Genomic DNA, 42,216 nt, shown 5'->3' on the forward strand with positions numbered 1-42,216 from the left:
AAAATCCTCAGGCTTATCGTTCTGAAGAATAAGCCACATACACTCAACATAATCCTTGGCATAACCCCAGTCACGAAGACTTGAGAGATTTCCAAGATAAAGTTTATCCTGCTTGCCCTGTGCGATACGTGCTGCTGCAAGCGTGATCTTACGTGTAACGAAAGTCTCGCCGCGGCGCTCTGACTCGTGGTTGAAAAGAATTCCCGAGCAGCAGAACATGTTGTAAGCTTCTCTGTACTCTTTTACAATCCAGAAACCATAGAGCTTGGCAACCGCATAAGGGCTGTATGGATGGAAAGGAGTGTTCTCGTTCTGAGGAACCTCCTCAACTTTTCCGTATAATTCCGAAGTTGAAGCCTGATAGATACGGCAAGTCTCTGTAAGACCGCACTGACGAACGGCTTCAAGAACTCTTAGTACACCTGTAGCATCAACGTCAGCAGTAAACTCAGGTGAATCGAATGATACCTGAACATGTGACTGTGCTGCGAGATTGTATATCTCATCGGGGCGAACCTTGGACACGATACCGATGATGCTCATTGAATCGCCGAGATCTCCGTAATGAAGATGGAAATGAGGCTTCCCCTCAAGATGTGCTATCCTCTCGCGGAAATCTACCGATGATCTTCTTATAATACCGTGAACATCATAACCCTTTTCCAAAAGAAACTCTGCAAGGTATGATCCGTCCTGACCTGTAATACCTGTTATAAGTGCAACTTTACTCATATTTGCTCCTAATTCTGCTAATAGTATGTCTCTACTTAAATTTTAACACACTATACTATAACATATAATAATCACTCTTCAAACAGAGGGGTAGAAAAATATCTCTCCGCAGTATCGGGGAGCACTGTAACTACAGTTTTTCCGGGGCCGAGCTTCTTGGCAAGCTTAACCGCAGCGGCAACATTGGTTCCGCTTGAGATTCCGCACATGATGCCCTCTTCTCTTGCAAGTCTCTTAGCCATTGTAAGCGCCTCGTCATCAGAAACGATGTGAATGTTGTCATATATCGATCTGTTGAGGATATCAGGAATAATTCCGTCTCCGATACCCATCTGAATATGCGTTCCGATATTTCCGCCCGCAAGTATAGCTGCATTCTCGGGTTCTGCTGCCCAGATCTCGATGTCGGGGTACTGCGCCTTAAGAACCTCTCCGATACCGGTGATGGTTCCGCCCGTTCCGATTCCGGAGCAAAAACCGTGAATAGGTCCTTCAACCTGTTCCATTATCTCAAGCGCAGTGTGGTTCTTGTGCGCCATTGTGTTATTCGGATTCTCAAACTGCTGAGGAACAAAAACATTGGGATCTTCATCTCTCATTCGTAGCGCCGTGTTAAGGCACTCCTCGATGCAGGCTCCGATATCGCCGTCATCATGAACAAGTATCACTTCCGCGCCGTAGTGCTTAACTATCTTTCTGCGCTCCTCACTTACGGAATCGGGCATAATGATCACTGTCTTATAGCCCCTTACCGCTCCTACAAGAGCAAGACCTATTCCCTGATTGCCGCTTGTCGGCTCAACAATTACAGTCTTTTCATTTATAAGTCCCTGCTTCTCGGCAGCCTTTATCATGTTAAGAGCGGTTCTGGTCTTGATTGAACCGCCCACATTCAGTCCTTCGTATTTAACAAGAATCTCCGCTCCGTCCGGATCAGCGATCCTGTTAAGTCTAATCATTGGTGTATGCCCTACAGCAGCGAGCACGTTGTCGTGTATCATTGCCAAGTATCTCCTTAAAACTGTTTTTATTCCAAAAGTCCCGAGCATTATCGGAACACATTGCCACTAAGCTTACCAGCCAATCTTACGGATCTTCTCCACAAGATTTCTTCCGTAGATCTCGCATCCAAGCGGATTCGGATGAAGAAGATCAAGGAAGTATTCGGGAAGATGCGGTACCATCTCCATTCCGTCAATCACGGTCACATTCTTATAGCTACCCGCGATCTCTTTTACCTTCTCGCAGAATGCCATCAGAACCGGAATTCCCTCTTCGCTGTCACCGCGCCACAAAGGCGAGATGCACAGGATCGGAATCTCATTACCGTAAATACCTATAAGTCTCTCATAGTACTCCTCAACAGCCTGCACTGCATCAGTGTCGCCGTACTGGTTAGTTCCGAGCGCAACGATGATCTTATCGGGGTTATAACCCTCCATCTTCATCAGGCAGTTCTTATCATAGATATATCCGCCGATTCCCTGATTGATAATATCATAATTTAGAATTCTGTTCGCAACACTTACATAAGTACATCCCGAACGAAGCGGTCCGTAGCCCTGGGTTATCGAATCTCCGAGCCAAAGAACCTTCTCATTTTTCACAGCTCTTTTTACCTCTGCGTCAGTCTCAAAGTTCCTTACAAGCACTGTCTCGTCCGCAGGAAGATAAATAACAACTGATTTTTTACCACTCGGAAGCTTCCACGTCAGCCTACCTTCTTCCGCAATATCTTTTACATAGACAATATCCGTAATCTGTCCGTCTATCATTAGTTCAAAAGAGTCCTCGGAGCCCTTCCAGATTATCTTGTAATCAAAAGAAACTTCGCTCGCCTCAGTCGTAAACTCAAAAGTCTTGGCTGTTGTCGCCGTACATCTTTCGTACCAAAAATCCAGAGCCCCCTTGAAATACTCAATCTGATCCTTGTTGTACTGAAAAGCCTGAAGATATCCGTCTTCAACCTCCTCAAATTCATACGCCCCAAAATAAATCTCTTTTAATTCTTCATTTGATAAAACCATACCTATACCTCACATAAAAGCTGAAATAACAACATGAGATTTATTATACTTTATTCTAAATTATTTTACTATGCTTACACCGCAATATACGCTCCGGCCTGAACCTTCCACATCTGCGCATACTTACCGCCGAGTTCAAGAAGCTCTTCGTGGCTTCCTTGCTCCACGATCCGGCCGTTCTCGAGCATGATTATCCTGTCCGCAAGACGCGTAGTTGACAATCTGTGTGATATAAAGATAACCGTTTTATCCTTGGTAGCGCTCAGCATCGCATGGTTAAGTTGATACTCCGCGATAGGATCAAGCGCGCTTGAAGGCTCATCAAGGATCATAAGTCCCGCGTTCTTATAAAACACCCTCGCAATCGCAAGCTTCTGGCTTTCTCCGCCCGAGAGATTAACTCCGCTCTTTACAAACTCCGTTGTAAGATTCGTATCAAGCTTCTTATTGAATCGATCAATTCTTTCAAGAAGTCCGCTGTCCGCAAGCGCCGCTCTTACCGCAATATCATCCGCGTTGTCCGCAACATCAAGCACAACATTCTCCTTAACCGTTCCCGCAAAGATCTGAAAATCCTGGAATACCGTTCCTATCGTATCGCGATATTTTTTGACATCATATTTTCTGATATCAGTTCCATCCGCATCAATCTCTCCGCTCTTCACATCGTATAAACGCATAAGAAGCTTAACCAGCGTTGTTTTTCCGGCGCCGTTATAACCTACAAGCGCTATCTTTTCACCGGGGTTTATGTGAAGGTCAAGATTCTTAAGGAGCATCTCCTTATTCTCTCCATATGCAAAAGAAACATCTTTAAGCTCAATCTCTTTTGCCTCACCCGAAGGAACAAGATTCTCCGCGGACACGATCTTAGGCTCATAGCCAAGAAAAGCCCTGATCCTTCCGACATAGAGACTCGTCTCCGTCGCAAAAGGATAAACCTCGGTGAATATCCTAAGACCGTTCTTAAGCCTTCCGAACGAATGCGCAAGGATTGCCATGGTACTGAGCGACATCGTATGAAGAACCGCGGTCTGATATACAAGATATGACATAAACACCAGATCACTTATCATATCGTTGCATGGATACTTCTTCATAAATCCAAGTATCCATTTCCTTAAGGCGTATTTCTTCTCAACTCTGTACACTTCATCATTGGCTTCTTCAAACCTCTTGATCAAAATATCCGAAACCTCGGGATTAAGCCTTATTTCCTTCGCATAATCGCCCAGATAAAAGACTCTTTTAACATAATCTCTTTTTCTGGTAAAAGGTATACTCTCAACCTTAGCAAGGTAGCTAAGCTTGTTATAAAGCTGATTAAACACAAACGAAAGCACAAACGAAGCAACCGCAAACAGTATGGAAACCTTATCCTTCATAAGAAAAAAGATTGTCGTTGTGATAAATACGGTAACTCCGGCAAGCGAGTCACGGATAAACTGCATCTCTCTGTCAATCTGCTTATCAACTTCCGATATCGCCATGACCTGATCGTTGTAAAATTCAGGATTGTCATAGCATTCAAGGTCCATGACACCGGCCTTTTTATAGAGAAGCATCTTGATCTTCTCTTTAACTTTTGGCCGTTCCTTCTCCCCTATAAAGTCGCCTGCGAACACGGCAAACACCATACCAAGTGTTATTAAACCTGCAAGTATCAGTATAAACTTCGCAACCTTTGCAAAAGGATAGCCAAATTCCGCTGCTTCAAGGACGTATCCTATTCCTACCGTATGCTCAAAAAAAATCGAGACCTGATTCCTTATCGCGTCGAGTGCGGCAAAAATAATAAACGCCGGAGAGGCCTTAAACATGAGCTTTAATAGAAAAGCATTGTTCGAAAGAACCTGTTTTACGCTCTGATTAGTCTTTGTCTTCTCGGTAAAACCTGTATTTGCGCTCATACAACCACCTCCTCTTCGTTCTCGATAGCGAGGTAGTTCATCGCCTGCTTCCTGTACATATGCGCATAGCTTCCGTTTGCTGCCATAAGCTCTTTATGCGTTCCCTCTTCGATGAGCATTCCCATCTCAAGCATAAATACCTTATCGCAGTTCTTTACCGACGAAAGCCTGTGCGAGATAAAGAGCATGGTGCGATCTTCGCCCTCTTTCATAATATTGGAAAAGAGCTCGTATTCCGCGATCGGATCAAGCGCACTTGAAGGCTCATCAAAGATCTTCATCGGCGCGTCTTTTATAAACGTCCTTGCGACCGCCACCTTCTGGCTCTCTCCGCCGGAAAGCACCGCTCCCTCATCATCAAATTCTCTGGTCATCACATTGTCGATGCCACTCTTAAGGCTGCAGATCCTGTCATATACGCCCGCCTTTTTAAGCGCCTCAATGACCTTTTCGTCCTCGTTTTCATAGTGCCTTCCCATGAGCACATTCTCTTTTACACTCATTCCGAAAAGCTCATAATCCTGGAAAGTCGTCGCAAAAATATCCCTGTAAGCCTTCAGATTATATTCGCGAATATCTCTGCCATTGTAGAAGATCTCGCCTTTTGTCGGATCATAGAGCCTAAGCATCAGCTTGATTATCGTGGTCTTACCCGCGCCGTTATGTCCTACGAGCGCCGCAGTCTGTCCTTTCTCTATAACAAAAGAAAGATCGTGTATGATCTCTTTATCCTTATAAGCAAAAGAAACATTCCTAAATTCAAGGCTCTTAAATTCAGAATCCGGCATATCTCCGTCGTAGTCCTCGGGCAGAGTCTCCTCATACTCAAGAAAGCCTTTGATGTTATTTATAAACATGGCATTCTTAAGTATCTCCATGATATTGTCAAACAATCTTATGAGAACCCACGTCATAGCAACCATGAGACTCGTCATGATCGTAAGCTCTGCAAGCGATATCGTTCCCGTAACGCGATTCCTGTAAATCGCATAGATAAGCACGCCTTCAAAGATCACAGTAAATGTAAATGTGATCCTAAGGAAATTCATACTCGCACACTTAAATGCATATTTTATGGCAATAAGGACGTTTTTATTTGTCGCCTCGCGATATTGCTTTTTCATCAGAGAAAAGACTTCCGACAGCCTGATCTCTTTTGCACCGTCGGGAAGATACATCATCCTGCTGACATAATTGAGCACCTTTTCATTAGGCGCCTGATCCTGATATTTCCTGAAGTTCAGCTTATTCATAATATTACCGAACACAAAATTACCCACGAACGGCGAAAGGATAAATAAAATGGCATAATGATCAATGTCATACATCAGGTAAAAATCTACAAGAGCCGCAATAACGCCCAATCCCGCGCCAAGAATACCCTTTACGATAGCCATCACCTTTTCCTCGGCACCATCCATCGCCATGGTATACCTGTTGTAGAAATCAGAATCTTCATAACACTTAAGCTCTACGTTTCTTGCTTTTTCGTAGAGCATTTTATAAAGTCCGCCATAAAGCCTGTTGCCCCTTAGCGGAAACACTACATTTTCAATATAATTGGAATAAATAGAACATGTGCCGAAAATGGCACTGCTTATAAGAATGAACCGAAAGACCGGTTCAAATCCCCTTCCTTTATCGAGAGCTTCAACTATAACCCTCATAAACACACCGTCAAAAAACACCCACTCGCCAAAGTTCATAAGCCACAAAAAGAAAGCATGAAATATCAAACTCGGACATATCATATGTGTGAGCGTCATGGCATACCATGCATTCCCAACGGTAGCCTTAAAGGAAAGCTTATCCTTCTCCTTTTTAGCCATAACTCCTCATACTCCCAAAATGGCGCGCCCCCCGACGCGCCACATAAATACTAACAATGTTAAAAAAACCCTCAAAAGATCAGTGAGACGAAGAGCTGCTTGCTGCTGCGCTTGATGCCACGATGACCATAAGCATGATTTCTTCTGCGATGACTTTGGCGAGAGTGCCTCCGACAACCGCTGCGTTTACGGCTGCGTCAGCGCCGGCGTAGCTTTCATAAACCAAAGTAGATGCAACCATAAGTCTTGTCTGCTTTGTCATGTCCCAGAAACGGAAGCCCTTTTTCTTCTTAAGATACTCGGAAGCCTCCACAGCTTCGGATACGATATCCTCATTATTCATTGAGATATTAGTCAAAAGACCAAGCGAAGCAAGTTCGTATTCCATGCCGTATTTAGATCCTGCTGCCTTGAATGCATTGAAAATCTCCAATGTATTCTCGCTCTTTTTGACAGCGTCACCTTCAAAAGCAGTAAGCACCTGTGCAAGTGAATACACGGCATTCTCATGAAATAAGAATTTACCCTTGATAGAAGCATAGGTGTTTTCGAGCTCCTCGAGAATAGCCTCTGCGCTCTTATCAGCCATTGCCATGATTACCGCAAGACATGTGTCCTGATCGGTCGTTAAGAAAGGATGCTTACTCTTCATTCCCTTCATGAGCACATTGGTCTTTTCGATTATCGCATCGGCATCGGCAACTCTCTTTGCATCAGCGATCACCATTGCAGAAAGTGCTCTGTAGCTTGATCCGAAGAACTTACCTGACTGAAGCTTACCGTAAACAGCGATTATATCCTCAAGATACTGGTCCGGATTATCTGAAAGAGCCATACCCGTAGCGGCGATCAGCTCATTGTTTCCGCGAAAATATGACAAAATGCTCTGTCTCTTTTTAAGTTTCTTTCTGCACTCTTTTACAAGCTGAACATCAACGCTCTTTCCGCTCTCTGTATATGAAAGTGCCGCAATCGTCTTAAAAAGCGGATGCTCCCACCAAAATCCCTTGTGATAAGAGATTACATTCTCCCCTAACAGATCACATTTTTTCATTACATCATTTTTCATTGTGTCTCTCCCTTGTTGTTAATATTTTAATATCCGATCTCTTTTAAGATCATATCCATAAGCTTTGCGTTCTTAACGGAAAACTTGGATGATACATGAGGTTTCTCACCGTTTTCGATGCATCTGTTCATCTGCTCGATCTCAAGAGAATAATTCTGCGGGATATCGAGGCGTTTGATCGACACCCCTTCATCCGTGTAGATCTTGTAGGCCGCCTCGCCCTGCTTGTTGTACTCAACCTTGGAGCGAATATAGCCTTTTCTTCCGTGAACGTAGAGATTGTCAAATCTTGCATTCTTATCAATTCCAAGAACCATTCCGACATTGAACGCCGCTCTTGCTTTATTCTTGAAACGTATCATGCAAGACGCATGGATATCTACGTTATCCTCATTAAATTCCGCCTGAGCCTTGATATCTTCAGGTTCCGAATCAATAAGCGTAAGGATCATCGTCGTGCAGTAGCAACCAAGATCGTACATTGCTCCGCCGCCGTTTTCTCTTCGTATACGGATATCATCGGAATATCCCTGGGTCAAAAAAGCTGTCTCAATATAATCGATATCGCCGATCATTCCGCTCTTTACAACCTCTTTAAGGCTCTCAATATAAGGGCTGTGAAGGTACGCATAAGCTTCCATCAAAATTACGCCGTTTTTCTTGGCAATCTCAAAAAGCTCTTTCGCATCTTTTTCATTAAGCGTAAGAGGCTTTTCGCAAAGCACATGCTTACCCGCGTTCAGAGCTTCTTTTACCCATTTGTAATGAAGATCGTTCGGAAGAGGAATGTATACGGCTTGGACATCGCTGTCCGCCAAAAGCTCCTCATAGCTTCCGTACGCCTTCTTAAAATCGAACTCTTTTCTGAAACTCTCCGCCTTCTTAATGCTTCTTCCCGCTATCGCGTAGAGCTCGCAGTTTTCAGAAAGTCTCATTCCGGGAATCGTGCAACCCCTTGCAATGTTCGCCGTTCCAAGTACACCCCATTTAACCATATAGAACCACCTTTATTTTTTGAAAAGACCGCCCGCAAGATTCTTGATATCGCCAAGATCAAGCTTTCCGTCAGATACCGCTGCCTGAACCTTCTTGATGTCATCTTCGCTTATATCGATATTGGCTTTCTTCAAGATTTCTTTTGCCTGAGCAGGGTCAACCTTGGCAATCTGTGCCATGAGTTCCTTATTTCCGCTGATCTGTTTGATGATTTCTGTGATGTTTCCCATAGTGTAACCTCCTCCGGTTATAAGTGTTTTCTGCGTCATTTTTATTATACTACAAAAGAGCTGTCGTTATATCACAGCTTCTTTTTCTGCTGCCCACCCGTCATCGCTACCATGAGCGCATTCGGAACAAGCTTGCCAAAAAAGATCGCTGCTTTCATCCTATGCGTCGGGATAATAACGGTTTTCTTTTTATCCATGCCCTTAAGGCACTCATCAACGCAGCGACGGGCGCTTATTCCGTTTAGCGCAAAAGTCACATCTGCGTTTTCGTTAAACTCCGTATCCACAGGTCCCGGGCAAAGGCAGCAAACGTGCACCTTGCTTCCAAGCTCTTTTAACTCTCTCGCCACAGCTCTGGTTATCGAAACAACATACGCTTTTGAGGCATAGTAGGTCGCCATATAAGGGCCTCCCGGAAGAAGTCCCGCGCTTGATGCGACATTGAGGATCGTTCCGAAGCCCTGCTTATTCATCTTCTTAAGAATCCCCTTAAAAAGAATGTGCATCGCAACGTCATTGACCTTGATTATCGAGATCTCTTTTTCAAGATCGGTCTCAAGAAAATTCCCCGCCGTTCCAAAGCCCGCATTGTTGATAAATACGTCGATCTTCTCATCGGATACATCCGTAAGGAGCTTCTTACACTGCTCCTCGTCCGAAACATCCGCAGTTATTATCCTGCACTCTACTGAAAGCTCCTCCTTCAAGGCAACGAGGCGCTGCGTCCTTCTGCCCGTCAGAATGAGCTTATAGCCCTGCTGCGCATATCTTTTTGCAAACTCGGCGCCAAGCCCTGAGGTCGCACCCGTGATAAAAGCTGTCTTCATAAAATACTCCCAATCCCATTTATATAGATTAACGCATCAACCCCGAGCCATCTTCAGCCTGCGAGCTCGCTCAGCGTCTTGTAAAACTCCGGATACTCTTTCTGCACCCTGATGGGTTTTCCTTCTTTAGTTAAAAAAGCGTGTGAAGAAGTCGCAGTGCAAACAACGGCGCCGTCTTCGTTTTTCATCTCATACGAAAGAAAAAGCTTCACACCCTTAAATTCTTTTACCGAAACCTTTATGCTAACTTTATCTGCAAACGTCGTAGTCTTCTTGTAATCGCAGTTTACATTGATAACAGGCGATATTATTCCCATCTCTTCGAGCCTTGCATAATCCCAGCCGATCTGAGATAAGAAATCAACTCTCGCTTCCTCCATCCATCTGATGTAATTGGAGTGATGCGTGATCCCCATCCTGTCTGTTTCGTAATATTGCACGGTATGTATGTAGTCCATGTCAGTCCTCTTTCCTTATTATTTGAACGAATGTCCCGTTCCATCAAATTTCATCATCAATATTCATCCAAGAAATTGTGTCTCACACCATCCTTTTTATACTCGATAATGGTGTTGAGCTGCACATTCTCTACGCTTCTGAAGATATTGGACTCGACGAACGGGTTATCTTTTTTGAGCTTTTCTATAAGCTTCTTGGTCTCAAGCCTCTTGGACGATGTTGTTCCGTCCGTATGACAAGTCGTGCAAGTCTCCGTGAAGTGGCACGCGCACTGCAGGAAATGAAGCTCATTGTAGTCTCTCCAAGCGCAGATATCGCTCTCTCGTATGAAATACATGGGTCTTATAAGCTCCATACCCTCAAAGTTGGTGCTGTGAAGCTTTGGCATCATAGTCTGAATCTGACCGCCCTGGAGCATTCCCATGAGAATAGTCTCGATAACATCATCGTAATGGTGACCGAGCGCGATCTTGTTGCAACCGAGCTCTTTGGCCTTACTGTACAAAAATCCTCTGCGCATTCTGGCGCAGATATAGCACGGACTCTTTTCTATATTATCTACCGAATCAAAGATATCACTCTCAAAAATTGTGATTGGTATGCCGAGCGCCTTGGCATTACTCTCGATAAGCGCCCTGTTTTCTTTGTTGTATCCCGGGTCCATTACAAGGAAAGTTACTTCAAACGGAATCTGTCTGTGCTTTTGTATCTCCTGAAAAAGCTTAGCCATCAGCATGGAATCTTTTCCGCCCGAAATACAAACTGCAATTTTGTCTCCCGGATTTATGAGCTTATAAATCTTGCACGCCTTGGCAAATCTTGAAAAGAGCTGCTTATGATACTTCTTTCTAATGCTCTCCTCAGCCTTTTGCTGCTTCTCACCCTTTTCAAAATGCTCAAGCTCATCCTGAAGATAAGCCATATATCCGCCCTCAAGGCCATAGTATTCGCGTCCCTCAAGCGCAGGGAGTTCCTCTGCCTCCTTGGTTTTCTGTCCAATCTGACAGTATAGAATAAGCTTTTTGTCCTGCGGAATCTTCTTGATCGCCGCATTTTCTTTCTTCTCAAGCTTATCCATATCAATGCGGATCGCGCCCGGAAGCATGCCGTACGCAGCAAGTGCCTCGTCGCGCACATCTATTAACTTATACGAATCCTCCGGAAGTTTACGGAGCTTTTTTATCGATATTTCTTTCATTACCCAATAATCCCATCTATTTTATATGACTTATTGTCATACGCCATAATATACTATTTTCAGTGGCACTGCCAGCTGATTTTTATAGGTCGGACAGTCTCATCATAAATATAGAATATTCATCATTCTGGAAATCGAGATCAGGTGAATTCTCACCGCCACCGTTGGTGCTGCGCTTGATCTCCGCATAGAACTCCTCGCCCTGGTTGACGATATCCATAACAGAGAGCTCAACGCCGGCACTGCCCGCAACCTTGCAGAAAGCCGCAAGCGGATCAGCTTCGCCTCTTGTATTCAAAAGACTCTGCTTAAGAGCCGCATCCCCTTTTGCCTTATTTAATAAAACTTCAAGTTTATCTGCCGTATTCATGATATCTCCCACCTTTCTTTCTCAGGTTTGAAACTAATAGAATTATAACAAAAAAAGCTCGACCATTTCAAAAATGACCGAGCCCCGTTGCCCTTTTTACAATTATATCACAGCAGATCCGTCAATATGAAAACGTCTGCAAAAACTGCTTAAGTCTGTCAGTCTTAGGATTGTCAAAAAACTCGTCGGGGGCACCCTCTTCAATAATCCTTCCGCCGTCGATAAAGATCATCCTGTCCGCAACCGCCCTTGCAAACTGCATCTCGTGAGTTACAATGATCATCGTCCTACCCTCTTTTGCAAGAGACAGCACAACATCCAAAACCTCACGAACCATCTCCGGATCAAGTGCCGCCGTGATCTCATCAAGAAGAAGTATCTCGGGGTGCATTATAAGTGCGCGCACGATAGCGACACGCTGTTTCTGTCCGCCGGATAACTGCCTCGGGAAACTGTCTTTTTTAGGCAAAAGACCTACCTTATCAAGGAGCTCCAACGCCTCTTTTTCAACTTCCTTCTTATCACTCTTTTTTACCTTTAAAGGCGCAAGCATAAGATTCTGAAGCACTGTAAGATGCGGAAAAAGATCGTAGCTTTGGAACACCATGCCCGCTTTTTCCCTGATCTTTCCGATGTTCTTGGAAGATGCGTCAACAACCTGTCCGTCGAGTGTTATCTGCCCGTCCTGAATATCTTCAAGAGCGTTGAGGCACCTTAAAAACGTACTTTTTCCGCAGCCCGAAGGACCGACAATAACGACAACTTCGCCCTTTTTAACCGAGAGGTTAAGGTTCTCGAAAACCGCCACATCGTCATATCTTTTGCTTATATTTTCAACCTTGAGTATCTCTTCCATCTCAGTTCTCCCATTTCTTCTCTAAATATCCGGCAAACATACTGATCGGCCAGCACGCCGCAAAGTACAGTAAAAAGATAATAAGGAACACGCCAAATGCTGCATTCGGCGATGCTTTCCTGTTCGCCTCGATTATCTGCTGTCCAACCTTCAAAACCTCAACGATTCCGATCATCATCACAAGGCTTGTCGTCTTGATCATACGCGTTATCAGATTGATTGACAGCGGAATCATGCGCCTTACTATCTGAGGTACGATAACATACCTGTACGTCTGAAATTTGCTAAGTCCAAGCGACATGCTGCTCTCGTACTGGATAACAGGGATGCTTATAAGCGAGCCTCGTACAAGGTCCGCCATCTCCGCAGTTCCCCAGAATGAAAAGACAATTACAGCCGCTGTTTCGGCAGATAAGTTGATCCCAAGCGCCTTCGTAGTTCCAAAGTACACTATAAAAAGAAGCACCATCTGCGGCATGATCCTTACGATCTCAAGATACACCCTCGAAACCGCCGTGATCACAGGGTTCTTAAGCGCCATCAATATTCCAAGCACGATTCCGAGTACAATGCTGATCGCTACGGAAATAAGACTTATACGCAGCGACACCGCAAGGCCTCCCAGGAGGCGCGCCATATTGGTTCCCTTTAATAAAACTTCAAATCCCATACGCTCACACTCCCAACGTCCTAAATCTTGCTTTTTTCTCGACAATGCTTCCAATGATCGAAACCGGAAGCAGCATAATTATGTAAAAGATAACGAGAAGGAACAGCGCCTCTGTCGTATCATAGTAAAGTCCGATCAGATCTTTCGCAGTAAACATCAGATCCATAAGACTTATCGCGGAAAAGACACTTGTCTCTTTTAACAAAAAAATGATGTTAGCCATTATTCCCGGAACACTCTGTGAAAGCGCCTGCGGCAATATAACCGAGAAAAAGAGCTGTCTCTTTGACAGACCAAGTGCAAGCGCACTCTCTGTCTGAGATTTCGGAATGCTCTCAAGTCCGCTCCTAAAAACCTCTGCCATATAACTTCCGCCCAGAAGTCCAAGTCCCACAAATCCGCATGTCTCCGCCGATATCGAAAGGCCTATCTTCGGAAGACCGAAGTAGATAAAAAAGAGCTGTACAAGAAGCGGTGTATTTCTGAAAAGCTCAACATATACGCGTGATAACGGCGCAAGAAGAGGCACCTTAAAGTGCACTACAAAAGCGACAAAAAGACCTATCGCAAGTGCGAGCGCTATGCCAAGCCAGCCAATCTTAACAGTCAGCCAAAACGCTTCTATATATAGTGGGATGTATGATGATATAACTTCCGGGTTCATGATGTTTCCTTTTTCCTTAAACCGAGTTTGGGAGAGTCCGCAGACTCTCCCTCGCTCTCTATATATGATAGGATGATATGTTACTCTGTCTTTCCGCCTTCAACTACAAGAGTTTCCTCGTAGTCTTTTCCGTAAGTATCGATAAGAGTTGCTTCGTAATCTGCGTGGAAGAACTTCTCCTCACCAAGGCTTTCAATCTCACCGTTGATCCAATCAAGAAGTGTACTGTTGCCCTTGGATACTGCGGGAGCAATTGTATCCTGGCTTCCGAGTGAAGGAATACCTACCTCATATCCGGGATTCTCGATAGCGTATGCGATAACCTCTGTGTTGTCATTTGCCCAAGCTACGCCTGTTCCGTTCTCGAAAGATGTCTTTGCTGTAGCATATGTGTCAAACTTCTGAAGCTTGATATTGGGATAGTTCTTTTCAAGATAAGTCTCAGCTGTTGTTCCTGAGATAACGATCACCTGGTCGTCAGCCTTGATCTCGCTAAGGTCTTTGATCACGTTGTCCTCATGTGACACAACGCCGAGTGCCACGTTCATGTATGGAAGTGCGAAGTCAACCTTCTCTGCTCTCTCTTCCGTAACTGTAAAGTTTGCAAGAACGATATCAACCTTACCTGTTTCAAGATACTCAACTCTGCTTGCAGCCTCAGTTGAAACGAAGTTGATCTTTACTCCGAGGTCCTCACCGATCTTGTTGGCAAAGTATACATCGTATCCCTGATACTCACCGTTCTCATCAACATATCCGAAGGGGTTCTTATCTGAGAATACTCCGATGTTGATCTCGCCACTCTCCTTGATCTCATCAAGCGTTCTGTAAACCTTGCTTCCTGCATCAGTCTGTGCGTCAGTAGCATCTGCCTGAGCATTTTCACTCTGTGCTTCTGCTGCCTGCTCTCCGCCCTGTGCTGCTGCCTGTCCGCATCCTGTAAGTGCTGCGGCTCCAAGTACAAGTGTAAGTGTTGTTGCAAATAATCTGGTCAAAAGATTCTTTTTCATAATATTTGTTCTCCTCATCTATATTCATTTTCCAACTGTCAGATTTTTTAACGGGTCCGTTTCGTAATCGATGAACAAATATTACTTCGATTCACCTACTAAGTCAATAGGTTTTATGATAGCTAATCTTTATTGCTCTTGATAGATGTAGGTTATTGCAAACTACAAACAAAAAAGAAGCGACCTTAGTAACTAAAGTCACCCCTTCTTTGCTTTATTATAATAATGTCTAAACCTGATTTTCTTTCTTAATTGCTTCTCAAAACTCTACATCTGATAATATACATCCATGATGAAGAAGTCGCTGTCAGCATTTCCTTCTTTTAACTTGCTGTATACCTTGGCATCATCATGGTCCATACATTTTAAATCGATTTCTTCAAGTAGCTTATCGTACTCGTCCAAACTACCTTCAAAGCGGATTCTTGCTGCCGGATCGATCACCAGATGATAAGGCGCAACATGCTCTGCCTCATCTTTTTTGAAAGCCTCCGGCGAATAATAAAGCTGATACTTCTCATTCTCGCGCTCCAAGATCGCGCCGTTTTTTATCTTCTTTAGCTTTCTCCTGAGTTCAGCTTTTTCTACAGTAACCTTATCTGTGCGATCTTCTCTGAACTCTGTATACAGTTCAGCTTTAATCATAATATTTCCTCAATTTCTTTAATAATTATTACTTAGCGCATGAGACAACCGGTATGCTTACTATAGGACCAACCAACGTCAAGTTGCTGATCGTAACAATAGTCTCCGCGTTTACATCGCCGCCGCCCTGAGTATTCTGCATATCTTCTGTATTAAGATCTTCAAAAGATGCACCTACTACCTGATCTAATTTCTTCTTACTCATTGATCTTCTCCTTTTCAATCAGTTTGTCATTTAGAGATTAAACTCAACGCTAATGTTGGATTTACAACTGCTGAAGGTGAGCAGATAGGCATAATTACAGGAGTAGTCTCCGCATCTACATCCCCGGCACCCTGAGTGTTCTGCATATCTTCTGTATTAAGATCTTCAAAAGATGTGCCTACAATCTGATCTAATTTCTTTTTTCCCATCTTTTTTCTCCTACTATTCACTTATTATTTGTTTAGAAGACTAACGCTCACTAATGAAGGGTTTGCTACTATCACTGAAGGTGTCAGTGTAAAGCAGTTTGATACAACCTCCGGGTTTACATCTCCCGCACCCTGTGTCTGCTGCATATCCTCTGCGCCCAGCTCTTCAAAAGAGTTACCGACAACCTTATTAATTTCTTTCTCTCCCATAATTCGGTCTCCTTTTCATCAAACACACTTCTTAAGTGAAATAGCTCCACTAATTACAGAAGCAATTGCTCCGGTAATAGCCAAAGATACTGTCTCAGCCTCTGTGTCTCCGGCACCCTGAGTATTCTGCATATCCTCTGTGTTAAGATCCTCATATGCTGCGCCAACAATTTTCTCTAAATCTTTCTTTCCCATATTATTTATCTCCTTCTCTACTATTCTCTACACTATAGTTTTCGCCTATCATGCCTTTGCAATCTTTGTATAATAATAGCCTGCAAAGAGCTCGACTAAACATTGAATACCGAGCAAAATAAATATACAAGTACCTATTCTATTCAACGAGAATCCTGAACCGTCTTTAAAAAGAAATGTTGACAATCCTTCTCCGATAATAAGCCACAACCATAAAGTCCATGTCGAAGCTGCCTGCGCCTTCGTGATTGCATTCAGAGCTTTTTCATCTCCTTTATGTTTAGTTGTATAAATTGCTCTCCATAAAACCACACCCACAAGTGCTATAGCTGAAATAATAACTAAAACTAAAAGTACTTTTTGATCTTGCATTTTTAATCCTCCTTTTTAAAAGATGCCTGGGAGTGAACTTTTGTCACTCCCAAAGCTATTTCTTTTATTCAATTTTTAGCATTTCTTGGAAGAATAAATCGCGCTTGCTGCAGTAGCAATCACAACAGATAGCGGTACTGTAGTCTCAGCTTCTACATCACCGGCTCCCTGAACCTGCTGCATATCATCTACATCAAGTTCTTCGAAAGCTGCGCCCACAATCTTATCTAAATCTTTCTTTCCCATTTTGTTATCTCCTTTTATCCATATGGATTAGCATTTCTTGGAAGAAACTATTGCTCCGGAAACCGCTGATGCGATTACAGAAACTCCCCATGCAGATACAGGTAATGCGGGTGTTGTCTCAGCATCTACATCGCCGGCGCCCTGTGTGTTCTCCATATCCTCAAGAGGCATCTCCTCAAATGAACCACCTACTACTTCTTCGATCTTCTTCTCTTCTGACATAGTATTATTCTCCTTTTTCAATTATTTATTGTTGTTTACTGTTTTAACCGCAGTTTCCGTTACATGTCTTTGTAACTTTAACCGTTGCTTCAAATCCTAAGCTTCCACCTATAACAACTGCAGCTGATACTGTGATCGCAGGTGTTGTCTCAGCGTCTACATCGCCGGCACCCTGTGTCTGCAGCATCTCATCTTCCTTAAGATCCTCAAATGATTCTCCTACTACTTCATTAATCTTTTCCTGTGCCATGTTCGTTTTCTCCTTTTCTTCTGTTTTTAGTTTGTGTTTTCCGTTAGCTAACTGTTTTTATTTGCAACCGTTTTGCTCAACACCTACCATCAAGTGTTATCAAAACAGGTGATGCCGTAATTGCCATGGCTGCATTGGCCTGGCTTAAGACCGCCATATAATTGAAATCCGCTTCAACATCTCCGGATCCCTGAACCATTTTCATTTCATCAACCGTTAATTCCTCAAACGCCTCTCCTACAAATTTTTTTAATCTCATATTAGTTCTCTCCTTTTTTGAAAACAGTGTCTTTACTTCTGACAAGTTTATATTATCAACCGATACTTAGTTATTTCTCTTTTTAGAATTAATTGTATTAAAGTCGGAACGAACTGTATTTTTTTATTTGGTAATACTTATAAGCGATACGTTTCCGATCTCTTCTTCTCCGGTCCCTGCTGCTTCAAATCCAAAAGTTACTGACTCTCCTGCCGGTATATTCTGATTACTTCCGTCATTTAGTATTGAATAATAATCATCATCTTTTTCTGCTATTGATGCATTCCATATACTCTCAATGTCGGCATCATAGGTGAATTCAAGCTTCCAGTCGGATATCGCATGATCCGAAAGATTTGTTATCGTTACGTTTCCAACAAAACCGGAACCCCAGCTCGATGAAATATCAAGCTCTACACTGTAATCCTCAGGCTTTATCATATATTTCGCATTGACCAATATGACCTCTTCCGGAAGATTTATCTCATCTTCACTCGACGCTTTCTTGGCAATAAACCCAAAGCTCACCGATTCTCCCGAATCAATATCCTGGTCGTAGTCCTCTCCGGATAATATGGTGCGATCTCCGTCCTTACGGGCCTTTGCATCCCATATCTGATCTATCTCATCTTCCAGATCCATCTCTACTTCCCATTTATGGATAGTACTTTCTGTATTGTTTGTAATAGTCACATCTACGTGATAGGTATCACCGTATTCTTCCGTAACGTTATAATCGGTTGTTATCCTGTGATTGCGATATGTCCGTGATTTCTCACTTTCTTCCGTCACTTCACCTTTATATCTAGGCTCCGTCTCTCCGATAGCCTTTAATATATTGATCTCACCGTTTCCGTAGTGAACGTCTTTTCCCTCTTCTCCGAGGTCGTTACTTCCTGCCATCATTAGATCCAAGGCATCATCTATCTGAAAATACGGATGCTTTTCTTTTCCGTATGAATATATGTCTGCAAAACACGCTGTCGCTATTGCTGATGACAAGCTTGTTCCGTATGAAACCGTGTACCCTTGAGGTACTCCGATTGTCTCAAGCCCATTGTCTATATACGTCGGAAACGTAACATAGATAAAAGCTGTAAGATCAAGTAACCCGTCCGTGTACACCAGATCTCCTCCCGGAGCACAGAATTCCACGCAAGATCCATAGTTGCTGTATGAGGCTTCTGAACCGTTCCACACAGAAGATATAGTATTAACTCCTTTTATCTCACCGGGTAAATGCAACACTTTGTTGGACTCGTAATTTTGATCCAGATCAATGCCTTTATTACCTGACGAAGCAAAAACCGCTACACCATTGTTCTGTGCATATCTGATAGCTCTTTTATACGCTGCCACCAAAATACGTTCATCACAATCATCCACGCACTTATATGTTCCCAGACTTAGATTTATGACATCGTTTCCATCATTTACCGCATCCACTATCGCTGCAAGAGTCCAGCGCGATTCACCGTCTGTTGCATTCATTACTTTATATGGAGTGATAGTCGCATCCGGTGCTATCTGCGCGATTACGCCCGCCGTTTCCGTTCCATGACTGTGATAATCTGTCAGGCTGTCATCACCATCAACGTATGACTTTCCTCTAGCCAGATCGAGCTTTCCGGCAAGTACCGGATGTGTTGTGTCAACTCCGCTATCGATATGCGCGATCCTTACGCCTTTTCCTGTTGTATATTCAAGTGATTGTCTATCGTCTGTAACTTCATCCAAATGCCAGGCAAGCATATCAAATAGATCGTAATCGTCGATTTCCTCTTCCGCCATCTCCTCGCTTTCCGGCGTGATATCGGAAACATCAACATCGCTAAGGTCATCCTTGGGATCTTCAATCTTAGGAAGATCTCCCGTTACCTCTATCTGACCACGGATGCTCTTATCTTGCACAATCTCCTCCACGTCAACTGACTCCGGATAGATAAGATGAAGCAAATTAATGTCTTCGCATACTTCAATTTGGATCTTTTCATCTTGCTCTTTTATCTCCTCAGTAACCTTATCGATATCCGCATTTTCTTTTAGCAGGATATCCATCGTCTGTTCCTTATCCTCAGCGGCTTCCGCCGTTATGGAGAAGCCGCCGATGAATATGGTTAGAAGGGCTGCAAGAAACATATTAAGAGCTAATTTACGATATATACCTTTCTTCATTTTCATCCCCTTTTTTAGTGCTTAAGTCATGCTGCGGTTGCATTCTGTAAAGTCTTGCATAGTAGCCGTCTTTTGCCAGCAGTTCTTCATGGTTACCCTGTTCCACGATTCTGCCGTTATCCATAACAATGATCCTGTCAAAATCACGAATAGTAGCAAGTCTGTGTGCAACGACAACTATAGTTGCCTTCATATTGAACAGATGGTCCATGACAATCTTTTCAGAAGCATTGTCAAGCGCACTGGTAGGTTCATCCAAAAACACTATCTGAGGATTCGAAATGATCGTCCTTGCTATCGCTATCTTCTGTCTTTGTCCACCGGACAGATTCTGTCCGCTCTCAGAAATTCTGGTCTCAAGACCAAGCGGGAAACTCGCTACAAGTCCTGTAAGGTTGGTCGCAGCCAAAACCTTATTTATCTCTTCATCCGTGAAATCGCGTCCCATTGTGATATTCTCTCTGAAACTTCCGCTAAAGAGCATATTCTCCTGAAGAACGATTCCAACTTTTTCCCTTAATCTATGTACATTTAAATCTTTTACATCTTTCTTTCCGTATGCCACTCGTCCGTTGGTTACCGGATATAGGCTCGCCATAACTTTCATCATCGTGGATTTACCCGATCCGCTGCTTCCTACGATCGCAACCTTTTCAAAAGGCTTTATGCTGACTGATACATCAGATATCGCATACTTGGAAAACTTACTGTATCTGTAAAAGACATGTTCCATATCTATATCTCTGCACGATTCAGCCGGAAGCTCTTTTCCTTCAGTTTCTGTCTCGTTCGGCGTATCCATAATGTCAAGCAATCTTTCTATATAAACCTTCACCGTAACCAATTGTCCGTACGAACTCATGATCGCAACAATAGGGCAAAGGAATGATGCACCTATAGAACTGAATGCAACGACTCCTCCGAGTGTCATCTTGTTATGCAGAACCAGATAATAACCACCAAGGAAGATGCTCAGCGGATAAAAGATCTGAATAGTCTGCGTCGCGTTATACAAAAACGATGCATACTTGGCACGTTTCTTCTCAAGTCCGATCTGCTTCTCAAAGTTATCCTGCCACTTATTAAAAAGATTCTTCTGAGAGTTGGTTGATTTAATGGTAAAAATGTTGTTTACCATCTCATTTATCATGTCCTGAGATTTTGTAGTTACAACCATCTCGTTCTGAGCAATCTTTCTGTTTATCTTGGTATTGGCATCCAGGATCAAACACAAAGCTCCGGCAACAAAAATTGTAAATGTCGCCAGCGCCGGGCTGTAACGCATCATAGCAGCCAAATACAGGAAGAAGAAACAAATATCTATCAAAAGCTCTATCATCTGATCTATGATGACCTGCCTGATATAAGTATTGGAGTTGATCCTGTATATCAATTCTCCCTTACTCCTGTTAACAAAGTAGGAATACGGAAGATCCAAAAGCTGCTCGATTGTATCGCCCAAAAAGCCTTTATCAAATGCCGTTTGCAGCTTGGTGATAAGCCGCGTTCGAATCAGATTAAAAATAAAATAATTAGCCGATAGCCCCACAAGTATCATCAGTAATACTTTTAGACTAAGGAGTCTTTGGTTCTCAAATCCATCCACAACAGACTGTATTACGTGAGGAACCAAAAGACTCATGCATTGCATGATCATTGAGAAAAGCAATGTGGTCAAAAGAAGCTTTCCATGCCTCTTTCCATTCTCGGCAAGTACCGGATGGATTTTTGGCAACTGGAATTTTCTTTTATTGTCACTTGTCGGATATAAAATTATCTTTGAAAAATGTTCTTCAAATTCTTCATTGGTAAGTTTCTTTTTACCTGATGCCGGATCGACCAATGATACCGACCCCGGCGAAACTTTCTCTACCACTACAAAATGCTTACGATCCCAAAAGGCTATAAACGGCTTTGGAACCATCTTAAGTGATTCTCTCCCGATCTTAATTGCTTTGGAAAGCACTCCGTTTTCTTTAAGCACTTCCTGAATCTGCAGTAAGTTATAGCCACCGTTCGGAACTCCGTATCGATCTCTAAGCCCCGATAATTTTGTCTTATCGACAAAATAGTCAAGCATCATAGAGGCACAGGCCAGTCCGCATTCAGAATGTTCGCATTGTTGTTGAAATCTAACCTTCAAACCACTACCTCCTTGCATTTATATTTTTCTTTTAAATAATCTTCAAAAGAGTCATAATTGAGCATTCCCGTATCTCGCCAGTAGTTGTATTCACCGAATTCGATATCAAGATTGCTATTTTCTTTATGTTCTTTCTGTAACTGCACCGATGCCTTCATATATGGAAAAGTTCTTTCTATATACTTATTTGATTCATGCGGAATATATGCATACTTGTTGATGCGTCCGGCAATCTCTCCGGAAACCTTTTCCATCCATTCCTCATTATCAAGCTGATCCGGAATCATAGCTGCATTAGCAGATGCAATTACATTTCCGCCCATATATGACATAATTTCGCCAAGCGGCTTTGTTACTGTGTCAAACCCATTCGTCCCGCAAGTACTCAGAATCACTACAGGTTTTCCCTGAAGCCTGAATGTATGTGCCCACCACGAAGACTTATCAATTATCAGCTTTAGATCAGCTGTAAAATAATGCATATAAACAGGCGATGCTATGATAAACAGATCGGATTCCAATATTTTTTCATGTAATAAATTGAGATCATCTCTGTTAACACAATTCGTCCGCACAAAACACTGCGAACATCCCATGCACGGTGCAATATTAAAATCTTGCGGAAAAGCATATTCGACTTCAAACTTTTCCTTATCCAATCTGTCCGTTATTCGTTTCGCGAATCCGGCAGTATTACCTTTTTTTTGCCTACTGCCGATCAGAACAAATATCTTTTTCATATCATTTTCCCCGTTCCTGTTTAGTTACATGTTTCCAGCAGCAAAATGTTGTTTATGTTGTGCTCAGCGTACAGATACATCCAAGCAATTCCACTGATTCCGTCAAATACACCCTTGCTTTCGATATCACCAACCCGGCTTACCTTGTAGCCTTCATAGAGTGAATGCATGTACATGTCGGACATGTATCTCTTAAGATAATTCATCCACTTCTTATCTTTGGTGTATTCGTATAGCATCTTAAGTGTTGTCACGATACTTCCCGTTCCGTGGCATAACGTATCCGATCCGACCGTTTCATTCAGCATTGCTTCGAATTTATTTATCAAACTGCCAAGCTGTCTCTTGTTAACAAGGCTATCATCGATTCGGGTCAAAGCGATTCTTGCCTGGATCATACCCGGATAGCCCCAGCACCATTTAAAATCTTTCTTAGGATCAATACCTAAACGATATTCGTGAGAAAGAAGTTCCTTAACCTTTTTGGCATCATACTTTCCTCCGGAAACAAGGCCGTAAACCATTCCGCTAATGCCATGTGCCATACCGGATTTAGTTTTTCCTTCATCATATTCTTTATTTATTCTTTTCCTTGTTATCTTTATGTATTTATCCAGATTTTCTTGGACAAACTCTATCTCGGGGAAGTTTTCCTTAATAAGGCTCAGCAACCTGACTATTCCGGCCAATCCCGCCGTGTAATCGTTGTGCTCATACTTCTCCATTAGTTCATCGGTAATCTTATGAACCGCCTTCATTGTCGCTTTGATGTAATCAATATCGTAAACTGTGTTAAGATATTTCTTCTCCAAGATCATCGGATAAATCGGTGACAAACGTCCCGTAAATGCGCAAGACACACTAGCCGGTTTAGCCTGAATGATTGCTGACTTCATCAACATGCGATAAAAATCCAGATATCTTTCTTCTCTCGTCTCTCTGTAGAGTTCAAGGTATAAAACTGCTATACCACTCAATCCGCCGTAAAGATCTGTCTCGCAAGCCTTAAGGCCCCATTTTTCATCTTTATCGCAATCAAGATTGATGAATGCACACTCATCATCTTTTACATAAGCCTCTTTCATAAGCTTGTCCGCAATATCCTTAGCATGAGGCATATAATGAATCTTTTTTGCCTCAGAAACAGTTCCTACCTTACCAAGTTTCATGTTAAGGAACGGATCCATAATTCCAAGAGAGAGTGTCATGATAGTCTTCTGAAGTTTTATCTCTTTTTCAGTAAGCATAAGGAGCTTTCTTCTTGATGCTTCATAGCCCGACATCTTATAAAAGTCCGGATACTCACATCCTCGACTGTCTATAACGTCAAGCGAATCAGTATATGTAAAGAAGATAGGTATGTCGTTAAACAACATATCTTTTACTTCGCTCTTGATAACTCTTTTATCCCTGTACGGATAAGCCCAGATATTCATCATAAGGCGCTCTCTGTACTTCATATCACTGTTATAACGGGGATGATTTGCATAGCGAATCATTGATGCATATCGCTCCGTAGCCTTAAGCAGTGCCCTGATTTTTTTACCTTTGAACACCTCAAGTATCTTGAGAGCTTCCGATTTATGTTCAAGAATAAATTTCATAAACTGTTCAAAAGCCTCAACGATCACAAGATTATATTGTGAAACATCTACATCTTTATTTTTTCCGTACTGCGGAATATTATCCCCTGCGGGGAAATGTCCTTTTATATTTTCAAAATGAAAATCAGCCGTATCTACATTCTTGGGCGCAAGATATTCCCCTGAAAGCTCTCCGCCTTTTCCGTCAAGCGCACTGAGATTGATTGATTCCTTTCCTCCAAGTCTGGTCTGCTTGGGAAGAAGCATGGAAGCTCCTACAGACTCGTTTTCCAAACGCTTCACCATGTCAATGTACGCCGATTCCCCCTCTACCTGCGACGGAACCTGGAAAAGAGTCTCCAGATCAATGATTACCGGATGCTCGCCATGAGCTATAATGTTCTCCAAATGTAAGTCGTTTATACTAAGCAAATAGCAGATAGCTACAAGATAGCCGTATCTTGTATAGAAGCGCTCCACTTCTTTTTCAGACTTACAATAAATCTTCTCAACAAACTCGTTGTATGCATAAGTTTCTTTGTAAATTCCCCTAGGGATCTTGATGTCAAGCATACCCGACTTGCCTACATACCAATCCACAAATATTTCAAACGCCTTGCTTATATCAAGGTTCTTGGGCTTGTAAACAAGCTTCTTATCTCCGAATTTAAGGATTGAAACCGAATTACCCTGTGCGTGTGAATCACCTGTTGATAATGAGATATCCGTAAACACTAGCTTCTTAACGCCAATGAACTTCTCTATTTCCTTGTGATCGTTATCGAGATGCTCAAGGATATCGGAATAGTTCTTTATCATAAAAAGAGTCCTTACGGTAGCCACCCTTGCGGCTACCGGATAGCTCTCATAAAACGAAATAAAATCTTCTTTCTTGCCGAAAGAATTCTTCAAAAACTCTATGAACTGCTTCTTTTCATTTCTCGCTCTGAACTTATGGTGTTCCTTATATATTGCAAGCCTTAACGCCGTAAGTTTTCCAAAGACACCAAACATCTCTGCCACATGACTCTCAATGAAAGCATTAAGGACCTTATCTTCAACTTTTATATTCTTAAGATTATCAATCACTTTGCTGATTCTTTTTTTTAGATAAACGGTATAAGGTAATGTAGCAAGACCGACACCTGTTTTTGTATCAATCATCTCATCTTTAAATCCGTTAATGATCTCTTCGTAGGTGTCATACCATTTGTCGCTCTCCTGCTTATCAAGCTCAACATCAGGCTGAAGTGCGTACGCAAATTCCTCTTCCGTCATATTGTTCTCTTTAAGCATCTCTTCGAAATACTTATCTTTCAGTAATGATCTGACATCTCGCCACTCTTTTAAATAGCTGTAGTCAACATCTACATGGCCGGTATATGCCCGGCGCTTTTCTTCGATTGTTCTTGCCCTTTTGATCATTTCATTCATAGTTTCTAACCAGCCCTTCTACTTCTAATCGTTTTCTGTTTCATACATCTATTTATCGCTAAAGGTGAAGCCCCATGTATCACCTGACATGCATATACTATCAACAATCACCTTCCCAAAACGGTGTTGGGAGTTAACATGCATAAAAAAGGAACCAACTGCATTTTTTGTTCAGTTGATTCCAAAGTAAAAATCAAAAAGCAAATTATTATGTTTGTATGCCCAAAATCTATCCAAAGATATTAACGGTATTACGCACAAAAATGGGAGCAGATTTCCGACGGTAACTTACCCTTTGTTACCAACCGGGAATCTACTCCCATTTTATTTTTTGTTTGTAACCTTCTTTTCAGTTGCTTTTATTAAGGCCAAAACCATCCACCGATATCATCGATCATACTATATACCCTCCCAATTTTTATTTTTTGTAAAAGTCTCTTACATGTGCATTTGTTTTCTTGCATCTGATGATTCTATATTACAAAAAATAAAACGGAATAACGGTTATGGGAATCAACGGTATAAAAATTGGAACGAACTGTATTATTACGCAGTTAACATCAAAGTGGCTCTGGCTGTGAACACTTGATTCTCACAGCTAAGCTGCAGCTTTCCGGCATACTTTTGCGTTACACGCTCTATATTGGAAAGTCCGAAACCATGCGCTTCTTTGTTATCTTTCGTAGTCTCGATCCTGTTATCTCTTATAACAACATCTTTTACACATGAGTTCTTTACAGAAAGGATCCAAATACTCTTTTTCAGGATAGACTGTATCTCTATCTTCCTCTCGCCATCAACCTGCTTGGCCGCTTCAATTGCATTATCAAGCAGATTGGAAATTAAGATAACAAGATTAACGTCCTCAATCTTATTGGCGGGAATATTGCCTTCGATCGTCATCTTAATACCATACTGCGCTGCAGTCTTGGCCTTGGATTCTAGTAGTGCGTCCGCAATAAAATTACCGGTATCGAACATCTTGACTTTAGTTGTGTCCATGGTTTCCTGCATCTTGTCGATATACTCGGTTGCCTGATCGTATTTTTCCTCTTTTATAAGAGAAGCAAGTGCAAGCAAAAGATTCTTTGTATCATGTCTGAATCTGCGAAGCTCTGTATTTTTATCATTCATCTCGATATATGATTCGGTTATCTGTTTCATAGGTTCTTTCAGATTACCTATCATGGTATTCATAGAAATATTCTGCTCGCGAACCATAATGACATGCATTATAACAATCAGGATAAACACAAAAATAATTACGCACATCTTCTTCAATGAATCAACGGCTCCGGGAATCTTAAAAACTCTTACCTCCAGCACTCCATATGTCATACACGTAACAAATAAAAGAAAGTATTCCAGTACCGTTAACTCTGTAAAACATACTCTGGCAATGTTGATGCGTTTGAGGAAAGACAATACAATCAAAAATACAAGTACCAATAATTCCGCAATAGTAACAGCAATGTCGGCGTCTATCCTCTGATATCCGGTTATGTTCATCCTATTACTTATAATAAACAGGAACTTTATATTCTGGGCGACACAATCGATCAGATTCTCATAAAACGGAACCGTAATAATAAAACTGGGTTTGAATCCGTATTTTGCCCACAGAAACGGGATAACCCGCATGAAATAAAGAAAGATCATCACGAAATATACAGCTCTCGGTCCATAGTTTATCATCGGCCTGTATGCATAAGTGATGGCCGCATAAACAGCTATCCAGATCCAATTGCTGTTTTTCCATTTCTTTTTTTGATAGTCAAAAAACTTTTCGAATACAATCCAAAAGTTCGCGAAAACAACAAGTCCGCGAATAGTGTAAATTCCCAGAATCAATCCAATACTTTCCATATTCTTATACCCCTGCTTTTACAAGATAATCCGAATAGATATTGTTAAACTCCTTGTACTTTAGTCTGCTGATAAGAAGCTTCTCGCCTGTACTCATGGTAACCTCTTCATGATTGTAAGAGTCAACCTGAGCCAGATTGATCAAGAAGGACTTATAGCACCTGTAAAATTTCCGGGGGGAAAGACGTCCCTCAATGGCGCCAAGTGTCTCATGGCACTCCATCTCTTCGCGGCCGTCACAGAAATGTAAGATACAGTTTTTGCCCATACCTTCAACATAAGATATTATGCTCTCTTTAAAGAAATGATTTTCTCCGTCCAAACGGATCTTAAGAACGCTGTCCTCTTCCATAGTCTTTAAGAAAGCATCAAGAACATCAAAGAATTTATTATCATCAATCGGCTTTGTCAAAAAACGAAACGTGCCGACTTCAAACGTATCAAAAACGATAGACGGATAACTCGTCGCAAAAACAATAGTGGAATTCTTGTCATAAACTCTGATCTTCTTAGCAATCTCGAGTCCGTTCTCGCCGTTGTTCTCAAACTCGTAATCCATAAATATCAGATCGTACTTCTCACCCGATCCGATAAGTTTCTCTCCTGCGTCATACTCATTAAGCGTGTAGTCAAAATCTTTTTTCATGGAGTATTCAAGAATCCTCTTCTTGATCTCTCCTCGCATAAATTTAGAATCGTCGCAAATAGCAATCTTTACCATTTTCCCCTCCAACATCATCTGAATTAATTGGATTAAAACCACTGATGTCGCGCCCCCACGACCTTTCTATTATTATGCCAAATTTTGCTCGGTTTAGCAATTGCTACTGTCCCAATCTTATTCTCTTATATATTCCGTACTGCCTCTCCTCTTCTTGTACTGCATCATAAACCAGACCTTTTGCCTCCAAAACCCTGTCAACTGCCTGCGCAGGATCCATAGTATGATACGGTAAAAAGAGTCCGCGCAGCTCCTTTGGTTTTACAGTCTTATATACCTGTCGCGATGATCTTCCATATGTATACGAGTAGTAACGGTAAATATATCCGATCCAATACATCTCATTTGCAGTATATTTAACTGAACCGTAGTCAGACACTCCATATTCTTCATCAATGCGCTCCAATATATCTTTTGCCTGGAGGTTGGTCTGTAAAATTGAAGCATTATCAATCTCTTTTGCTATATTACTGTTCATAAATCTTCTTATAAAAATCTCTGAACTCGTTCCCTGTTCGGACAATGAAAGTTCAAATGTCTTGGCTTGTAATTCGCACAAAAGAAGTCCGTCTCTATCTATCTTCCTTACCATATTTAAAAACCTCCTTCCTCTGATCATTTAAGTATCTCATCTATATAACGACCTTTTCCTCTATATTGCCTGCGCGCCAGCTTGACCTTATCATCACCAAGCCTTGTCTCCTCAGTCCTAATATCCATATAATAATCGCGTTCATTCATAGGAATATAGCACCTCTCCACAAGTTGCAACTTCTTTACTGCACGCTTGCTCGTAAACACATATTGATTACCCAAATTCGTCGCAGCCAGGCAATGCTTGCACTGCTCATCAGTTATCTCTCCGGCGATAAAAGAATTAATAATCTGGAACATCCTGTTATCCGCAATCGGGGCAATAATATAATCACAATCTCTCGATTCAGCTACTATCTTCCTGATCATAGGGTGATCTTCATACTCATCAAGAGCCCCTCTGTAATATGCTATAGTCAGCATCCATTCACGATTTACTCTGTATTTCTTAGCCTTAAGCCCGGAATCGTTAAAATCTAAGAAGTAAACCGATGATTTTTCAAATCCGGAGACAAAAGAGATTGCTTGATCGTAACTCTCTCCTGTATAAAAGCCCTGACCAAAATCGTTGTTGGTCCTGCTCATATCAACTCTGATCTCGCCGGCAATCTCACCTTTAGCTCCATGAAAAAGGAGCTTATGTCCCGGCTTTATGCTCTCAAGCCACAACATTTCTTTTAATCTTCCGAGTCTGATATTATTATCAAACGCATAGCTATATACCTTCTCCAGTAATTTGTCGGAAGGGGTGGTCTTGCCCTGTTCACTTCTGGACAAAGTAATCTGTTGAACTCCTATTTCATCAGCCAGCTCATCCTGGCTCACTCCCAATATCTCGCGTATTGACTTTATATCATAGTAAAAATTGTAATCCATTTTGCCTACCTCTCAACTTATTTATATCATATTACTTAAATAAGTTCAACAACTTGTCTAAGTAGTATTACTTAAACAAGTTTGCGTCCTGAATAATTCCCCGTAAAAAGCGCCCTCCAAAAGCGGAAGGCGCCGATTGGCATGTCGTTATTTATATTCGGGCAAAAGAACTTACTTAACAACCGTAAAGTTGATCACTTCCGCGTTAAAGTAATTCTCCCAATATTTATTGTACTCAGCTTCTCCGCCGGTAAATTCCACGGTATCATCAAAGTTGTTGGTTTCTCTCGTAAATCCGTAATAACTTACATTACCCGCCGAATCATAGGATTCGGTAATATCGTCCTTCATCATAAGTCCCGTTCCATCGGGATTGAAAAAATACACTTCATAGGAATGCGGGTTACAACCATAAATCAAACCGTCAGATGCCGCCAAAGGGTAAGCTGTTCCGGCGGAACCCACATAACCAAGGCTCCTGATCTTTCCGTTAACCTCTCCGTACAAAGTCGCTCCGATCGAAGCATTGGTCTTATCATCATTCTTATAGACATAGTCCGTTACCGCAAGCACATCGCCCTCGTGTCCTATGACATTAATATACGCATAGCCCTGACCCTCGGTGAGATAAGAAATTACCTCGTCAAAGCTTTCAAAAGTTTCCTTCTGCGCAGCCTGCTGAACAAAATCATCAAGCAAGACATCATCGCCCGGATACATTGCCTCTGCAACAGCCTGAATGTCGAAGCCATCAAGATTCTTAGCTACAGTAGAAAGGCTGTACGCGATACCGATCTCGATATCATACCAAGTGCAAAGATCTGCGCACTCATCGCCCACATATCTGTAGAACTTCGCCTCCATGTTTCCGTCGCCCCATCCGGCGAGCTTGCCCTCATCTGTCGAAGTCCACTCATAATTCATTCCCGAAATATCGGCATAATCTTCAGCTCCGTACTCCACTCTGGCAGTGAAATTATTCCCATCCAGATCAAAAGTTACTTGATAAAGAGGCTTCTCATCCCCCTCTTTATCCATTGCACTGCAAACAACATTTGTAGCACCTTCCGGAATTTTAAAGTAGCCTTCCGTAATATATCCGACCTCTTCCTCGGTAGCATCTCTCCAAGGATTTGCAAGCTGTGTTCCCGCATTCTCCGAAGTCTCACCGGCACTCTCCAATGCGCCGCCGTTATCGGAAACCTCAGAGCTTCCGGCAGAATCCGCACCGTCCCCGGCCGAGCCGTTTCCGCATCCCGTCATCAGCAGCATAGCTGCCATTGTCAAAAGAACTGTCGTCTTACAAAATATATTTTTTCTCATAATATTTCCTCACTTTATCTTTTACTCAACCGCTGTAAAAACTACTACTTCCGATTCAAAATAACTATTGCTGAACTGTTCAAACTCCTCTTGCCCACCGTTAAACTCAGTATATTCATCGGTGGCGCGCTCTCTGTAACTTCCAAAATACTGCCCCGGAGTTACATCCGATTGATAAAAATGCTCTTTCGTAACCAGCGCCTTCGATTCCGGATTTACAAAATACACATTATAGTTGTAATCGTCATAGGTATAAAGAGCATCACTCGAAACCGCAAGCGGATAGTCTTTATCGGCGCCTGCGATACTACCTAAATTTACATAAACATCACCGGATTTTGAATAGACAGAAGCCTGATTTGAAGTAATGACACCCTTGTATGGATAAATGATATCCGTGATCAAAAGCATATCCTCGTCACAACCGTCCAACCTAACATAAGCATATCCCTGTCCCTTGGTAAGATAAGAAATAATCTCATCAAAACTCTCAAACTCCGTCTTACCTGCTGCCTTCTGCACAAAATCCGCCGGTAAAGGCACATCCTCTTCAGGCTCTGCTTCAGTTTCGTCAGGTGTCTCTCCTTCTTCCTCATACTCCTCTTCGGATTCTTCAGATTCTTCAGAGTTATCGTCACCACCGTTTAATACAATAGTGTTCGGATCGTCAATCGTCACCCTGTCATTTGGTTCCTGCGGATCGCCCACGCAACCCGTCAATATAAGAATCGTCGCTATTATCAAAAGAGCTCTCGCTCTTCTTATAATATCCTTTCTCATTACTCTTTCCTTTCATATTACAATCAAAACAAAATCACTGTTCCTTCCCCAAAGAACAATGCTTACAAACAAAAAAGTGCACGGAAGAATATACTTCCATGCACTAGTATATCATATTCGGATGAATATTACAAATTAGTTAAACTTTCTTAGGATGTTTGCAAGAATTGCTCCCGAGATATTATGCCATACAGAGAATATGGCTCCCGGAACAGTTGCCATTGCAAGATCGGGAAACGCTGTAGTTGCCAATGATGTGGCAAGTCCCGAATTCTGCATACCGATCTCAACAGAAAGAGCTTTCTTTTTGGACACAGGGAGTTTAAGAAGAACTCCGAGGAAATATCCAAGAAGATATCCAAGCAGATTATGAAGAATAACAACTACAAATACGATAGCGCCTGTAGTAAGAATTCTCTCTGCGTTATGAGATACAACTGCCGCAACGATAAGAGTGATCGCAACAACCGATACAACCGGCAATATTGTAACCACCTTCTCCGTTACTTTTCCAAAGAACTTATTGATGATAAGTCCGAGTGCGATCGGTATGATAACAACCTTGATGATCGAGATAAACATGCTCTTTACGTCAACGGATACCGTTGTTCTAAGAAGCATATATGTGATAGCCGGTGTGAGGAACGGTGCAAGAAGTGTGTTGACACTTGTCATTCCAACAGAAAGAGCAACATCACCCTTACTAAGATATGTGATAACGTTACTTGCTGTTCCGCCCGGGCAAGTTCCTACAAGGATAACACCTGCAAGAAGACCAACCTCAAGACCGAAGATCTTACCAAGCGCAAACGCCAAAAGAGGCATTATCGTGAACTGCGCAAGAGCACCTATCAGGATCTCTTTAGGTCTTTTAAACACAAGCGCAAAATCCACAGGCTTAAGAGTAAGTCCCATTCCGAACATAACGAGCATCAACAGATAATTGATCCAGCTCGTCTGAATCCAGAGACAGCTCTGTGGCACAAAGAGCGCCAGTGCCGCAACAACAAGTACAATGATAGCCATGTACTTTCCCACAAAATCACTTACTTTTTTCATACTACAAAAACCCTCCTAACATATTGGATAAAACCTGTATTACCCAATATCATAGCCCTCACCGGACGGGATTTCAAGGACGATCGAATTTAATTTTTGTGGGATTGATCTTAGTGTCTTTTATAAACCACTGACCTTATCCGCCGAGACCGTATTATTTCTCAGGTGAACGGAACTCAACGATCTTAGCCTTATCCCTAAGATTCTGGATCTTATCTATGAGTGTCTGGTCATTTGTAAATTCAACTCTTTTACTCTGATCATTTGACTCATTGTAATAGCCCCAACCACTGCTATATTCAAGGTAATCCTTATGCACGACATCCATGCCGTCCTTTGATACAAGGTATGATTCAAGACCATCACGTTTTCCTGTTGCGAAAATAATACCATTATCAGTTATACTTATATCTCCGCCAGATCCTTCAGGGTTAAGACGACCGATACATCTTACTACACCGCCGACCTCTGTATAGAACATTGCATCACTGCAATAATTCTTCGCCTTATCATCTGAATCCTCAGTATCGCGAGTGTATACGTCGCCAGCCTTTGCTACCAAAAGAACTGCTCCCTGATAGCCTTTACTGTAAATATATGCGACCCTCTTGTCACTTCCTAAAGATCTCTCGAAAGATTTAAGATCTTTATAATTGGTAACCTCTTTATGATCTTCTGTTCCGGTTAAACTGGAAGCATCATTCTGCTTCATCACAACAGCGGTAGTCTCAACTACACCAACTGCCTGTGAACCGATCATAGTTGCCACTCCAAGAGCTCCAACGGTCAAAAGACCTGTCGCAAGCTTTAATACTCTATTTTTCATATCATATACTCCTTTTCCTTTTTATAAGCGTTTGTAAAAACAATACATGGAGCACGCGTTCAGCAGCACTCCATGCATTGCCTCAAGGTGAACTTTTAACCCTGTTCCGGGGAATTACTCTTTATTACTTTGTGCCTCTTGTAAATACTATTTCCGGAACATTTACACTGTCATTATAATAATTCTGGAGATCCTGCTGAGTTCCATTATAGTATTCATTAGAAACCTTGTTGGAAGATCTTCTATATGAATGGATTACTTTTCCGCTCTGTCCATTAGCAAGCTCGATATAGTCTTTATGCTCAAGTGATCTTCCGTCTGTTGATAAGAAATATGTCTCAAACGTAAAGTGCTGCGAATTTGCGATAATAACTCCTCGATCGGTCAACTGCAAAGGATCGTGTGCGGCAAGTTTACCTGCGCAATATACTTTATCTTCGCCACTCTTCTTAGTGTAGAATGTTACTGTTTCTGCTGTGTTGCGACCGTCTAATGAATCTGCCACCGCAATAACAGAAACATTCGCACCTTGTACATTAACATAAGCATATCCCTGATTCTTTGTAACAGAATGCTCTACCTCTTTAAGATTTTTGAACTTCGTAAGAGTTCCTGTCTGTGTGCTACCTGAAAGCGCAGACTCGTTCTCCTCCATAGGTACATCAACAGACTCTGTATCAACAGATAATTCTGCAGCAGGTGCCTCTGCCTCAGGCTCAGCAACCTCTGTAGCGGGAGCCTCTGTCTCCACACCTGTTGTCTCAGGAGCCTCTGCTCCGGTTGTCTGTGCGCTACCACAACCTGTCATTGCAACCATTCCTGCAAAGATAAGTCCTGTAGCAAGCTGTACGCCTCTCTTCTTCATATTCAATTTCTCCTTTCCTTATATAAGACTTTTTATAAAAAAACAAGGAGCATGCACACACATACTCCATGCATTTTATCATATATATCACTTATTTGTTTCCCCATTGGTATTATAACCGTCATATAAGTGATGGAAAGCCAAAAGTCTCTTCACGTGTAACATAATAACACATATCCGTACGTTCGTCCAGTAAAAAGAAGCAGAAACTCATCGATAAAATCAAGTTCCCGCTTCCAAACGTGCTTTTTAAATGTTAACCCTTGCTTTATTATTGTTATTTCACTTTAAATGAAATAGGCTCAACATTTCCAAACAATGTTTTTTCAAGATTATCATAATCCTTTTGTGTACCTGCAAAAGTAACCTTGGGGCTGTTTAAATCCTTAGCTCTGGTATATCCGGTGTAAATCTGGCTTTTTCCATCATCAGAATTAACAAAGCTGATACTATCCTTAGCTTCGAGTTTCTTTCCGTCAGCTGATATCATAAATGATTCAAATGAGTATGTAGTATGAGCCACGATCACTCCGTTGTCAGATATACTGATCAACCTAGAAGTTGCTCCGGTATTGATCTCTCCAACGTATACGACCGGTCCTCCGTCCTTTTGAACATAAACCTTCGCCTGAGTAGCTCTGTTATTATCATTCTCCATAGGATGGTCAGCTACCAGTAAAGCTTCTCCCTGCAAGCCCTTGAGATAAACATACTTATATCCCTGGCCTTTTTTTACCGGAATATCACCGAGATCATCCGCATCTTTCACGATAGTTCCTGCACTACTCGCATTTAATGCACCTTCACGCGCAGCGTTTTCCTTCATGGCATATTCAACTGTCTCGACACTAGCAAGTCCGCTTACTGCCTGAACGCCTGTAAATCCTGTTACCGCAAATACTCCTGCTGCCATTACAGCTGCAGCCAACTTCATACTTTTTCTGATCATCTCTTTTTCCCTCTTTCCCTTTTTATTTCACATCAAAGACAACATCAACACTTACTTTGTCAGCGTCTTTACGAAGTTTATTGTATTCGGCCAAGGTGATATCACATTCAACCGGATCTTTAGTATTTACATCCCTTTTATATCCCCAGCATGTTCCGTTTACATCCGAATCATCATCCTGGAAGAAGTCCTTATGCAACAGTTCTCCTCCATCAGCTGAAAGGAAATATGTCTCATAAGTGTGATGACTATGAGTATAGATAACGCCTGTCTTGGGATCCATATGGAAAACCTGTCCTGTTGAACCGGTCTTCAAAGCGCCTGCCGTTACGATCTTACCGTCTGCTCTCTTTGAATAAATTACCACATAGGTTCCGTATGCCACACCATCTCTTACAGCAATTCCCGCATGATCATCATTAGGGTCATCATCACGTGGCGCAACTACAAGAGCTTTTTCACCATAGCCGGCAATCTTAACGAACTTATATCCGTCGCCCTTCTCAAGGTTCTTTACTACATCATCAAGACTCTTATACTCTGTAACTTTACCGGTAATACCCTTTTCTCCGCTATACGACAAAGCAGACGAGCGTCCGTTCTCCTCCATAGTTTTCTCAACAGCCGTAATCGTTCCGCCTATGATTGACTGCACTCCTGCAAATCCTGTCACTGCCATCATGCCTGCAGTCAAAAGTCCTACTACCGCCTGTGTTTTCATCTTCATGTTCTTTCTCCTTTCCTTTTAACTATAACCATTAAAACATGGAAGCCATAAAGCCCCATGGGTCTAAGTATATCATCATTATCTTTTATCCGTCCAGACATAGAAAGGCGGAAACTCTGCACTGCTGCTGAGTTTCTGCCTTTTGTTATAACTCTTTTTTATTAAAAAGTACTTCTATCAGGTGTTTTCATCGATATAAACACCGACTCTGTTCTGAATAATCTTTGCAGCTTCTTCTGCTGTCTTTTCTCCTTTGAAATATGCCGAAGCTTCTTCCATGACAATATTTGAAATCTGCATGTTAACGCTTGCAAATGTATCTATTGCAACTACATAATCATAAAACTTCTTAATATCATCCTCTGATATAGGATCTAATTTTATATCTTCGAAGGTCACAGGATCATATGTGTTTGCAAAAGTATCATTATCGCTTGCTTCCTTGGTGGCTGCCTGAAGCTGCTCTTCAAACACAGGTTTTACCGGCGAAAAGCCGCCTGTTGATTGTGTATTTGCAGTCATCATATCTCTGATAAGATCATAAATAACGTCCATATGCTCTGTTTTACTGTTTATGGCAAATGAAGGACCCTGGATCGCAGCAAAATTCTTTCCGAGATTATTGGGACATCCCACCATCTCAATATCACCATGGAATATAACCTGCTTAAGCTTAGCGTATTCCCATATATTTCTGAATCCTATGTTGTAAAATATTGCATCTCCCGTGGTGTATGGCGCATCGATATCAAAATCATTAACAACATCAACCGGTTCTTCATCAGGGAAATTATTTGTGAATTTCAAAAACTCAACAAACTCCGGTGAATCAAAGTTGCACTTCTTGCTCTTGATATCGAGGAATTCTTTTCCATAATATACCCAAAAATATGAGCAGACATTCATTCTTGTGTTTAGTGAACCAAACGCGGCTTTATAATCCGTTCCTCTGCTTTTAATAAGCTCTTCACAGTCCTTGTATGACAAAGATGTTTTACCGTTTGCATCTTCTGCTCTGACCACATATGTAAGGGGCTCAAACGAAGGGATGAATGTATAAGTCTTGCCGTTATAATTCATCATCTCTTTGATGTTGGGAAGGATCTCAAGATCTCCCAAAGGTCCGCCTTGCTCAAAAGCAGGTGCAAGATCAAGCAGTATACCCTTATTGGCGTACTTTTCTATAGCAGATTCATTTCCTGAAAAGCACATGATATCGGCCACTTTTCCGGCAGTAAGATCAAGGTTAAACTGCTTAATAATGTCTTCGTAGTTGCCATTACCAAGCTCACTGTAATCAATTATCTTTATAGCATACTTATCGTTTGTTCTGTTGAATTCCAAAATCTGATCTTTAATTTGTTTCTCCAGATACAGAGCCGATAATGTAATTATGGTTTTATCTTTCACATCCTCAGGATTTACCTTGGTAAGCTTTACAAGCGAATCGGTTGCATTATAATCCGCACCGGTATCCGCGAGAATCTCTTTTTCATTTAAGGCAATAAATCCTACGCGCGACAACACTTGATCGGAACTGATGGATGAGTCTGTGTAATCAAGCAATTTATCAGCCGTGTCTGTTTGTTCGTTATATTTATAAACTCCGTCTGAATCCGCACCATATAATGTGTTGTTTTCATCCTTAAAGAAGGTATAGTATCCGTGTGACTCAAAACCTCCGAGTTTCTTTTCTACTTTATTGTTTTCAGCGTTAACTATAACGAATGATTGATCATAACTTTTTTCATCAAAATAATTTACAAACAGCTTATTGTCCGCAAGTTCGAGAACATTCATAATTCCGCCCATGCCGCTGAAAGTTTTTTTGTCTACAAGCACTTTGAATCCGGACTGCTCGTCAAAAGTCTCGAGGCCATCCAACATACCGCATACAAGGCCGTGTTTCTCGGTCCATGTCATAGATCTGATATAAGACCAATCTTCCTCCAATTCTTTTGATATATCATATTTGTAAACAACCTCTCCCGAAGGAGTAACCTTTTCAAGAAAAGATCCGGTTACTTCATCATCACTGCATTCCCGGCTCAATCCAGATTGAGCTTTTTACTTGTAATGTTTACGGTAGCAACAAAGAAAACTACTATTAATACAATTGAGCAAACAAAGTTCCAAAAAAGATCCTCATATCCCCAAAAGTGATCGCCGCGATGTGCCACGCTCATGCCTAAATTCTTCATATAAATGAACATCAAAGTAAAACCTAATACTGTAAAGCAAAGTATCGTTCCGATCGTACTGTGATTGCGCCACAGATTTCCGATGCATATGCTAAAGATCAGTGCCATAACCCCTGCGATGCCCATGAGAAACATAACAAAAAGTAGGTATATTATCTTAAGCACCACTTTCGGATCTGTGCGTTCGTTAATGACATGCATGATCGATTCAGGCGTAAATGCCACCAAAGAGATGAACGCCGATGCGCAAAAAATTGTCGCCCATATTAAGGTAACAATGATCTTAGAGGAAACGATCACTTTGTTTGATGCCGGAAAAGTATATGTCAAGTATGCTTCGTTTGTATAAAGACTCTTGCAGTAGTATTTTGAGATCATGTGCAGAGGTGCGATCACACATAGTACCATCAATCCCAATAGTTCAATCAGTGCATATTCTGTATCTTGAGACCAATGTTGCAATATGCTGCACACTATACCCAACAGTATGGTTATACCGCACAGTAATGCCATTACCGGCGCTGTCTTTTTAAGGTCGTATTTAATAAACTTTCCTAACATCTGTATACCTCCCTGAACAATTCATCAACCGACATCCCTTCCTCAGCTCTTATGTCATCAATAGGCTTAAAGAGCTTGATACTGCCGTTCTGTAAGAAAATAGCTTCATCAAGCACAGGCTCGACTTCGGAAATGAGGTGAGTTGCGATTATCATCGAAGCTGTAGGTTCATAGTTACTTATAATGGTTCGTAAAATGTAATCCCTTGCTGCGGGATCCACACCTGCGATAGGCTCATCAAGAATGTAGAGCTTGGCTCTGCGGCTCATCACAAGCATTAATTGCACTTTTTCTTGATTACCCTTTGAAAGAGTCTTGAGCTTAGCCTTCGGATTAAGATTAAGGCTTGAGATCATCTCCATCGCTCTGTTCTCATCAAAGTCTTCATAAAAGTACTTGAACATATCAACTATGGCTTCAATTGTCATATCCCCGTCAAGGTACGTTTGATCCGGCAGATAGGATATTGCCGCTCTGCTGTCTGCCGTTCCTGCGGGATTACCGTCAACAAGTACCGTTCCGCTGTTAGCTTGAAGCAATCCGCATATTATCTTAATAAGCGTTGTCTTTCCGCTTCCGTTGGGACCAAGTAAACCGATTATGTGTCCCGGTTCGATTGAAAGACTTACATCATTCAATGCCGCAACACTTCCATATGTCTTAGATAATCCCTGAATTTCTAAAAGATTATTCATACTTCTCTCCTTCTAAATAATTGTTGTTCAAATCATTTTTGTGCGTATTCTTTTACAAGTTCCAAGATCTCATCTCCCGTAAATCCGAGCTTTTCCATGCTCTTGAAGAATTTTTCGATCTGTACGTCCACAAGTGACTTTCTTAAGTTTTTAATCATGTTATCGTCCTCCGTTATGAAACGGCCGCTGGTTCTTTCTGAGTGAACAAGCCCCGTCGATTCCAGTTCACTGAGTGCCTTCTGCATTGTATTTGGGTTTACGCCGGCTTCGCCTGCGAGGTCGCGAACACTCGGCAGCTTATCTCCCGGTTTGTACTTACCCGAAACAATATCAATCTGTAGATGCTCAATAATCTGGACAAATATCGGGCTGTCCGAATTAAGGTTCCATGGCATAGTACTCTGTTCCTTTCTATATAATTTTTATTCTGTATTACTGTACTAATCACTTAGTACAATAATACAATAGTGCAATTTCAAAATCTTGTCAACACCTTTTTAATATTTAGTAATTAATCCGCAATAAAATATTGACCAACCTCATCTGCGCGATTATTGTATTAATAATAGTTATTTTTATAAGGAGAAGAGAAAATGTATAATCTGTTGGAAATACAAGGTTTATCTAAGAGATACGGCAACGTCCAAGCTCTTTCAAACATCAACCTTTCCATCGGCTCCGGACATATAACGGGCCTGCTTGGACCAAACGGAAGCGGAAAGACAACGCTCATTAAGATCATATGCGGTCTTTTACAACCAACTTCCGGTACAGTGCTTATAGACGGTAATCCCGTCAGCCCTCAGAGTAAAGCAATCGTATCCTATCTTCCGGATACGACCTATCTTGATAACAGCATGACTGTTGAAGCCGCGATCGCCATGTTCATGGATTTTTACAGAGATTTCGACGCTAACAGAGCTTACGCGATGCTTTCGAATCTTAACATCAATCCCAAGCTCAAGATGAAGACTCTTTCAAAAGGAACCAAGGAAAAAGTTCAGCTCATCCTCGTAATGAGCAGAAGAGCCAGACTCTACGTCCTTGACGAGCCCATAGCAGGCGTTGATCCCGCCGCAAGAGATTACATTTTACATACTATAATTAACAACTACGATCCTTCCGCAACCATCCTCATCTCCACGCACCTTATAACCGACGTGGAACAGGTTCTTGATGAAGCCATCTTTTTACAGTACGGCAACATCAGACTTTATCAGCCCGTTGAAGCCTTAAGAATGCAAAGCGGCAAATCGGTTGATGAATTATTCAGGGAGGTGTACAGATGCTAGGAACACTTATCAAACACGAATTTAAGAATACATGGGTAATAATGTCGCTTATATGTGCGATCACTATAGCCATCGGACTTGTAGGCGGATTGTTTTTTAAATTTTTGGTTGCTTCGGAATCTTTGGAAGACGGTGTGGGTCAATTCCTTTTGGTTTTCGGAATACTGGGATTTGCCATGGTGCTCTCGGCTCTTCACATGGCTTCCGTGATCTACCTCGTGGTACATTACTACAAGAGCCTTTACACCTCGCAGGGATACCTGTCATTCACACTTCCCGCGAGCATCACCGAGGTTGTTTCTTCAAGAATGATAACAGGATGCGTATGGTCGGCGCTCGTTTCTTTATCGATGGGACTCTGCATCTTTGCAGCAATAACCATCCCGGGCGGCCTTCCTTACGTAAGAGAATTCATAGATGATCTCATGTCAGTTTCGGTGGATTTTAATATCACATCACTTGTGCTGCAATGTACCTTCACTTGGATACTCAGAAGCTTCGCAACACTTATGACATACTTCTTCTGCATAAGCATCGGCCAGCTCTGGAGCAAGCACAAGATCCTCGGCGCAGTACTTTGCTACTTCGCCACAAGCTTTGTTTTGATGATCATATCTTTCAGCCTCAACTACGGCAACCTGTTCTTCTCACCCGAATCACTAGGCGGATACGACGGCTTTAGCTACTTATCGGAAATGCTCACAAAGACCTTGATCTACTCAGTAGTACTGATCGCAGTCTTCTACGGCGCATCGATATTTACATCAAATAAACAGCTCAATCTGGATTGAGGATAAAAAAGAATGCCGGATCATATGATCAATGTCATTAAGTTAACATTGGACTCGGGGACAAAAAGAATCAAAGAGGATGTTGGAATAGTTCCTTCATCCTCTTTTTCTATGTCATTTCCACGTCAAAAAGACGGATTAAAATCCGCCTGAGCTTAACGTGTAAAATTCAAAGCTTTATGCTACCCTATAGAGGAAACCTCTGAAGATTCTTGCAGACTGGTATCTTACCCGGTGCCTGTCTGGTCTAATAGGTACAAGATTTCTTGAAATGATGGTTTCCAGATCTGGTGGAGATGTCGTACCGCGGTAATACTTTCTGCACATGTGAGCTGCGACCGAAAAATTGGCTTTA

47 protein-coding genes are annotated in these 42,216 nt (G+C 41.9%); 2 read left to right on the plus strand and 45 right to left on the minus strand.

The window, feature by feature from the left end; genetic code table 11:
* From BM377_RS12815 to BM377_RS13035, 45 genes are all read right to left on the minus strand, one after another.
* On the minus strand, positions 1–732 hold a 732-nt coding region (locus BM377_RS12815), incomplete at its 3' end, for a GDP-mannose 4,6-dehydratase (protein ID WP_092249172.1).
* A 71-nt stretch (positions 733–803) separates the two neighbouring features.
* Positions 804–1,733: a cysteine synthase A gene (gene cysK, locus BM377_RS12820; RefSeq protein ID WP_092249175.1), complete on the minus strand. Its 930-nt coding sequence runs from the start codon at positions 1,731–1,733 to the stop codon at positions 804–806.
* Positions 1,734–1,805: 72 nt separating this feature from the next.
* Positions 1,806–2,759 (minus strand): SGNH/GDSL hydrolase family protein, encoded by a 954-nt coding sequence (locus BM377_RS12825; protein ID WP_092249178.1) that lies wholly within the window; start codon positions 2,757–2,759, stop codon positions 1,806–1,808.
* Positions 2,760–2,833: 74 nt separating this feature from the next.
* Complete coding sequence (locus BM377_RS12830; protein ID WP_092249181.1) at positions 2,834–4,669, minus strand: ABC transporter ATP-binding protein; 1,836 nt, start codon at positions 4,667–4,669, stop codon at positions 2,834–2,836.
* Complete coding sequence (locus BM377_RS12835) at positions 4,666–6,498, minus strand: ABC transporter ATP-binding protein (protein WP_092249184.1); 1,833 nt, start codon at positions 6,496–6,498, stop codon at positions 4,666–4,668. Before BM377_RS12835 ends, BM377_RS12830 begins: the two co-directional genes overlap by 4 nt.
* 79 nt (positions 6,499–6,577) lie before the next feature.
* Positions 6,578–7,567, minus strand: a complete 990-nt coding sequence (locus BM377_RS12840) for a DUF4003 family protein (protein ID WP_092249188.1) — start codon at positions 7,565–7,567, stop codon at positions 6,578–6,580.
* A 26-nt stretch (positions 7,568–7,593) separates the two neighbouring features.
* Positions 7,594–8,562 (minus strand): Gfo/Idh/MocA family protein, encoded by a 969-nt coding sequence (locus tag BM377_RS12845; protein WP_092249191.1) that lies wholly within the window; start codon positions 8,560–8,562, stop codon positions 7,594–7,596.
* A gap of 12 nt (positions 8,563–8,574) precedes the next feature.
* Positions 8,575–8,793, minus strand: coding sequence for a hypothetical protein (locus tag BM377_RS12850; RefSeq protein WP_092249194.1), 219 nt, complete (start codon positions 8,791–8,793; stop codon positions 8,575–8,577).
* 71 nt (positions 8,794–8,864) lie between these two features.
* On the minus strand, positions 8,865–9,620 hold the full coding sequence (locus tag BM377_RS12855; RefSeq protein ID WP_092249198.1) for an SDR family NAD(P)-dependent oxidoreductase: 756 nt from the start codon (positions 9,618–9,620) through the stop codon (positions 8,865–8,867).
* 53 nt (positions 9,621–9,673) lie between these two features.
* A complete protein-coding gene (locus BM377_RS12860; RefSeq protein ID WP_092249202.1) occupies positions 9,674–10,078 on the minus strand; it encodes an acyl-CoA thioesterase in 405 nt (134 codons plus the stop codon).
* Positions 10,079–10,134: 56 nt separating this feature from the next.
* On the minus strand, positions 10,135–11,277 hold the full coding sequence (locus BM377_RS12865; RefSeq protein WP_092249205.1) for a PP-loop family protein: 1,143 nt from the start codon (positions 11,275–11,277) through the stop codon (positions 10,135–10,137).
* Between the two features lie 82 nt (positions 11,278–11,359).
* The gene (locus BM377_RS12870) at positions 11,360–11,647 is read right to left on the minus strand and encodes a hypothetical protein (protein ID WP_177223884.1); all 288 of its coding nucleotides are present in this window, start codon (positions 11,645–11,647) and stop codon (positions 11,360–11,362) included.
* A 121-nt stretch (positions 11,648–11,768) separates the two neighbouring features.
* Entirely contained in the window at positions 11,769–12,503 is a 735-nt protein-coding gene (locus tag BM377_RS12875) for an amino acid ABC transporter ATP-binding protein (protein WP_092249208.1), read from the minus strand.
* 1 nt (position 12,504) lies between these two features.
* Positions 12,505–13,173 (minus strand): amino acid ABC transporter permease, encoded by a 669-nt coding sequence (locus tag BM377_RS12880; protein ID WP_092249211.1) that lies wholly within the window; start codon positions 13,171–13,173, stop codon positions 12,505–12,507.
* A gap of 4 nt (positions 13,174–13,177) precedes the next feature.
* The gene (locus BM377_RS12885; protein WP_092249214.1) at positions 13,178–13,837 is read right to left on the minus strand and encodes an amino acid ABC transporter permease; all 660 of its coding nucleotides are present in this window, start codon (positions 13,835–13,837) and stop codon (positions 13,178–13,180) included.
* Positions 13,838–13,917: 80 nt separating this feature from the next.
* Positions 13,918–14,847 carry a transporter substrate-binding domain-containing protein gene (locus BM377_RS12890; protein ID WP_092249217.1) on the minus strand — a complete coding sequence of 310 codons (930 nt, stop codon included), beginning with the start codon at positions 14,845–14,847 and terminating at the stop codon, positions 13,918–13,920.
* 267 nt (positions 14,848–15,114) lie between these two features.
* Positions 15,115–15,492, minus strand: a complete 378-nt coding sequence (locus BM377_RS12895) for a DUF5975 family protein (protein WP_092249220.1) — start codon at positions 15,490–15,492, stop codon at positions 15,115–15,117.
* Positions 15,493–15,520: 28 nt separating this feature from the next.
* A complete protein-coding gene (locus BM377_RS12900) occupies positions 15,521–15,697 on the minus strand; it encodes a lichenicidin A2 family type 2 lantibiotic (RefSeq protein WP_092249223.1) in 177 nt (58 codons plus the stop codon).
* A gap of 26 nt (positions 15,698–15,723) precedes the next feature.
* Positions 15,724–15,906 carry a lichenicidin A2 family type 2 lantibiotic gene (locus tag BM377_RS12905; RefSeq protein WP_092249226.1) on the minus strand — a complete coding sequence of 61 codons (183 nt, stop codon included), beginning with the start codon at positions 15,904–15,906 and terminating at the stop codon, positions 15,724–15,726.
* A 24-nt stretch (positions 15,907–15,930) separates the two neighbouring features.
* The gene (locus BM377_RS12910; RefSeq protein WP_092249229.1) at positions 15,931–16,116 is read right to left on the minus strand and encodes a mersacidin family lantibiotic; all 186 of its coding nucleotides are present in this window, start codon (positions 16,114–16,116) and stop codon (positions 15,931–15,933) included.
* A gap of 18 nt (positions 16,117–16,134) precedes the next feature.
* Positions 16,135–16,311 (minus strand): lichenicidin A2 family type 2 lantibiotic, encoded by a 177-nt coding sequence (locus tag BM377_RS12915; protein ID WP_092249232.1) that lies wholly within the window; start codon positions 16,309–16,311, stop codon positions 16,135–16,137.
* A gap of 48 nt (positions 16,312–16,359) precedes the next feature.
* Complete coding sequence (locus BM377_RS12920) at positions 16,360–16,683, minus strand: hypothetical protein (protein WP_092249235.1); 324 nt, start codon at positions 16,681–16,683, stop codon at positions 16,360–16,362.
* A gap of 75 nt (positions 16,684–16,758) precedes the next feature.
* Complete coding sequence (locus BM377_RS12925) at positions 16,759–16,929, minus strand: lichenicidin A2 family type 2 lantibiotic (protein WP_092249238.1); 171 nt, start codon at positions 16,927–16,929, stop codon at positions 16,759–16,761.
* A 27-nt stretch (positions 16,930–16,956) separates the two neighbouring features.
* Positions 16,957–17,151, minus strand: a complete 195-nt coding sequence (locus BM377_RS12930) for a lichenicidin A2 family type 2 lantibiotic (protein WP_092249241.1) — start codon at positions 17,149–17,151, stop codon at positions 16,957–16,959.
* Between the two features lie 43 nt (positions 17,152–17,194).
* A complete protein-coding gene (locus BM377_RS12935; protein ID WP_092249244.1) occupies positions 17,195–17,401 on the minus strand; it encodes a mersacidin family lantibiotic in 207 nt (68 codons plus the stop codon).
* A gap of 76 nt (positions 17,402–17,477) precedes the next feature.
* Positions 17,478–17,660: a lichenicidin A2 family type 2 lantibiotic gene (locus tag BM377_RS12940; RefSeq protein ID WP_092249247.1), complete on the minus strand. Its 183-nt coding sequence runs from the start codon at positions 17,658–17,660 to the stop codon at positions 17,478–17,480.
* Between the two features lie 123 nt (positions 17,661–17,783).
* Complete coding sequence (locus BM377_RS12945) at positions 17,784–19,835, minus strand: cellulose binding domain-containing protein (RefSeq protein ID WP_177223885.1); 2,052 nt, start codon at positions 19,833–19,835, stop codon at positions 17,784–17,786.
* The gene (locus BM377_RS12950; protein ID WP_092249252.1) at positions 19,813–21,978 is read right to left on the minus strand and encodes a peptidase domain-containing ABC transporter; all 2,166 of its coding nucleotides are present in this window, start codon (positions 21,976–21,978) and stop codon (positions 19,813–19,815) included. Before BM377_RS12950 ends, BM377_RS12945 begins: the two co-directional genes overlap by 23 nt.
* A complete protein-coding gene (locus BM377_RS12955) occupies positions 21,975–22,718 on the minus strand; it encodes a flavodoxin family protein (RefSeq protein WP_092249255.1) in 744 nt (247 codons plus the stop codon). Before BM377_RS12955 ends, BM377_RS12950 begins: the two co-directional genes overlap by 4 nt.
* 20 nt (positions 22,719–22,738) lie before the next feature.
* Positions 22,739–25,735, minus strand: coding sequence for a type 2 lanthipeptide synthetase LanM (lanM, locus tag BM377_RS12960; protein WP_092249258.1), 2,997 nt, complete (start codon positions 25,733–25,735; stop codon positions 22,739–22,741).
* 546 nt (positions 25,736–26,281) lie between these two features.
* Complete coding sequence (locus tag BM377_RS12965) at positions 26,282–27,601, minus strand: sensor histidine kinase (RefSeq protein ID WP_092249261.1); 1,320 nt, start codon at positions 27,599–27,601, stop codon at positions 26,282–26,284.
* A 4-nt stretch (positions 27,602–27,605) separates the two neighbouring features.
* A complete protein-coding gene (locus tag BM377_RS12970; protein ID WP_177223886.1) occupies positions 27,606–28,322 on the minus strand; it encodes a LytR/AlgR family response regulator transcription factor in 717 nt (238 codons plus the stop codon).
* A 103-nt stretch (positions 28,323–28,425) separates the two neighbouring features.
* Positions 28,426–28,914 carry an antitoxin gene (locus BM377_RS12975; protein WP_177223887.1) on the minus strand — a complete coding sequence of 163 codons (489 nt, stop codon included), beginning with the start codon at positions 28,912–28,914 and terminating at the stop codon, positions 28,426–28,428.
* A 23-nt stretch (positions 28,915–28,937) separates the two neighbouring features.
* A complete protein-coding gene (locus BM377_RS12980) occupies positions 28,938–29,792 on the minus strand; it encodes a DUF3990 domain-containing protein (RefSeq protein WP_092249266.1) in 855 nt (284 codons plus the stop codon).
* Positions 29,793–29,963: 171 nt separating this feature from the next.
* Complete coding sequence (locus BM377_RS12985; protein ID WP_092249268.1) at positions 29,964–31,115, minus strand: hypothetical protein; 1,152 nt, start codon at positions 31,113–31,115, stop codon at positions 29,964–29,966.
* A gap of 21 nt (positions 31,116–31,136) precedes the next feature.
* Positions 31,137–31,895: a hypothetical protein gene (locus BM377_RS12990; RefSeq protein ID WP_092249271.1), complete on the minus strand. Its 759-nt coding sequence runs from the start codon at positions 31,893–31,895 to the stop codon at positions 31,137–31,139.
* A 135-nt stretch (positions 31,896–32,030) separates the two neighbouring features.
* Complete coding sequence (locus BM377_RS12995; protein WP_092249274.1) at positions 32,031–32,954, minus strand: bile acid:sodium symporter family protein; 924 nt, start codon at positions 32,952–32,954, stop codon at positions 32,031–32,033.
* A gap of 154 nt (positions 32,955–33,108) precedes the next feature.
* On the minus strand, positions 33,109–33,780 hold the full coding sequence (locus tag BM377_RS13000) for a hypothetical protein (RefSeq protein WP_092249277.1): 672 nt from the start codon (positions 33,778–33,780) through the stop codon (positions 33,109–33,111).
* A 124-nt stretch (positions 33,781–33,904) separates the two neighbouring features.
* A complete protein-coding gene (locus tag BM377_RS13005) occupies positions 33,905–34,645 on the minus strand; it encodes a Tim44 domain-containing protein (protein WP_092249280.1) in 741 nt (246 codons plus the stop codon).
* A gap of 277 nt (positions 34,646–34,922) precedes the next feature.
* Positions 34,923–35,594, minus strand: a complete 672-nt coding sequence (locus BM377_RS13010; protein ID WP_092249283.1) for a hypothetical protein — start codon at positions 35,592–35,594, stop codon at positions 34,923–34,925.
* 22 nt (positions 35,595–35,616) lie between these two features.
* On the minus strand, positions 35,617–36,321 hold the full coding sequence (locus BM377_RS13015; protein WP_092249286.1) for a glycosyltransferase family 2 protein: 705 nt from the start codon (positions 36,319–36,321) through the stop codon (positions 35,617–35,619).
* A gap of 177 nt (positions 36,322–36,498) precedes the next feature.
* Positions 36,499–38,373 (minus strand): extracellular solute-binding protein, encoded by a 1,875-nt coding sequence (locus BM377_RS13020; protein WP_092249289.1) that lies wholly within the window; start codon positions 38,371–38,373, stop codon positions 36,499–36,501.
* The gene (locus BM377_RS13025) at positions 38,370–39,083 is read right to left on the minus strand and encodes a hypothetical protein (RefSeq protein WP_092249292.1); all 714 of its coding nucleotides are present in this window, start codon (positions 39,081–39,083) and stop codon (positions 38,370–38,372) included. The genes BM377_RS13020 and BM377_RS13025 overlap by 4 nt, the downstream gene beginning before the upstream one ends.
* A complete protein-coding gene (locus BM377_RS13030) occupies positions 39,077–39,778 on the minus strand; it encodes an ABC transporter ATP-binding protein (RefSeq protein ID WP_092249295.1) in 702 nt (233 codons plus the stop codon). Before BM377_RS13030 ends, BM377_RS13025 begins: the two co-directional genes overlap by 7 nt.
* 32 nt (positions 39,779–39,810) lie before the next feature.
* Positions 39,811–40,173 carry a GntR family transcriptional regulator gene (locus BM377_RS13035; protein WP_092249298.1) on the minus strand — a complete coding sequence of 121 codons (363 nt, stop codon included), beginning with the start codon at positions 40,171–40,173 and terminating at the stop codon, positions 39,811–39,813.
* A 198-nt stretch (positions 40,174–40,371) separates the two neighbouring features.
* Between BM377_RS13035 and BM377_RS13040 the strand changes: the two genes are divergently transcribed.
* On the plus strand, positions 40,372–41,070 hold the full coding sequence (locus BM377_RS13040) for an ABC transporter ATP-binding protein (protein WP_092249301.1): 699 nt from the start codon (positions 40,372–40,374) through the stop codon (positions 41,068–41,070).
* On the plus strand, positions 41,064–41,861 hold the full coding sequence (locus BM377_RS13045) for a hypothetical protein (RefSeq protein WP_092249304.1): 798 nt from the start codon (positions 41,064–41,066) through the stop codon (positions 41,859–41,861). The genes BM377_RS13040 and BM377_RS13045 overlap by 7 nt, the downstream gene beginning before the upstream one ends.
* Positions 41,862–42,216 lie beyond the last annotated feature (355 nt).

The sequence above is a fragment of the Butyrivibrio sp. INlla21 genome (assembly GCF_900116875.1).
Lineage (GTDB): Bacteria > Bacillota > Clostridia > Lachnospirales > Lachnospiraceae > Butyrivibrio.

Excerpts from the sequence above, each read along its gene's own strand:
- BM377_RS12830 (WP_092249181.1), bottom strand. The coding sequence starts at position 4,669 with ATGAGCGCAAATACAGGTTTTACCGAGAAGACAAAGACTAATCAGAGC.
- BM377_RS12850 (WP_092249194.1), bottom strand. The coding sequence starts at position 8,793 with ATGGGAAACATCACAGAAATCATCAAACAGATCAGCGGAAATAAGGAA.
- BM377_RS12855 (WP_092249198.1), bottom strand. The coding sequence starts at position 9,620 with ATGAAGACAGCTTTTATCACGGGTGCGACCTCAGGGCTTGGCGCCGAG.
- BM377_RS12975 (WP_177223887.1), bottom strand. The coding sequence starts at position 28,914 with ATGGTAAGGAAGATAGATAGAGACGGACTTCTTTTGTGCGAATTACAA.
- BM377_RS13025 (WP_092249292.1), bottom strand. The coding sequence starts at position 39,083 with ATGTTAGGAAAGTTTATTAAATACGACCTTAAAAAGACAGCGCCGGTA.
- BM377_RS12980 (WP_092249266.1), bottom strand. The coding sequence starts at position 29,792 with ATGGATTACAATTTTTACTATGATATAAAGTCAATACGCGAGATATTG.
- BM377_RS12885 (WP_092249214.1), bottom strand. The coding sequence starts at position 13,837 with ATGAACCCGGAAGTTATATCATCATACATCCCACTATATATAGAAGCG.
- BM377_RS12900 (WP_092249223.1), bottom strand. The coding sequence starts at position 15,697 with ATGAGTAAGAAGAAATTAGATCAGGTAGTAGGTGCATCTTTTGAAGAT.
- BM377_RS12935 (WP_092249244.1), bottom strand. The coding sequence starts at position 17,401 with ATGGCACAGGAAAAGATTAATGAAGTAGTAGGAGAATCATTTGAGGAT.
- BM377_RS12915 (WP_092249232.1), bottom strand. The coding sequence starts at position 16,311 with ATGGGAAAGAAAGATTTAGAGAAAATTGTTGGCGCAGCATATGAGGAT.
- BM377_RS12990 (WP_092249271.1), bottom strand. The coding sequence starts at position 31,895 with ATGAGAAAGGATATTATAAGAAGAGCGAGAGCTCTTTTGATAATAGCG.
- BM377_RS13030 (WP_092249295.1), bottom strand. The coding sequence starts at position 39,778 with ATGAATAATCTTTTAGAAATTCAGGGATTATCTAAGACATATGGAAGT.
- BM377_RS12995 (WP_092249274.1), bottom strand. The coding sequence starts at position 32,954 with ATGAAAAAAGTAAGTGATTTTGTGGGAAAGTACATGGCTATCATTGTA.
- BM377_RS12825 (WP_092249178.1), bottom strand. The coding sequence starts at position 2,759 with ATGGTTTTATCAAATGAAGAATTAAAAGAGATTTATTTTGGGGCGTAT.
- BM377_RS12865 (WP_092249205.1), bottom strand. The coding sequence starts at position 11,277 with ATGAAAGAAATATCGATAAAAAAGCTCCGTAAACTTCCGGAGGATTCG.
- BM377_RS13040 (WP_092249301.1), top strand. The coding sequence starts at position 40,372 with ATGTATAATCTGTTGGAAATACAAGGTTTATCTAAGAGATACGGCAAC.
- BM377_RS12840 (WP_092249188.1), bottom strand. The coding sequence starts at position 7,567 with ATGAAAAATGATGTAATGAAAAAATGTGATCTGTTAGGGGAGAATGTA.
- BM377_RS12930 (WP_092249241.1), bottom strand. The coding sequence starts at position 17,151 with ATGTCAGAAGAGAAGAAGATCGAAGAAGTAGTAGGTGGTTCATTTGAG.
- BM377_RS12910 (WP_092249229.1), bottom strand. The coding sequence starts at position 16,116 with ATGGGAGAGAAAGAAATTAATAAGGTTGTCGGTAACTCTTTTGAAGAG.
- BM377_RS12875 (WP_092249208.1), bottom strand. The coding sequence starts at position 12,503 with ATGGAAGAGATACTCAAGGTTGAAAATATAAGCAAAAGATATGACGAT.
- BM377_RS12965 (WP_092249261.1), bottom strand. The coding sequence starts at position 27,601 with ATGGAAAGTATTGGATTGATTCTGGGAATTTACACTATTCGCGGACTT.
- BM377_RS12970 (WP_177223886.1), bottom strand. The coding sequence starts at position 28,322 with ATGGTAAAGATTGCTATTTGCGACGATTCTAAATTTATGCGAGGAGAG.
- BM377_RS12845 (WP_092249191.1), bottom strand. The coding sequence starts at position 8,562 with ATGGTTAAATGGGGTGTACTTGGAACGGCGAACATTGCAAGGGGTTGC.
- BM377_RS12985 (WP_092249268.1), bottom strand. The coding sequence starts at position 31,115 with ATGAGAAAAAATATATTTTGTAAGACGACAGTTCTTTTGACAATGGCA.
- cysK (WP_092249175.1), bottom strand. The coding sequence starts at position 1,733 with ATGATACACGACAACGTGCTCGCTGCTGTAGGGCATACACCAATGATT.
- BM377_RS12860 (WP_092249202.1), bottom strand. The coding sequence starts at position 10,078 with ATGGACTACATACATACCGTGCAATATTACGAAACAGACAGGATGGGG.
- BM377_RS13015 (WP_092249286.1), bottom strand. The coding sequence starts at position 36,321 with ATGAAGATGAAAACACAGGCGGTAGTAGGACTTTTGACTGCAGGCATG.
- BM377_RS12940 (WP_092249247.1), bottom strand. The coding sequence starts at position 17,660 with ATGAGATTAAAAAAATTTGTAGGAGAGGCGTTTGAGGAATTAACGGTT.
- BM377_RS12955 (WP_092249255.1), bottom strand. The coding sequence starts at position 22,718 with ATGAAAAAGATATTTGTTCTGATCGGCAGTAGGCAAAAAAAAGGTAAT.
- BM377_RS12890 (WP_092249217.1), bottom strand. The coding sequence starts at position 14,847 with ATGAAAAAGAATCTTTTGACCAGATTATTTGCAACAACACTTACACTT.
- BM377_RS13005 (WP_092249280.1), bottom strand. The coding sequence starts at position 34,645 with ATGAAGAAGAGAGGCGTACAGCTTGCTACAGGACTTATCTTTGCAGGA.
- BM377_RS13035 (WP_092249298.1), bottom strand. The coding sequence starts at position 40,173 with ATGCCATGGAACCTTAATTCGGACAGCCCGATATTTGTCCAGATTATT.
- BM377_RS12920 (WP_092249235.1), bottom strand. The coding sequence starts at position 16,683 with ATGCAAGATCAAAAAGTACTTTTAGTTTTAGTTATTATTTCAGCTATA.
- BM377_RS12870 (WP_177223884.1), bottom strand. The coding sequence starts at position 11,647 with ATGAATACGGCAGATAAACTTGAAGTTTTATTAAATAAGGCAAAAGGG.
- BM377_RS13045 (WP_092249304.1), top strand. The coding sequence starts at position 41,064 with ATGCTAGGAACACTTATCAAACACGAATTTAAGAATACATGGGTAATA.
- BM377_RS12925 (WP_092249238.1), bottom strand. The coding sequence starts at position 16,929 with ATGGGAAAGAAAGATTTAGATAAGATTGTGGGCGCAGCTTTCGAAGAA.
- BM377_RS12905 (WP_092249226.1), bottom strand. The coding sequence starts at position 15,906 with ATGGGAAAAAAGAAATTAGATCAGATTGTAGGCACATCTTTTGAAGAT.
- BM377_RS12880 (WP_092249211.1), bottom strand. The coding sequence starts at position 13,173 with ATGGGATTTGAAGTTTTATTAAAGGGAACCAATATGGCGCGCCTCCTG.
- BM377_RS12945 (WP_177223885.1), bottom strand. The coding sequence starts at position 19,835 with ATGAAGAAAGGTATATATCGTAAATTAGCTCTTAATATGTTTCTTGCA.
- lanM (WP_092249258.1), bottom strand. The coding sequence starts at position 25,735 with ATGAATGAAATGATCAAAAGGGCAAGAACAATCGAAGAAAAGCGCCGG.
- BM377_RS12895 (WP_092249220.1), bottom strand. The coding sequence starts at position 15,492 with ATGATTAAAGCTGAACTGTATACAGAGTTCAGAGAAGATCGCACAGAT.
- BM377_RS13000 (WP_092249277.1), bottom strand. The coding sequence starts at position 33,780 with ATGAAAAATAGAGTATTAAAGCTTGCGACAGGTCTTTTGACCGTTGGA.
- BM377_RS13010 (WP_092249283.1), bottom strand. The coding sequence starts at position 35,594 with ATGATCAGAAAAAGTATGAAGTTGGCTGCAGCTGTAATGGCAGCAGGA.
- BM377_RS12835 (WP_092249184.1), bottom strand. The coding sequence starts at position 6,498 with ATGGCTAAAAAGGAGAAGGATAAGCTTTCCTTTAAGGCTACCGTTGGG.